The 54,958-nt window shown below is 70.7% G+C and carries 61 protein-coding genes (2 of these 61 cut by a window edge); 26 read left to right on the forward strand and 35 right to left on the reverse strand.

Annotation, left to right across the window (positions count from 1 at the left end; all coding sequences use genetic code 11):
• From ACFWYW_RS35680 to ACFWYW_RS35715, 8 genes are all read right to left on the reverse strand, one after another.
• Positions 1-72: the 5' portion of an MGMT family protein gene (locus ACFWYW_RS35680; protein ID WP_379610521.1), read on the reverse strand. Its footprint begins 243 nt before the window's first position; 72 of the gene's 315 nt are visible here — the first part of the coding sequence; the start codon lies at positions 70-72; its stop codon lies beyond the left edge, outside the window.
• A complete protein-coding gene (locus ACFWYW_RS35685) occupies positions 66-419 on the reverse strand; it encodes a hypothetical protein (protein ID WP_379610522.1) in 354 nt (117 codons plus the stop codon). The genes ACFWYW_RS35680 and ACFWYW_RS35685 overlap by 7 nt, the downstream gene beginning before the upstream one ends.
• A 22-nt stretch (positions 420-441) precedes the next feature.
• Complete coding sequence (locus ACFWYW_RS35690; RefSeq protein ID WP_379610523.1) at positions 442-1,596, reverse strand: S8 family serine peptidase; 1,155 nt, start codon at positions 1,594-1,596, stop codon at positions 442-444.
• A complete protein-coding gene (locus tag ACFWYW_RS35695; protein WP_379610524.1) occupies positions 1,590-2,390 on the reverse strand; it encodes a hypothetical protein in 801 nt (266 codons plus the stop codon). Before ACFWYW_RS35695 ends, ACFWYW_RS35690 begins: the two co-directional genes overlap by 7 nt.
• Positions 2,391-2,553: 163 nt before the next feature.
• A complete protein-coding gene (locus tag ACFWYW_RS35700; protein ID WP_379610525.1) occupies positions 2,554-3,789 on the reverse strand; it encodes a S8 family serine peptidase in 1,236 nt (411 codons plus the stop codon).
• A gap of 116 nt (positions 3,790-3,905) precedes the next feature.
• Positions 3,906-4,625 carry a hypothetical protein gene (locus tag ACFWYW_RS35705; protein WP_379610526.1) on the reverse strand — a complete coding sequence of 240 codons (720 nt, stop codon included), beginning with the start codon at positions 4,623-4,625 and terminating at the stop codon, positions 3,906-3,908.
• A gap of 49 nt (positions 4,626-4,674) precedes the next feature.
• Positions 4,675-5,856, reverse strand: a complete 1,182-nt coding sequence (gene moeZ, locus ACFWYW_RS35710; RefSeq protein WP_379610527.1) for an adenylyltransferase/sulfurtransferase MoeZ — start codon at positions 5,854-5,856, stop codon at positions 4,675-4,677.
• A 42-nt stretch (positions 5,857-5,898) separates the two neighbouring features.
• Positions 5,899-6,798, reverse strand: coding sequence for an alpha/beta fold hydrolase (locus ACFWYW_RS35715; protein ID WP_379610528.1), 900 nt, complete (start codon positions 6,796-6,798; stop codon positions 5,899-5,901).
• 251 nt (positions 6,799-7,049) lie between these two features.
• Here ACFWYW_RS35715 and ACFWYW_RS35720 point away from each other — a divergent pair, with 251 nt between their 5' ends.
• Complete coding sequence (locus tag ACFWYW_RS35720) at positions 7,050-7,391, forward strand: hypothetical protein (protein ID WP_379610529.1); 342 nt, start codon at positions 7,050-7,052, stop codon at positions 7,389-7,391.
• A 173-nt stretch (positions 7,392-7,564) separates the two neighbouring features.
• Positions 7,565-8,023 carry a hypothetical protein gene (locus ACFWYW_RS35725; protein ID WP_379610530.1) on the forward strand — a complete coding sequence of 153 codons (459 nt, stop codon included), beginning with the start codon at positions 7,565-7,567 and terminating at the stop codon, positions 8,021-8,023.
• A 114-nt stretch (positions 8,024-8,137) separates the two neighbouring features.
• On the opposite strand, the gene ACFWYW_RS35730 is transcribed toward ACFWYW_RS35725, so the two are convergent.
• Positions 8,138-9,022, reverse strand: coding sequence for a Ku protein (locus tag ACFWYW_RS35730; protein WP_379610531.1), 885 nt, complete (start codon positions 9,020-9,022; stop codon positions 8,138-8,140).
• Between the two features lie 91 nt (positions 9,023-9,113).
• Between ACFWYW_RS35730 and ligD (ACFWYW_RS35735) the strand changes: the two genes are divergently transcribed.
• The 5 genes from ligD (ACFWYW_RS35735) (at position 9,114) to ACFWYW_RS35755 (ending at position 12,177) form a co-directional block, all read left to right on the forward strand.
• The gene (gene ligD, locus ACFWYW_RS35735; protein ID WP_379641173.1) at positions 9,114-9,986 is read left to right on the forward strand and encodes a non-homologous end-joining DNA ligase; all 873 of its coding nucleotides are present in this window, start codon (positions 9,114-9,116) and stop codon (positions 9,984-9,986) included.
• Positions 9,983-10,855 carry a non-homologous end-joining DNA ligase gene (gene ligD, locus ACFWYW_RS35740; protein WP_379610533.1) on the forward strand — a complete coding sequence of 291 codons (873 nt, stop codon included), beginning with the start codon at positions 9,983-9,985 and terminating at the stop codon, positions 10,853-10,855. Before ligD (ACFWYW_RS35735) ends, ligD (ACFWYW_RS35740) begins: the two co-directional genes overlap by 4 nt.
• Positions 10,856-10,905: 50 nt before the next feature.
• On the forward strand, positions 10,906-11,115 hold the full coding sequence (locus ACFWYW_RS35745) for a hypothetical protein (protein ID WP_379610534.1): 210 nt from the start codon (positions 10,906-10,908) through the stop codon (positions 11,113-11,115).
• A gap of 75 nt (positions 11,116-11,190) precedes the next feature.
• Positions 11,191-11,811: a TetR/AcrR family transcriptional regulator gene (locus ACFWYW_RS35750; protein WP_184967972.1), complete on the forward strand. Its 621-nt coding sequence runs from the start codon at positions 11,191-11,193 to the stop codon at positions 11,809-11,811.
• 135 nt (positions 11,812-11,946) lie between these two features.
• On the forward strand, positions 11,947-12,177 hold the full coding sequence (locus ACFWYW_RS35755) for a DUF3107 domain-containing protein (protein ID WP_379610535.1): 231 nt from the start codon (positions 11,947-11,949) through the stop codon (positions 12,175-12,177).
• A gap of 267 nt (positions 12,178-12,444) precedes the next feature.
• Here ACFWYW_RS35755 and ACFWYW_RS35760 read toward each other — a convergent pair whose 3' ends face one another.
• Positions 12,445-13,089 carry a ferritin-like fold-containing protein gene (locus ACFWYW_RS35760; RefSeq protein WP_379610536.1) on the reverse strand — a complete coding sequence of 215 codons (645 nt, stop codon included), beginning with the start codon at positions 13,087-13,089 and terminating at the stop codon, positions 12,445-12,447.
• Between the two features lie 328 nt (positions 13,090-13,417).
• Here ACFWYW_RS35760 and ACFWYW_RS35765 point away from each other — a divergent pair, with 328 nt between their 5' ends.
• From ACFWYW_RS35765 to ACFWYW_RS35785, 5 genes are all read left to right on the forward strand, one after another.
• Positions 13,418-15,226 (forward strand): DEAD/DEAH box helicase, encoded by a 1,809-nt coding sequence (locus ACFWYW_RS35765; RefSeq protein WP_379610537.1) that lies wholly within the window; start codon positions 13,418-13,420, stop codon positions 15,224-15,226.
• Positions 15,227-15,332: 106 nt separating this feature from the next.
• A complete protein-coding gene (locus tag ACFWYW_RS35770) occupies positions 15,333-15,869 on the forward strand; it encodes an RNA polymerase sigma factor (RefSeq protein WP_379610538.1) in 537 nt (178 codons plus the stop codon).
• A complete protein-coding gene (locus tag ACFWYW_RS35775; protein ID WP_379610539.1) occupies positions 15,854-16,891 on the forward strand; it encodes a hypothetical protein in 1,038 nt (345 codons plus the stop codon). Before ACFWYW_RS35770 ends, ACFWYW_RS35775 begins: the two co-directional genes overlap by 16 nt.
• A gap of 257 nt (positions 16,892-17,148) precedes the next feature.
• Positions 17,149-18,021, forward strand: coding sequence for an alpha/beta fold hydrolase (locus ACFWYW_RS35780; RefSeq protein WP_379610540.1), 873 nt, complete (start codon positions 17,149-17,151; stop codon positions 18,019-18,021).
• A gap of 30 nt (positions 18,022-18,051) precedes the next feature.
• Positions 18,052-18,948: an oxygenase MpaB family protein gene (locus tag ACFWYW_RS35785; protein ID WP_379610541.1), complete on the forward strand. Its 897-nt coding sequence runs from the start codon at positions 18,052-18,054 to the stop codon at positions 18,946-18,948.
• On the opposite strand, the gene pqqE is transcribed toward ACFWYW_RS35785, so the two are convergent.
• The 9 genes from pqqE to ACFWYW_RS35830 all read right to left on the reverse strand — a co-directional run bounded on the left by pqqE (position 18,908) and on the right by ACFWYW_RS35830 (position 25,220).
• Entirely contained in the window at positions 18,908-20,071 is a 1,164-nt protein-coding gene (gene pqqE / locus ACFWYW_RS35790) for a pyrroloquinoline quinone biosynthesis protein PqqE (protein WP_379641175.1), read from the reverse strand. The genes ACFWYW_RS35785 and pqqE overlap by 41 nt on opposite strands.
• Positions 20,068-20,310, reverse strand: coding sequence for a pyrroloquinoline quinone biosynthesis peptide chaperone PqqD (pqqD, locus tag ACFWYW_RS35795; protein ID WP_184967959.1), 243 nt, complete (start codon positions 20,308-20,310; stop codon positions 20,068-20,070). The genes pqqE and pqqD overlap by 4 nt, the downstream gene beginning before the upstream one ends.
• The gene (gene pqqC / locus ACFWYW_RS35800) at positions 20,307-20,978 is read right to left on the reverse strand and encodes a pyrroloquinoline-quinone synthase PqqC (protein ID WP_379610544.1); all 672 of its coding nucleotides are present in this window, start codon (positions 20,976-20,978) and stop codon (positions 20,307-20,309) included. Before pqqC ends, pqqD begins: the two co-directional genes overlap by 4 nt.
• Positions 20,975-21,796: a pyrroloquinoline quinone biosynthesis protein PqqB gene (gene pqqB / locus ACFWYW_RS35805; RefSeq protein WP_379610545.1), complete on the reverse strand. Its 822-nt coding sequence runs from the start codon at positions 21,794-21,796 to the stop codon at positions 20,975-20,977. The genes pqqC and pqqB overlap by 4 nt, the downstream gene beginning before the upstream one ends.
• Positions 21,797-21,805: 9 nt before the next feature.
• Positions 21,806-21,961 carry a pyrroloquinoline quinone precursor peptide PqqA gene (locus tag ACFWYW_RS35810; RefSeq protein ID WP_184967953.1) on the reverse strand — a complete coding sequence of 52 codons (156 nt, stop codon included), beginning with the start codon at positions 21,959-21,961 and terminating at the stop codon, positions 21,806-21,808.
• A gap of 212 nt (positions 21,962-22,173) precedes the next feature.
• Complete coding sequence (locus tag ACFWYW_RS35815) at positions 22,174-23,145, reverse strand: RecB family exonuclease (protein ID WP_379610546.1); 972 nt, start codon at positions 23,143-23,145, stop codon at positions 22,174-22,176.
• Positions 23,142-23,858: an MBL fold metallo-hydrolase gene (locus ACFWYW_RS35820; protein ID WP_379610547.1), complete on the reverse strand. Its 717-nt coding sequence runs from the start codon at positions 23,856-23,858 to the stop codon at positions 23,142-23,144. Before ACFWYW_RS35820 ends, ACFWYW_RS35815 begins: the two co-directional genes overlap by 4 nt.
• A gap of 60 nt (positions 23,859-23,918) precedes the next feature.
• Positions 23,919-24,527 (reverse strand): MarC family protein, encoded by a 609-nt coding sequence (locus ACFWYW_RS35825; protein ID WP_379610548.1) that lies wholly within the window; start codon positions 24,525-24,527, stop codon positions 23,919-23,921.
• Between the two features lie 39 nt (positions 24,528-24,566).
• Positions 24,567-25,220, reverse strand: a complete 654-nt coding sequence (locus ACFWYW_RS35830) for a DUF6758 family protein (RefSeq protein ID WP_379610549.1) — start codon at positions 25,218-25,220, stop codon at positions 24,567-24,569.
• Positions 25,221-25,267: 47 nt separating this feature from the next.
• Between ACFWYW_RS35830 and ACFWYW_RS35835 the strand changes: the two genes are divergently transcribed.
• Positions 25,268-25,663 (forward strand): NUDIX hydrolase, encoded by a 396-nt coding sequence (locus ACFWYW_RS35835; protein ID WP_379610550.1) that lies wholly within the window; start codon positions 25,268-25,270, stop codon positions 25,661-25,663.
• A gap of 1 nt (position 25,664) precedes the next feature.
• On the opposite strand, the gene ACFWYW_RS35840 is transcribed toward ACFWYW_RS35835, so the two are convergent.
• Entirely contained in the window at positions 25,665-28,271 is a 2,607-nt protein-coding gene (locus ACFWYW_RS35840; protein WP_379610551.1) for a hypothetical protein, read from the reverse strand.
• An 815-nt stretch (positions 28,272-29,086) separates the two neighbouring features.
• A complete protein-coding gene (locus ACFWYW_RS35845; protein ID WP_379610552.1) occupies positions 29,087-30,067 on the reverse strand; it encodes a CPBP family intramembrane glutamic endopeptidase in 981 nt (326 codons plus the stop codon).
• A 101-nt stretch (positions 30,068-30,168) separates the two neighbouring features.
• Here ACFWYW_RS35845 and ACFWYW_RS35850 point away from each other — a divergent pair, with 101 nt between their 5' ends.
• Together ACFWYW_RS35850 and ACFWYW_RS35855 are read left to right on the forward strand one after the other, a co-directional pair.
• Positions 30,169-30,834, forward strand: coding sequence for a hypothetical protein (locus ACFWYW_RS35850; RefSeq protein WP_379610554.1), 666 nt, complete (start codon positions 30,169-30,171; stop codon positions 30,832-30,834).
• Positions 30,831-31,373, forward strand: coding sequence for a DUF6529 family protein (locus tag ACFWYW_RS35855; RefSeq protein WP_379610556.1), 543 nt, complete (start codon positions 30,831-30,833; stop codon positions 31,371-31,373). The genes ACFWYW_RS35850 and ACFWYW_RS35855 overlap by 4 nt, the downstream gene beginning before the upstream one ends.
• On the opposite strand, the gene ACFWYW_RS35860 is transcribed toward ACFWYW_RS35855, so the two are convergent.
• A complete protein-coding gene (locus ACFWYW_RS35860; RefSeq protein ID WP_379610557.1) occupies positions 31,363-32,295 on the reverse strand; it encodes an HpcH/HpaI aldolase/citrate lyase family protein in 933 nt (310 codons plus the stop codon). The two genes, ACFWYW_RS35855 and ACFWYW_RS35860, sit on opposite strands and share 11 nt — an antisense overlap.
• Before the next feature lie 150 nt (positions 32,296-32,445).
• Between ACFWYW_RS35860 and ACFWYW_RS35865 the strand changes: the two genes are divergently transcribed.
• Both ACFWYW_RS35865 and ACFWYW_RS35870 read left to right on the forward strand, forming a co-directional pair.
• Positions 32,446-33,036, forward strand: coding sequence for a biotin transporter BioY (locus ACFWYW_RS35865; protein WP_379610558.1), 591 nt, complete (start codon positions 32,446-32,448; stop codon positions 33,034-33,036).
• A 21-nt stretch (positions 33,037-33,057) separates the two neighbouring features.
• A complete protein-coding gene (locus ACFWYW_RS35870) occupies positions 33,058-33,417 on the forward strand; it encodes a hypothetical protein (protein ID WP_379610559.1) in 360 nt (119 codons plus the stop codon).
• A 4-nt stretch (positions 33,418-33,421) separates the two neighbouring features.
• On the opposite strand, the gene ACFWYW_RS35875 is transcribed toward ACFWYW_RS35870, so the two are convergent.
• Entirely contained in the window at positions 33,422-34,045 is a 624-nt protein-coding gene (locus tag ACFWYW_RS35875) for a class I SAM-dependent methyltransferase (RefSeq protein ID WP_379610560.1), read from the reverse strand.
• A gap of 68 nt (positions 34,046-34,113) precedes the next feature.
• Positions 34,114-35,055 (reverse strand): DMT family transporter, encoded by a 942-nt coding sequence (locus ACFWYW_RS35880; protein ID WP_379610561.1) that lies wholly within the window; start codon positions 35,053-35,055, stop codon positions 34,114-34,116.
• Positions 35,056-35,151: 96 nt separating this feature from the next.
• On the opposite strand from ACFWYW_RS35880, the gene ACFWYW_RS35885 reads away from it, so the two are divergent.
• Together ACFWYW_RS35885 and ACFWYW_RS35890 are read left to right on the forward strand one after the other, a co-directional pair.
• Entirely contained in the window at positions 35,152-36,366 is a 1,215-nt protein-coding gene (locus ACFWYW_RS35885; protein ID WP_379610563.1) for a magnesium transporter MgtE N-terminal domain-containing protein, read from the forward strand.
• Positions 36,356-36,820 (forward strand): DUF1003 domain-containing protein, encoded by a 465-nt coding sequence (locus ACFWYW_RS35890; protein WP_379610564.1) that lies wholly within the window; start codon positions 36,356-36,358, stop codon positions 36,818-36,820. The genes ACFWYW_RS35885 and ACFWYW_RS35890 overlap by 11 nt, the downstream gene beginning before the upstream one ends.
• On the opposite strand, the gene ACFWYW_RS35895 is transcribed toward ACFWYW_RS35890, so the two are convergent.
• The gene (locus ACFWYW_RS35895) at positions 36,804-37,265 is read right to left on the reverse strand and encodes a MarR family winged helix-turn-helix transcriptional regulator (protein ID WP_379610566.1); all 462 of its coding nucleotides are present in this window, start codon (positions 37,263-37,265) and stop codon (positions 36,804-36,806) included. The genes ACFWYW_RS35890 and ACFWYW_RS35895 overlap by 17 nt on opposite strands.
• A 107-nt stretch (positions 37,266-37,372) precedes the next feature.
• Between ACFWYW_RS35895 and ACFWYW_RS35900 the strand changes: the two genes are divergently transcribed.
• Entirely contained in the window at positions 37,373-38,512 is a 1,140-nt protein-coding gene (locus ACFWYW_RS35900) for an Mrp/NBP35 family ATP-binding protein (protein ID WP_379610567.1), read from the forward strand.
• Positions 38,513-38,815: 303 nt separating this feature from the next.
• Here the strand turns inward: ACFWYW_RS35900 and ACFWYW_RS35905 are convergent, their stop codons facing one another.
• The 4 genes from ACFWYW_RS35905 to sigE form a co-directional block, all read right to left on the reverse strand.
• Positions 38,816-39,181, reverse strand: a complete 366-nt coding sequence (locus tag ACFWYW_RS35905) for a sec-independent translocase (protein ID WP_379610568.1) — start codon at positions 39,179-39,181, stop codon at positions 38,816-38,818.
• Positions 39,182-39,882: 701 nt separating this feature from the next.
• Positions 39,883-41,514 carry a trypsin-like peptidase domain-containing protein gene (locus tag ACFWYW_RS35910; protein WP_379610569.1) on the reverse strand — a complete coding sequence of 544 codons (1,632 nt, stop codon included), beginning with the start codon at positions 41,512-41,514 and terminating at the stop codon, positions 39,883-39,885.
• 154 nt (positions 41,515-41,668) lie between these two features.
• Entirely contained in the window at positions 41,669-42,172 is a 504-nt protein-coding gene (locus ACFWYW_RS35915; RefSeq protein WP_379610570.1) for an anti-sigma factor family protein, read from the reverse strand.
• A 2-nt stretch (positions 42,173-42,174) separates the two neighbouring features.
• Positions 42,175-42,792 (reverse strand): RNA polymerase sigma factor SigE, encoded by a 618-nt coding sequence (sigE, locus tag ACFWYW_RS35920; protein WP_184967914.1) that lies wholly within the window; start codon positions 42,790-42,792, stop codon positions 42,175-42,177.
• A 161-nt stretch (positions 42,793-42,953) separates the two neighbouring features.
• On the opposite strand from sigE, the gene ACFWYW_RS35925 reads away from it, so the two are divergent.
• Positions 42,954-43,592, forward strand: a complete 639-nt coding sequence (locus ACFWYW_RS35925; protein ID WP_379610571.1) for an O-methyltransferase — start codon at positions 42,954-42,956, stop codon at positions 43,590-43,592.
• 6 nt (positions 43,593-43,598) lie between these two features.
• Here ACFWYW_RS35925 and ACFWYW_RS35930 read toward each other — a convergent pair whose 3' ends face one another.
• Together ACFWYW_RS35930 and ACFWYW_RS35935 are read right to left on the reverse strand one after the other, a co-directional pair.
• Positions 43,599-45,011, reverse strand: coding sequence for a leucyl aminopeptidase (locus ACFWYW_RS35930; RefSeq protein ID WP_379610572.1), 1,413 nt, complete (start codon positions 45,009-45,011; stop codon positions 43,599-43,601).
• 80 nt (positions 45,012-45,091) lie between these two features.
• Positions 45,092-45,259, reverse strand: coding sequence for a DUF3117 domain-containing protein (locus ACFWYW_RS35935; RefSeq protein WP_181019706.1), 168 nt, complete (start codon positions 45,257-45,259; stop codon positions 45,092-45,094).
• Positions 45,260-45,439: 180 nt separating this feature from the next.
• On the opposite strand from ACFWYW_RS35935, the gene ACFWYW_RS35940 reads away from it, so the two are divergent.
• From ACFWYW_RS35940 to ACFWYW_RS35955, 4 genes are all read left to right on the forward strand, one after another.
• Positions 45,440-46,222, forward strand: a complete 783-nt coding sequence (locus ACFWYW_RS35940) for a PaaX family transcriptional regulator C-terminal domain-containing protein (RefSeq protein ID WP_379610574.1) — start codon at positions 45,440-45,442, stop codon at positions 46,220-46,222.
• Positions 46,219-46,995 (forward strand): enoyl-CoA hydratase-related protein, encoded by a 777-nt coding sequence (locus ACFWYW_RS35945; protein WP_379610575.1) that lies wholly within the window; start codon positions 46,219-46,221, stop codon positions 46,993-46,995. Before ACFWYW_RS35940 ends, ACFWYW_RS35945 begins: the two co-directional genes overlap by 4 nt.
• Positions 46,996-47,071: 76 nt before the next feature.
• Complete coding sequence (locus tag ACFWYW_RS35950) at positions 47,072-48,076, forward strand: hypothetical protein (RefSeq protein ID WP_379610576.1); 1,005 nt, start codon at positions 47,072-47,074, stop codon at positions 48,074-48,076.
• On the forward strand, positions 48,076-48,768 hold the full coding sequence (locus ACFWYW_RS35955; protein ID WP_379610577.1) for a hypothetical protein: 693 nt from the start codon (positions 48,076-48,078) through the stop codon (positions 48,766-48,768). The genes ACFWYW_RS35950 and ACFWYW_RS35955 overlap by 1 nt, the downstream gene beginning before the upstream one ends.
• Here the strand turns inward: ACFWYW_RS35955 and ACFWYW_RS35960 are convergent.
• From ACFWYW_RS35960 to ACFWYW_RS35975, 4 genes are read right to left on the reverse strand one after another with little or no spacing between them, the layout of a single operon-like run.
• On the reverse strand, positions 48,755-50,848 hold the full coding sequence (locus ACFWYW_RS35960; RefSeq protein WP_379610578.1) for a right-handed parallel beta-helix repeat-containing protein: 2,094 nt from the start codon (positions 50,846-50,848) through the stop codon (positions 48,755-48,757). The genes ACFWYW_RS35955 and ACFWYW_RS35960 overlap by 14 nt on opposite strands.
• On the reverse strand, positions 50,845-52,503 hold the full coding sequence (locus ACFWYW_RS35965; protein WP_379610579.1) for an extracellular solute-binding protein: 1,659 nt from the start codon (positions 52,501-52,503) through the stop codon (positions 50,845-50,847). Before ACFWYW_RS35965 ends, ACFWYW_RS35960 begins: the two co-directional genes overlap by 4 nt.
• A 25-nt stretch (positions 52,504-52,528) precedes the next feature.
• Positions 52,529-53,419: a carbohydrate ABC transporter permease gene (locus ACFWYW_RS35970; protein WP_379610580.1), complete on the reverse strand. Its 891-nt coding sequence runs from the start codon at positions 53,417-53,419 to the stop codon at positions 52,529-52,531.
• The gene (locus ACFWYW_RS35975; protein WP_379610581.1) at positions 53,406-54,401 is read right to left on the reverse strand and encodes an ABC transporter permease; all 996 of its coding nucleotides are present in this window, start codon (positions 54,399-54,401) and stop codon (positions 53,406-53,408) included. Before ACFWYW_RS35975 ends, ACFWYW_RS35970 begins: the two co-directional genes overlap by 14 nt.
• 158 nt (positions 54,402-54,559) lie before the next feature.
• On the opposite strand from ACFWYW_RS35975, the gene ACFWYW_RS35980 reads away from it, so the two are divergent.
• A protein-coding gene (locus ACFWYW_RS35980) for a hydroxyacid dehydrogenase (RefSeq protein ID WP_379610582.1) crosses the window boundary here: on the forward strand, positions 54,560-54,958 show its beginning. It continues 600 nt past the right edge of the window; only the first 399 of its 999 coding nucleotides appear in the window; its start codon is at positions 54,560-54,562; the stop codon falls past the right edge of the window.

Here is a 54,958-nt window from a genome sequence, read left to right on the forward strand (position 1 = left end):
GTAGGACATGACCATGCCGGGCGGGATCCGCTCGACGACGTCGAGGACCCGTTCGGCGTAGGGGTTCACCATGAATCGGGTCCCGCGGCGACGATCTCGTCGAACTTGCCGATCTCGGCGGCGTTCCCGTTGGCGATCACCTCGACCACGCCGTCGGTCAGCGCGTAGACCTCGCCGTCCTCGCCGACCAGTCGGCCGCCGAGCACGGACGACAGCCGGACGAGTTGCGCCACGTGCCAGTCGGAGCCGGGCTCGCCGACGATCTCGCCGCGCCAGCGGCCGACGGTATGGGCGTCGCCGCCGTGTTTGGCGCGGATCTCCTCCGCTGCGCTCAGCTCGAATCCGGCCGGCGCGATCGCCTTCGCGAGCTCCGCGAACGCCAGTGGCGACTCACGAACCACGCGTAGCTCGTATCCCATGACGCGCGACCATAGCGGATCTTTACCGCTTGCGCTGATTGAGCACGATGATCGCGCCGCAGAAGGTGACGAGGGCCAGGATGACGCCGGCGCCGTACAGCCAGAGGCGCCACGGGTCGGGGCCGGGCGGGGACGGCTGGGGCGACTCCTCGCCCTCGCCGAAGTGCCGGCCCGAGGGCATGTCGACCTCGCGCCGCTGGCCGGAGAGCTGCTGGGCGGCGTTGAGCGCGGCGGCCGCGTCCACGGTGCCGAATCCGACCTTCTCGTCGTAGCCGGCGGCGGGCCTGCCGCGGGCGCTCAGGGCGATGGCCTGCGACACCTGCGCGGGCGACATCTGCGGATATTTCGACTTAATCAGGGCGGCGACCCCCGCCACCAGCGCCGTCGCCGAACTCGTGCCCGACGACAGCTCGTAGTCGCCCTGGCCCTTCACCACCGGCACCTCCACGCCCGGCGCCGCCACCAGCACCGACAGGTTGTCGCTGCTGAACGACGCGCGCCGGCCCTGCCGGTCCACCGCGCCCACGCCGATCACGCCCGGATACCCGGCGGGGAAACTCCAGTAGGAAGTGCTGTTGTCCTTGGCGTACTTGCTCTGCCCGTCGTTGCCCACGGCCGCGACCAGCACGACGCCTTTGCCCAGCGCGTACGACACCGCCTCACGCTCCGACTTGTGCGGCCCGTAGGCGCCCAGCGACAGGCTCACCACCTTGGCGCCGTGGTTGGCCGCGTAGCGGATCGCCCTGGCCAGCGGGCTTTCCCGGCTGCCCGACTGCTCCTGGGCGGGCGGCAGGAAGTTCGGGCTGTCCTCCTCCTCGGGCAACGGCAGCGACAGGATCTTCGCCTCCGGCGCCACGCCCACCAGCCCGCCGTCGGCGCCGGAACCGGCGATCAGCGCGGCCATGGCGGTCCCGTGCCGGCCCGGCGGCAGGTGACGGTCGAGCGCGGGCTCGGTCATGTCGGGGCCGACGGTGACCTTGTCCTTCAGCTCCTTGATCTTCGTGTCCACGCCGCTGTCGACGACCGCGACCATGACGTCGGCGCCCTTGGTGAGGGTCCACGCCTGCTCGACGTTGAGCGCGTCCAGGACCCACTCCTGCTGGGTGCGGACGGGCGGCGGCGCCGTACCCGAGAATGCGAGCGCGGCGGCCGTGAGCAGGCGGACGGCGCTCAGCACACGTTCCCCTGCGTGCAGGGCGGGACCGCGGGCGGGTCGGCGAGGAAGTAGGCGATCTGGTTCCCGATCGACTTGGCGGCGGGCCAGAGCTCGCTGTGCAGAATCTCCTCAGGGGGTACGGCGGCGCGCGTGCGGCCGTCCACGTAACCGGCGGTGGAGAAGACGATGTACGGCCCGGCCCCCACCCAGGCGTTGCGCTGGCGCTGCTCGACCCCGAAGCGCTCGGTCACCGTGCCGGGGAAGGCCACGGGCAGCACCCCCACCCGGTCGTCCAGCGTGAGCTGCTCGGTCACCGAGGCCCGCGACTCCTCGTCCTTCAGCACCGCGACCCCGACCGTGATGACGAACGAGGAGGTCTGGTCGACGTAGGTGGCACGCAGCACGGCCACGCAGCCGAACTCCGCCAGGACCCCGGCCACCGCCTGGTCGACGGCCTTGTCGCAGCCGGCCTGCGGGGCGATGCCGACGCGCCTGGCGTACTGGGTGGCCTTCTCCAGGCCCAGGTACTTCACCTCTTCGGGAAACACGCCCGTGACGGGCCAGGCCTGCCAGCGGCGGGCGATCTCCTCCTGCTTGTAGCGGTTCTGCTCGGCCACGGTGAGCGGGCGGGCTCGCGTCTCGGAGAACAGGCCGACGGTGCCGGTCAGCACGATGACCGCCGACAGCGCGATGATCCCGGCCAGCAGGGCGCGGAAGATGCTCCGGTAGCGCACGCCCTGCCGGAGCACGGCGGCCTCGGCCCGCTCGCGCACCGCTGTGGCCTTGGCGCCCGTCGCGGGGGGCCATGCGCGCACGCGGGAGCGGCGGCCGGTGGCGGCTCCGAGCGGGTTGTCCCGTCGCGGTGTGTCGCTCCCCCCGGCTCGCGGCAGTCCCGAGCTCGACCTACGTGCCCTCACCACCGCCTCGTTTCCGAACCGATTCTCATTTGTGTCTATTTCGTCCCCCGAGGAGGGGAGATCATGCGTCCACGCCGGGGCGGGATGACGCGTCCTGCTGGGGTATGACGCGTCGTGCCCTTCTTACCAGTGCTACCAGAATGCCGAGCGAGGTGAGGGAGGCGATCGTGCCCGCGGCGGCGATCGCGCCGTAGAGGGTGACGCTGCGGCGGTCGCGGTTGATCACCTGGATCGGCCCGGCGTGGCCGCCGGCCATCGGGCGGGCCGGGTCCTGGGCCTGCGCGCCTTTCGCGGTCTGGGTATGGCCGGCCAGCCTGGCCGCCTCGTCCAGGGAGCCCGCGGCGTTGACGACGCCGAACCCGGTGCCGGTGTCGTAACCGCCCGGAGGCCGCCGGGTGGCGCCCGCGGTGAGGGCCTGGGCAACGAGCGCAGGCGACATATCCGGATATTTGGCCTTAATGAGGGCGGCGACGCCCGAGACCAGCGCGGTCGCCTGCGACGTCCCCTTGCCCACCCAGTACTCGTCGCCGGGCCCCGCGCCCAGAATGTCCACCCCCGGCGCGGCCACCAGCACCGACGGGTTCCAGTTCGAGAACGACGCCCGCCGCAACCCCCGATCCGTCGCCCCCACCGAGACCACGCCGGGAAAGGCCGCCGGATACGAGTACGGCGCGAACCCGTTGGCGTCCGGCTTACGCTGCCCGTCGTTGCCCGCCGCCGCCACCAGCACGACCTTCTTGGAGATCGCGTACCGGATCGCCGCCCGCTCCTCCTTCGTCGCCAGTTCCTTGGAGATCGACATGTTGATCACGTCGGCGCCCTGGTCGACGGCGTAGCGGATGCCCTTGGCCACGACGTCCTCGAAGCGCTCGGCGGTGTTGAACTCCCGGAACCCCGGCTCCTCGTCCTCCAGGATCACCCTGACCGACAGCACCTTGGCCGACGGGGCCACCCCGATGACGCCCCTCCTGCCGCCGGGGCCATGGCCGTGACCGGCGATCAGGGAGGCCATGTAGGTGCCGTGCAGCTTGCGCGGCGGCACGCCCGGCGGGTTGGCGCCCGCGGTGAAATCCCTGCCCGTCACCACCGACCCGGCCAGGTCTCGGTGCCCGGGATCGACCCCCGAGTCCAGCACCGCCACCGTCACCCCGGCGCCCTTGCTGGTCCGCCACGCCTTGGGCAGCCCCAGGGTCTTGATCACCGGCTGCTGACTGCCCCGGATGTCATCGGCCAGCGCCGGTGCGGGCGGCGCCACCAGCAGCCCGGCCACCACCAGCAAGACCCCCCGCCGAACCACCAGCCCCCCACGACCCGTCTCACACCGCACCGTCTCACGGGGGTTCGGCTCGCGTCGGGCGGGGGTGGTGGGGTTCGGGTCGCGTAGGGGCGGGGCCGTACCGCCGGAGGACGGGCTCAGCACCGCCACTCCCTGGCGCCGCACTCGGGCATCCGCGGCTCGCTGAGGTCGGCGAGGATCCGCTCGGACAGCTCGGCGGCGAAGGCGAAGATCGTCGGACGTTGCTCGCCCACCGCGCGCGCCGGCCGCCCGTCCACCTGGCCCGAGGTGGTCAGCACCAGGTACGGCCCCGCCTGCCGCACCGAGCCCGCCTGGCGCACGGCCGAGGTGAAGCGGTCGGTCACCGTTCCCTGGAAGGCGACGGGACGCAGCCCAGGCACCGCCTTGCCACCCTGCGGGAAGGCGGCCTTGGCCCGGGAGGCGCGCAGTTCGTCGGGCAGCGCGACCACGCCGACGGTGACCACCACGCCCTGGAGCGCGTCGATGTAGGTGGCCCGCAGCACGGCCCGGCAGCCGTGGGAGCGCAGCGCCTTGACGGCCTTCTTGTCGACGGCCTGCCGGCAGCCGGTCTGCGGGGAGATGCCGATCCTGGTGGCACGTTCCTGTCCGCCCTGCTCGGCGGAGTACGCGAGGGTGGCGGGGAAGATCTTCCCGGCCTGCCAGGTACGCCAGCGTTCGGACACCTCACGCTTGGCGGCGGCGGCGAGTTCGGCGGCGGTCGGCCCCCTGGACAGCTCGGAGCCCGCCGCGCTGGCCGCCACTCCGGCGGCCACCGCGCAGACCAGAGTCAGCACGGAGGCCACCACGAGGGCGGGCCAGGGGCGGGCGTTGCTCACGGCACCGACCTTAATGCTGGGAACCTAATGCCATCCCCAGATGCCGGACTCAGTATGTCGGCAGGCTGGGGTCTACCGTCTTTACCCAGCTCAGGACCCCTCCACCCACATGCACGGCGTCCGAGAACCCGGCGTTCTTCACGATCGCCAGCGCCTCGGCGCTGCGCGCGCCGGACTTGCAGTGGAGCACGATCCGCTTGTCCTGCGGCAGCTTCTCCAGGGCGGAGCCGTTGAGGAACTCGCCCTTGGGGATCAGCGTGGCGCCGGGGATGGCGACGATCTCGTACTCGCCCTGCTCGCGGACGTCGATGAGGAAGATGTCCTCGCCCTTGTCCTGCATCTCCTTGAGCTCCGCCGCGGTGATCGTGGAGCCGGAGGCGGCCTGCGCGGCCTCGTCGGAGATCGTGCCGCAGAACGCCTCGTAGTCCTCGAGCAGTTCGGTGACCGTCGGGTTCTTGCCGCACAGGACGCACTCGGGGTCCTTGCGGACCTTGACGTCGCGGTACTTCATCTCCAGGGCGTCGTAGATCATCAGGCGCCCGACCAGCGGGTCGCCGATGCCGGTGAGGAGCTTGATGGCCTCGTTGACCTGGATGGAGCCGATGGACGCGCACAGCACGCCCAGCACGCCGCCCTCCGCGCAGGAGGGAACCATGCCGGGAGGCGGGGGCTCCGGGTAGAGGCAGCGGTAGCAGGGGCCGTGCTCGGCCCAGAAGACGCTCGCCTGGCCGTCGAAGCGGTAGATCGACCCCCAGACGTACGGCTTGCCGAGCAGCACCGCGGCGTCGTTCACCATGTAACGCGTGGCGAAGTTGTCCGTGCCGTCGACGATGAGGTCGTAGCCGGAGAAGATGTCCATCACGTTCTCGGTGGTCAGCGCCGCGTTGTGGATCACGACGTCCACCAGCGGGTTGATCTCCTTGACCGTGGCGGCGGCGCTCTCGGCCTTCAGCCGGCCCACGTCGGACTGGCCATGGATGATCTGGCGCTGCAGGTTGGACTCGTCGACGACGTCGAAGTCGATGATGCCCAGCGTGCCGACGCCCGCGGCGGCGAGGTACATCAGCGCGGGCGAGCCGAGGCCGCCCGCGCCCACACACAGCACCTTGGCGTTCTTCAGCCGCTTCTGCCCGGCCATGCCCACATCGGGGATGATCAGATGGCGCGAGTAGCGGCGCACTTCGTCAACGGTCAGCTCGGCGGCCGGCTCGACCAGCGGTGGCAACGACACGTTCTACGCTCCCGTTTCGGGGTTCTTATCTCTCGTAGAAACCTAGCTGGCCAGTGGGGCATTCCCCAATCGCGTCTCACCGATCAGACGGCGCGCCTCCGCGGCCACGACGTCGGGCCGTTCCATCTGCGCGACGTGCCCGACGCGCGGCAGCAGGACCAACCTGACCTGCCTGAACGTACGGCCCGCCTTCTCGGCCATCGCGGGACGGACGAGCCGGTCGAGTTTGCCGTAGATGACCAGGGTGGGAGCGGCGACGCGGGCGGCCTGGTTCCAGAGGTTGCCGGCGCCGCGGCGGAAGTACTCGGCGACGATGCCGCGGGCAGAGCCGATCATCGAGGAGGCGGTGTGCGAGAGGCCGTCTCTGCGGCGCAGTTCCTCGATCGCCTCGCTGAGCCGGTCGGGGTGGACCCTGCCGGCGTCGGCCCAGACCATGGCGAACGTGGCGTTGACCCGCTGGGCGGCGGGGACGAGCGTGAGCTTGCCCGCCACCCATTCTCCGATCCGGGGCGTGGCGGCGGCGGCCACGCGGGCGGGGCCGTACCTCGGCAGGAGGTCGGGGAGTGCGGGTGAGACGAGGGTGAGCGAGCGGACCAGGTCGGGACGGAGGGCGGCGACGCGCACGGCGACGGCGCCGCCGAGCGAGTTGCCGAACAGGTGGGCGGGGCCGAGCTCTTCCAGCAGGCCGATGACGGCGCGGGCGTGGGCGTCGACGGAGTAGTCGCCGTCGGCGGGGGCCGGGGAGTAGCCGGCGCCGGGCAGGTCGAGCGCGTAGCCGGTGACGACGTCCTTGAGCTCGTCCATGAGGTCGGTCCAGTTGGTGGCCGAACCGGCCAGTCCGTGGACGAACACCGCCTTCTCCGGCGCCCCTTCGGGGGTCGAGCGGACATGTACCGGGCCGACCATGCGTCCCGGCCAGTGCGGAATCGGCTGCTGCTTCACGGAAACGCCCCTTCCCTCGGCCCTTCCACGTTAGCCGCCTGCCCGGAGTGCAAGCCACCAATCATGACATTTACGGATAAACCTGTATATACAGTTAAAAACAAGTCGAAGTCACATAAATAGAGAATAAAAGGCATAGATTGCCGTTTATGGGCATGAATGGCTGGAAATCCTGGCAGCAGGATGCCCAGCAAGGTCGCGCCATCTCTGCGGCCGGGGCACACGAGTGCAGACCAACAGGGGGAAGCACGATGTCCAAGTTCAAATCCACGCTCGCGGCGGCGGCGCTCGCGACCGCCCTCGCCGGCGGCACGCTCGCCCTCGGAGCCGCGACCACCACCAGCGCCGCCAGCGCGGCCACCAGCTTCACGACCGCGAAGTCCAAGGGCAAGTTCCACCGCTGCTGGCTCAACGGCAGGAAGTGCTCGTACAAGCTGGAGAGCCACAAGCCGACCGCCCGCTTCTTCGCCGGCCACTGGCGGGCGAACAAGAAGTTCTGCCCCGGCAACAAGTTCAAGAAGGGCGGCGCCGGCTTGTGCGCCAAGGGCCACACGAAGCACTTCCCGAAGAACAAGTGGCTCCAGCAGCGCTGACGCCTTAAGCAGGCAGGCCGCGGAACCCCAGGTTCCGCGGCCTCGTCATGCCTCTTGCCTTCACCGACGTATGCCGACATATCCCCACGGGCCCACCCGAGCGTTTTCTGCACACCCCCCCAAATCGGGACATAGCGTGAGAAGACGTATCAATAAATGCAATCTCAGGGTTTATGAGTGGCAAAACCATCCCGGCCGCAGTTTATGATCATGAATGGTCGGAAATTCTGACAACCAGGATGGCTCTAGAAGTAAGAACCATCCCGGGCATTAGCCAGATAAATCCGGCACAGTGCCTGAAGTTGCAAGAGACCGTCAAGGGGAAGCACATCATGTCCACAGTCAAGAGGATGCTCACGGCCGCTGCGCTCAGCACCGCCCTTGCGGGCGGCGTCCTGGGCCTCGGATCGACCACCGCCGCGAACGCCAGCGCTTCCAGCGCCGGCATCAGCGCCAGCGCCTCCAGCGTCGGCTTCTCGGAGTGGCGCGGTCGCTGCCTCTTCGCCGGCCCCGCGGGCGCCATTCGTCGAGGCCACTACGTCAACAAGGCACACCTCAACTTCAAGCACTGGCGGGGCTGGAGGGTCCACCGCGAGCGCGGCTGCGTTCGCACGCGGCACTTCGTCTGGTAACGAAAGCCACCCGCAATAGAAAAAGGGGGCCCCAGGAAATGGGGCCCCCTCCCAACATGTGTGTGGAGACAAATGTTTCCAGCCTGGCGACGGAGCGGCGGAGGAAAGCTGCGCTCAGGCGGATTTCCGGGACTTCCGCTTGCGCGCGGCTTTCTCCGCCTCCTCCTTTTCTTCTTTACCGGAAGAAGCGGATGCGGCCTTCTTGGGCTTGGCGGGCTCGCCCCGTTCACGCTTGGCGGCCTCGACGCTGGCCCGCAGGGCGGCCATGAGGTCCACGGCGGGCCCGGCCTCCTCCTCGCCACCCGGAGGCGCGATGACTTCCTTGCCCGCGACCTTCGCCTCGATCACCTGCTGCAGCGCTTCGCGGTAGGTGTCGTGGTACTCGGTCGGGTCGAAGTCCGCCTCCATCGTGGTGATGAGCGACTCGGCCATCTTGAGCTCCTGCGGCCGTACGTCGATGTCCTCTTCGAGGAAACCGAAGTCGGGCGTACGGATCTCGTCGGGCCAGAGCATCGTCTCCAGCACGAACACCCCGTCGCGCACCCGCAGCGTGGCCAGCGACTCACGCTGGCGCAGCGCCACCTTCACCACCGCCACCTGCCCGGAACTCTCCAGCGCGGTCCGCAGCAGCACGTACGGCTTGCCACCCTGCCCGTCGGGCTCCAGGTAGTAGGACTTGGCGAAGTAGATCGGGTCGATCTGGTCGGCCGGCGCGAACTGCAGCACGTCGATCCGCCGCGAGGTCGTCAACGGCAGGTCCTCGAAGTCCTCGTCGGTGAGCACGACGATCTCGCCCGTCGCCAGCTCGTACCCCTTGGCGATGTCGGCGTAGGCCACTTCCTCACCGTCGATCGTGCACACGCGCTTGTAGCGGATCCGGCCGCCGTCCTCGCGGTGCACCTGGTGGAAGGTGACGTCCTTCTGCTCGGTCGCGGAGTAGAGCTTCACCGGGATCGTGACCAGCCCAAACGAGATCGCACCTTTCCATATGGCGCGCATGGGCACTCCTCATCGATAGCAGGGCTCACCGTATGGGCACATACCCGTCATGGGCCAACCAATGCCATACCCGGTCGAACCTATGCTCGCCATGGCCGGGGATCTTCCCGCAGAACGCGAGCTGTACGGGCTCGAGGTCAAGTGGGACGGCATCCGGGCGCTCATCCACCTCGACGGCGGGCTGCGCGTCTCCGGCCGGCACGGCGCCGAGTACACCCGCCGCTACCCCGAGATCTCCTCCTACGGCCTGCGCGGCGTCATCATCGACGGCGAGGTCGTCGCCCTCGACCACCGGGGGCTGCCCAGCTTCGAACGCCTCCAGCGGCGCATGCACCTCACCGATCCGGAGCCCAGGATGCTGGAGCTCTACCCGGTGACGTACATGCCCTTCGACCTGCTCTACCTGGACGGCACGCCGCTGTTCGACCTGCCCTACCGCGACCGGCGGGCGCTGCTCGACGAGCTGGACATCGGGGCGCCGCCGTACTTCCCCGGAGATTCCGACCTGCTCGGCGCCACGCACGAGCAGGGCCTTGAGGGGGTCGTCGCCAAGCGGCTCGACTCGCCCTACCGGCCGGGCGTGCGCACGCCGTGGTGGGTCAAGGTCAAGAACCTGAGCACGCGCGAGGTCGTCGTCTGCGGCTGGAAGCCGGGCAAGGGCCGCCGGGCGGGCGGGATCGGCTCGTTGCTCATGGGCGTGTTCACCGGGGAGGGGCTCACCTACGTGGGGCACGTCGGGACCGGGTTCACCGAGGCCACGCTGGACGAGCTCCTCGCGATGCTGCGTCCGCTGGAGATCGCGCGCAGCCCGTTCGTCAATCCGGTCCCGTGGCGCAATCACTGGGTTAGACCCGAACTGGTCGGGGAGGTCGCCTACACGATGGTGACCGATGAGATACGGCTGCGACACCCGGTCTGGCGGGGGCTGCGACCGGACAAGATACCCGCGGAGGTACAGCTGTGAGCTCCAAGACGCCCGTGCGGGTGGACGGGCGCGAGCTCGTCCTGAGCAACCTCGGCAAGGTGCTCTACCCCGAGGTCGGCTTCACCAAGGCCGAGGTCATCGACTACTACTCGCGGATCGCCCCCGTCCTGCTCCCGCACCTGGAGGGCCGCCCGCTCACCGTCAAGCGCTACCCGAACGGCGTGGACGGCAAGTACTTCTTCGAGAAGAACGCGCCCGGCCACGTCCCCGACTGGCTCAGGCGCGTCACCCTGCCCGTCCCCGGCAGCGGCATGAACCGCGACACCATCGACTTCGCCGTCATCGAGGACCTGCCCAGCCTCGTCTACTACGCCAACCTGGCCGCGCTCGAACTCCACGTACCCCAGTGGCGCGTGACCGAGGACGGCGCGGCGATCGACCCCGACACCCTCGTCTTCGACCTCGACCCGGGCCCCCCTGCCACGATCGTCGAGTGTTGCCGGGTGGCGCTCATGCTGCGCGAGGTGCTCGCCGCCGACGGCCTCACCGCCCGTCCCAAGACCAGCGGGAACAAGGGCATGCAGCTGTACGCCGCGTGGGACGGCAGGCAGGAGCCCTCGGCCTACGCCAAGGACCTGGCCAGGCTCCTGGAGAAGGAGGCGCCCAAGCTCGTGGTCAGCGTGATGACCAGGAAGGCCAGGCCCGGCAAGGTCTTCATCGACTGGAGCCAGAACAACCCGGCCAAGACCACCGTCGCGCCGTACTCCCTGCGCGCCAGGCAGCGCCCGACGGTCTCGACACCGCTGCTGTGGCCGGAGGTCGAAGCCTGCGAAAGCCCGGACGACCTGGTGTTCACCTCAGCCGACGTACTCGCCCGCGTGGAGGAACATGGCGACCTTTTCACCTGAGCGTAGGCTGGATCCGTCCACACAGGAAAAGGGGACCTGAGATGTCGGAGATGGACGTACGTGGGGACGACCTCCCCTTCGACGAGGATGACGAGCTTTCGCCGGAGGCGCCGGAGGCCGACGCCGCCGAACAGCGCCGCCGGCTGCGCGACGAGGCGGGCAACGACCGGCGCGGGGAGTACCCGATCGACGTCGACCCGGGAGACGCCGCCGAGCAGGACCGCGTCGTCACCTACGACGATGACGACGACTATCGCTGACGCCAGCGCCCGCGGGGCGGTTACCCGCACGTAGGATGTCCCAACCCGGATGTTCGAAGACCACTGGAGACGCGCGTGACCGCTACCCCGGACGCCAAGCCCCGGGGCACCCGGCTGCCCCGACTCGCCCGCCGCCGGCAGCTGCTCAGCGCCGCGCAGGAAGTGTTCGTCGAGAACGGCTACCACGCGGCCGCCATGGACGAGATCGCCGATCGGGCGGGCGTCAGCAAGCCGGTGCTCTACCAGCACTTCCCCGGCAAGCTGGAGCTGTACCTCGCGCTGCTCGACCTCCACGTCGACGACATGGTGGGCCGCTGCCGCGAGGCCCTGGCCTCCACCCACGAGAACAAACTGCGCGTGCAGGCCACCTTCAGCGCCTTCTTCGACTTCGTCTCCAGCCAGGGTGAGGCGTTCCGGCTGGTCTTCGAGTCCGACCTGCGCAACGTGGCCCCGGTCCGCCAGCGGGTGGAGCGCTCGCTGCGCGAGTGCGCGGAGATGGTCAGCGCCGTGATCCAGGAGGACACGGGCTGCTCCAGCGAGGAGGCGCACCTGCTGGGCGTCGGCCTGGTGGGCATGGCCGAGGTCAGCGCCCGCTACTGGGTGACCACGCACGGCTCGATCCCCAAGGACGCCGCCGAGCAGCTGATGGCGCGGCTGGCCTGGCGCGGAATCAGCGGTTTCCCCCGCACGACGTAGGACCGCGGCGACGTGTCCCGTACGGCGTGGAGTTTTCCGCGTACGGCGTAACCCGTTCGCTGGGCGCGATTACCGGCGTTTCCGTGGAGCGGAGCGACGACGATGGATCCAGGCCCGTCGAAAGGGAGCACCACGATGGAAGTCAAGATCGGCGTACGTTCCGTACACCGTGAGATCGTTGTCGAAACCGACCTCACCGCCGAACAGGTGGAAGACGAGATCAGAAACGCCCTGGCCGCCGAGCGTGGCGTCTTCGCCCTCACCGACGCGAAGGGCAGGCGCGTCATAGTCCCCGTGGCCGCGCTCGGCTTCGTCGAGATCGGCGAGGACGAGCAGCGCCCGGTCGGCTTCGGCGGCACGCTCTAGCCGATTGGTACTCCACCGTCCGTGTGGGGGGCGGCTCACCGCCTCCCACACGTCACGGGCGCCATCGGCACCAGCGGCCGCGCCGTCGCGGCAGGGGCGCATGTCGTAGGTCCACAGCGGGGCACTGGGCACTCTGACGGCGCATCACGGGTCGTGCGGTCCAGCGGTTCTGCGCGCATCTGGTCAAGCAGCTGCCGTAGCGGCGCGTGGCCCTCATGACCGCACGGTACAACCGTTTCATACCCTCGCGCCGCCCTAAGCGCAGGATCAGATGCCCAGCGCGGCCATCCGCTTGCCGTGCTGCTCGGTCAGGCGGGCGAACAGGCGGGAGATCTCCGCCTGGTCGTCGGCCACAGCCTCCACGAGCAGCTGCGCCAGCTCCGGACGGGCGGCGGCCACCCGCTGGCCCTGGCTGAGAGCCTCGCCGACCAGGCGACGGGCCCACAGGGCGAGCTTGCCCGCGACCGACGGGTCGGCGGCGACGGCGGCGCGTACCCGCTCGACGGCGAACTCCGAGCGCTCCTGGTCGGCGACGACCTCGTCGACCAGCCGGGCGATCGACGGGTCCAGGTGGCGGGCGGCCTCGCGGTAGAAGTCCAGGGCGATACCGGTGCCCACGTACGCCTTGACCAGCGCCTCCAGCCAGTCGCCCGGCCGGGTCTGGGTGTGCCAGCCGTCCAGGGCCTCGACGAAGGGCGCCATGGCCAGGTCGGGGTCGGCGCCGAGTTCGATGAGCTTGTCGCGGACGAGCTGGAAGTGTCCGAACTCGGACACGGCGAGCTCGCTCAGCGCGGCCCGGTCGCTCAGTGTCGGTGCGAACTGCCCGGCATCTTCGGTGAGTTGCAGGAAGGCGCTCAACTCCGCATAGGCCAGTACACCAAGGAGATCCGCGACACCAAGGGACTCATTCATGAAAGGCAGCGTACTTCGGGAACATCCGCAAACTCGGCCAGCGTTGTGGTATCGAGTACACTGCTCTGTGAAAGTGCGACCGCACTGTGTGAATTCGGGGGGTTCTCTCCCGATGCTCCCCGCTCCCCGGGCCTGCGGTCGCGATGACGCGAGAGGGCTGGCTCTACCGCGAGGACCCTGGTTACCGACCCGCTGGTCCCGGCAGGCCCGCCTTCATTTGAGACTGAGGCAGGCCACGCTGACGACTTTCCGAGACCTCGGAGTCACACCAGAGATCGCTGATGCGCTCGAGACCGAGGGCATCATCCAACCGTTCCCGATTCAGGAGATGGCGCTTCCGCTCGCACTGAGCGGCCAGGACGTCATCGGCCAGGCCCGTACGGGCACCGGCAAAACCTACGCGTTCGGCATCGCGATGCTGCAGAGCATCGGCAAGCCGCGCAAGAACCGCAAGAAGCCGCGCGGCCTCGTCGTCGTGCCCACCCGCGAGCTGGCCATCCAGGTCAGCGAGGACCTCGTGACCGCCGCGGGCAAGCTCGGCTCCCGCGTGCTCACCGTGTACGGCGGGCGCGCGTACGAGCCGCAGATCGAGGCCCTGAAGGCCGGCGTCGACGTCATCGTCGGCACCCCCGGCCGGCTGCTCGACCTCGTCAAGCAGAAGCACCTCGACCTCAGCCAGATCGGCTCGCTGGTCCTGGACGAGGCCGACCGCATGCTCGACCTGGGCTTCCTGCCCGACATCGAGCGCATCTTCAAGCTGATCCCGGACGAGCGGCAGACGATGCTGTTCTCCGCGACCATGCCCGGCGAGATCGTCGCCTTGTCGCGCAAGTACCTCAACCGGCCCACCCACGTCCGCGCCGAGCACGACTCCGGCGAGGGCGAGACCACGCCGCAGGTACGCCAGCTCGTCTGGCGCGTGCACCGCATGGACAAGATCGAGATCGTCGCCCGCCTGCTGCAGGCGGACGGCCGCGGTCTGACCATGGTCTTCTGTGAGACCAAGCGCGCCTGCGACATGGTCGCCGAGCAGCTCGACACCCGCGGTTTCGCGGTGGCGGCCGTACACGGCGACCTGGGCCAGGGCCAGCGCGAGCAGGCGCTGCGCGCCTTCCGCAACGGCAAGATCGACGTCCTGGTGGCCACCGACGTGGCCGCGCGTGGCATCGACATCGACGACGTCACCCACGTGGTCAACTACGACGCCCCCACCGACGACAAGACCTATGTCCACCGCGTCGGCCGTACCGGCCGCGCGGGCAAGACGGGCATCTCGGTCACGTTCGTCGAGTGGGAGGAGCTGACCCGCTGGAAGATGATCAACAACATGCTCGGACTCGACTTCGCCGAGCCCGAGGAGACCTACTCCACCTCACCCCACGTCTTCACCGAGCTGAGCATCCCCGAGGGCACCAAGGGCGTGCTGCCCCACGCCAGCCGCTCCCGGGCCGGCCTCGCGGCCGAGCAGCTCGAAGACCTGGGCGAGATCGGGAAGTCCCGCCTCAGAAGCCGTCGCAAGGACGAGCGTGACGGCCGCAAGGACGAGCGCGAAGAGCGCCCGCCCCGCGCGCCGCGCCAGCGCCGTCGCACGCGGGCCGGCCGTTCGGCCGAGGAGACCACCGAGGTCGCGGAGACCGTGGAGACTGTGCAGATCGTGGAGGGCGAGAGCATGGACAGGCGCCGCCGGCCGCGCAGGAGCGAGGAGACTCCGGCCATCATCTCTCACGACGAGATCGCCGCCGTGGCCGCCGAGCCGGTCGCCGGTGACGTACTCGCCGAGGTGGAGGAGGCCGTCAGGCCCGCTCGCCGTACCCGCGCCCGTGGGGGTGCGGCCGAGGCCATCGGCAGCGCGCTCACCCAGGCCCGCCCCGTCGTGGAGCAGGCGCAAGAGCCCGAGCCGGAGCCCGAGCGGGCACCGGAGCGCGCGCCCGAGCGCGTGCAGGAGGTCCGTGTGGAGCACGAGCGCATCATCCCGCCCAACCCGTTCACGGTGATCTTCCAGTCACCCGACCTGGCCACGGACGACGACGACATCGCCCCGTCCGCGGCCTCGGAGCGCCAGGCCCAGCGCCGCGGCAACCGCGGCCCGCGTGGTGGCGGTGGTGGCGGCGGCAACAACCGCCGCCGGGCAGGCTAGCCTCACCGCCGATCCCAGGCGCGCGTCCTTCCGGGACGCGCGCCTTTTTTCTTTCCTGTACGGCGTCCGCCGCCGGTAAGAACCGCCCCGCTCCCGTCATTACCCGGTGAACGACGTCGAAAGGGCGCAGGTGCTGGATGAGAAGGAGTTCGCCGCTCTCTACGACGCCACGCATCCCAGAGTGTTCGCCTACGCGGTGAGCCGGTGCGGGCGTCAGCTGGCGGAAGAGGTGGTGAGCGAGACATTCGCGGTGGCCTGGCGGCGCCGCGCCGACATTCCCCGGCGCGCGGTGCTCCCGTGGCTGCTGGGGGTCGCGCGGAACGTCACGCGCGAGCTCTACCGCGACGAGGTGCGCCAGGCCGCGCTGGAGAACGCGCTGCGCGGCTGGGCCAAGGAGGTCACCGGCGACGTGGCCGACGAGGTGGCGCGGCGCTCCGCGGTCCTGTCCGCCCTGGTCGAGCTGAGCGACGAGGACAAGGAACTGCTCACGCTCGTCTCGTGGCACGGGCTGTCGTCGGCGCAGGCGGCCCGGGTGGTGGGGTGCTCGGTCTCGGCCTTCTTCGTCCGGCTGCATCGGGCCAGGCGGCGCTTGGAGGCGGCTCTGCTCGTTGCGAAGGAGGAGGAAACGTGCGGCGGACGGTGATGCGGACACTGGCCGAGGCCAGGCCGGACGATCTCGACCCGGTCCCGGGCGGCGGGGTGCGGGTTCCCGGCAGAAGGCGCGGGGCCGGGTGGACGGCGGTGGTGGCGGTCGCGGTCGTGGTGGCCGCGGTGGTGGCGGTCCCCAGGCTGTGGATGGACGCGCGCGAGACGACCGCCACGCCGGCGGGAACGCTGGACGTCGCGGCCGAAGCGGCCCGGCGGCAGGCCCCCGTCCCCGAGGGGAACTACTGGAGGGTCACGACGCTGATCTCCTCGGAGGAGAGCACGGGACGGTACCGGGTCAAGGTCAGCTCCAGGACGGAGCGGTTCCTGCCCAGGGATCCGGCCGCGTTCCAGTTGCTGGCCCTGACCGGCCTGCACACCCGGCCGCTGACCGCGAAGGACGCCGCTGCCTGGCGTGCTGCGGGCTCCCCCCGGTTGTGCGGTGACGACACCGACTGCGAGAACGACACCTCCCCCCAGGGCCGCCACCGCTACACCGCGATGCCGAGCCTGTGGCCGCTGGACGACAGCGGGCTGACGCTGCCGCTGAGCCGGCTGGCGGAGTTGCCCGTGGAGCCGGAGGCGCTGCGGGAGCGGCTGCTCGCCCTCTGGCCCGCCTACCAGGAGAGGATGAAGGACTGGCCGCCCGCTCCGAAGGGCGCCTCGCTGCCGACCAGGGAAGGGTGGTTGTGGAGCCTGTCGCTGGATCTGCTGGAGACGCCGATCTCCGGCGGGACGCGGGCGGCGCTGTACCAGATGCTGGAGGGCCTGCCGGGCGTGCGCGGGCTCGGCCGCGTCACCGACGCCGCCGGCCGGCCGGGCGCGGCGCTCGCGATGGGCGGCACGCGGCTCATCGTCTCCGAGGAGAACGGGCAGGTGCTCGCCCGGCAGGAGACCGAGGCGTCCGGGCGGGTCGTCAACGCCGTCCTGTTCCAGGGGGCCACGTGGGTCGACACGTTGCCCTCGTTGCCCAAGGGGTGCCCGAAGGTGCCGGACCGCGACACGGACTGTGTCGGGTGAGGTCAGAGGGTGATGCGCACGACCGGGCGGGTCGGGGTTTCGTGACCGGTGAGGGGGCCAGCCGGGTGTAGTCCTCGCGGGGCGCCAGCGCCACCCCGCCGTACGCCCCGTTGGGCCCGAAGACGCTCACCTCGTCCGCCCACGAGTCCGCGGGCCGGATCTCAACCTTGCTCATACCTCACAACTCCCCAGAACTCGCACCGGCGTACCGGGTTAGCCGGTGTTGTCGCCTTGACCTCTGGGTATTGTTGCCCCACGTGAGTACGCCGCGATTCCTCAACCTGCCACCTGGCGTCGCCCCGCAGCGCATCGAGACGCCGCTGGGCGCGTTCGCGGCCCTGGAGGCACTACCGGTGAGCGGCGTCGTGGAGCGCTGGCCGGCGCTGCTGGTGCCAGGGCTGACCGGGAGCAAGGAAGACTTCATCGCGGTCATGCAGACGCTGGCGCAGTCGGGCCGCCGGGTGCTGGCGATCGACCTTCGCGGGCAGTACGAGACGCCCGGCCCCGACGACCCCGAGGCCTACACCTGCGGCGCGCTCGGCGCCGACGTCGACGCCATCGCGCAGGCGATCGGCCATGGCGAGCCGGTCCACCTGGTCGGCCACTCCTTCGGCGGGCTGGTGGCGCGCGAGGCGGTGATCGACGGGCGGACCAAGTTCGCCTCGTTCACGCTCATGAGCTCGGGCCCCTCGGCGATCACCGGGCAGCGCGCCCACAACGGCCGCAAGATCATGAAGGATCTCCCCGAGCACGGTCTCGAACACATCTGGCACACCAGGATCGAACCCGAGGCGCTGGCCAACGGCGTTCCCGACGAGATCGTGACGTTCCTGCGCAAGCGGCTGCTGGCCAACTCGCCGACGGGCCTGGCCCGGATGGCCGAGGAGGTGCTGTCCATGCACGACCGCACCGAGGAACTGCGCCAGATCGAGGTGCCGACCCTCGTGCTGTTCGGCGAGCACGACGACGGCTGGCCCGCGGACGTCCAGCGTCACATGGCGGCCAGGCTCGGCGCGGAGCGCATGGTGGTGCCGGGCGCGGTCCACTCCCCCTCCGTGGAGGCCCCGGAGACGACCGCGCAGGCCCTCGTGAGGTTCTGGAACGCCGCCGAGTCGGCATCTTGGACATAGGATCCAATGCCATGTAATTATCTACTTACTATGGCGAGCATCGAAGAGACCGTCGTCCAGCGGCCACAGAGCGCCACCTGGCAGGTCCACCTCGACCGGTGCATGTGGGTGGGCGGCGTACGCGGGCTCATGCTCCAGGCGCTCCACCCGCTGGCCATGCGCGGCGTCTGGCAGAACTCCAACTTCCAGGACGACCCCTTCGGCCGCCTGCGCCGCACCGCGGACTTCGTCGGCCGCACCACGTTCGGCACCCCGGCCGAGGCAGACGCGATCGGCCGCCGCGTGCGCGACATCCACCGCTCGCTGCGCATCACCGACGAGGGCCGCACGCACCGCGTGGACGACCCCGAGTTGCTGCTCTGGGTGCACTGCGCGGAGGTCTCCTCCTACCTTGAGGTGGTACGGCGGGGCGGCCTCGCCCTCACCGACCGCCAAGCCGACCAGTACCTCCGCGAACAGCGCAAGAGCGCCGCCTACGTCGGCCTGCACCCGGAGGACGTGCCCGGCTCGCAGGCGGAGATGGCCGCCTACTTCAAGGAGATCCGCCCCAAGCTGCGCGTGATCGAGGAGTCGGCCGCCACCGTACGCTTCCTGCTCTGGCCCCGGCTGCCCAAGGAGATGCGGATGCTCTCACCGGGCAAGCCGGTCTATTTCCCCTTCGGCGCCCTGTGCTACTACACGCTGCCGTCGTGGGCACGGAGCATGTACCGCACGCTGCCCGAGGCGCCGCAGGCGGCGGTGACCGCGGGGCTGCGGGCGTTCAGCCTGGCCATGAACGCGTTGCCGGAGCCGGTGCACGACCGCGCGTTCATGCCGTCGACCCGGCGGATGCTGCACGCCTCGCGCGACCGGCTCGGCGTACTCGGCTACGACGTGCGCAAAGGGCTCAAGGGCCTGACGGATCCGCGGCGCTGGGCGGCCGCTTGAGCTCCCGGTAGACGAACGGCTTCTCCTTGGCGCTCAGCCGGGTGATCAGGTGGTGGTCGGGCGAGAGGCTGCAGGCCGGGTCGGTCCTGGCGGCGTCGCCGGTCAGCGCGTACGTCTGGCAGCGGCAGCCGCCGAAGTCGAGCTCCTTGCGCGGGCAGCTCGCGCACGGCTCGGCCATCCAGGCGGTGCCGCGGTAGGCGTTGAACGCGGCGGAGTGCTCCCAGATCCAGCTCAGGGCATGCTCGCGGACGTTGGGCAGGTCGAGCGGCAGATCATAGGCGGCGGGACAGGGCAGAACCCGCCCGTCGGGCGCCACGGTGATCGAGATGGCCCCCCACCCGCCCATGCAAGGCTTGGGCACCCCGTCGAAGTAATCCGGAACAACCCAGATCAACTCCACGCCCGTCTTTTCCCGATATTTCGTGACTATCGACTCGGCGCGGGAAAGCTGGTCCCTTGTCGGCAGGAGCGCCTCCCTGTTGAGCAGCCCCCACCCGTAGAACTGCGTGTTGGCCAGCTCGATCCGCTCCGCGCCCCAGGCGATGCCCAGCTCGATCAGGTCCTCGATCCGGTCGAGGTTGTGCCGGTGCAGCACCACGTTGACACCCAGCGGCAACCCCGCCTCCACCACGGCCGCCGCCGCCAGCTCCTTGGCCATGAAGCTCCTGCGCCCGGCGATCCGGTCGGACTCGTCCGGTTGAGCCGCCTGCACCGACAACTGCACGCTGTGCAGTCCGGCCTCGGCCAGCTCCGCCACCCGCCGCCCCGCCAGCCCGACACCGCTGGTCACCAGCTGCGTGAACACCCCGGCCCCGCGCGCCGCCCCGACGATCTCCACCAGATCCCGCCGCAGCAGCGGCTCGCCGCCGGACAGGTGCGCGTGCACGACCCCCAGGGCCGCGGCCTCCTCGAACACCCGGGCCCACTCCCCGGTCTCCAGCTCCGCCGCCCTGGTCACCAGCTCGGTGGGGTTGGAACAGTACGGACACCGCAACGGACACCCATGGGTCAGCTCCGCCAGCATGGCCCAGGGCGGCGCCACCTCCTTCGGCCCCGAAGCGGAGGCGGGCAGGACAGAGGCAGCCGGACCGGGGAGAGGCGGGCGGGAGGTGGGCCGGGTCATTGGAGCCATCCCTCGGCGTGGACCCGGTCCAGGAACTCGGTCACGTCCTCCCCCGCCTCCACAGGAAACTCCGCGACGATCTCCGCCACGGTCCGCTTGCCGTCGCACAGGCCGACGATCTCGGCCGCCTCGTCGTTCAGGACCACGATCCGTTCGGGCACGATGAGCAGTTCGGCCTGCCGTACCGGACAGTGACGCAGCATGGCCGAGCGGGACAGGGCGGGGCGCCAGTCGGTCATCGGTAGGCTCCGTCCACCGCGTCCAGCAGCGCCCACAGGACGTCGCACTTGAAGCGCAGCGCCGCGACCGCCTTCTCCTCGTCCGTACGGCTGCGCGCCCAGTCGAGCACCAGCGCCAGGGCTTCTCCGCTGTCCTGGCGGCCCTGCTGGACGCGGATCTGGAAGTAGCGCAGGCCGTCGGCGTCGATCCACGGGTAGTGCTTCTCGAAGGCGGCGATCCTGGTGCGCATCAGGTCGGGGGCGAACAGTTCGGTCAGCGATGCGGCGACCGCCTCCAGCAGGGTGCCGTGGCGGCACAGGTTGACGTAGCCGTCGACGGCGAGCCGTACCCCGGGAAGGACGCCTTCGCCCGACAGCAGCTCCTTGCGGTCGAGTCCGGCCGCTTCGCCGAGACGGAGCCAGCGTTCGATCCCGCCTTCTCCGGGTGCCTTGCCGTCGTGGTCCTGGATACGGCGCAGCCACGTGCGGCGCAGGTCCGAGGTGGGCAGCTTGGCGAGGATGTGGGCGTCTTTGATGGGGATGTGGCGCTGGTAGTGGAAGCGGTTCAGGATCCAGCCGCGCAGCTCCTCCCGGGACAGCTCGCCCGCGTGCATCCGCAGGTTGAACGGGTGCAGGTGGTGGTAGCGCTGCTCGGGCACCGCCCGGAGCTCGGCCTCGAAGGAGTTCACAGCTCGATCACCATTCCGTCGGCGGCCACCTCGACGCCCAGCTCGGCCAGCACCTTGTGGTGGAGCGCGTCCGGGTCGACGAGGGGGTTGGTGTTGTTGAGATGGGTGTACAGGCAGCGGCCGGGCAGCGCGGCGAGGCGTTCCATGGTGTCCTCGATCGGGAGGTGCCCCATGCCGGTCGCCGTTTTGCTGGATATGCCGGTACGGCGCGGCTCCTCGTCGTCCCAGAACGTACCATCGATGATCACGCAGTCGGCGTCCCTGAACGCGGTGTCCAGCTCCGGTGTCCACACTCCCATGGCGGGCGCGTACACGACGTTCGACGTGCCGTCGGTGAACCTCAGTGCCGAGACCCACGCGCCGTCCGCTTCTTCGGCGGCGGCGTAGCGGGGGCGTTTGGCGGAGACCGGGATGGGTTCGGCGATGGTGTCCATGGGGTGCCAGCGGATGGGGGCATATGGGCGCAGGATCTCCTCGAACGGGCGCAGCGCCCGCCGTACCGGGAGAGTTGCGGCGACGTCCAGGGAGGCGGCCTCGCGCAGCCGCAGGAGCCCGAGCGTGTGGTCGAGTTCGGCGTCGGTGAGCACCACGAGCGGCGCGTGGTCGCGGTCGGGCGCCGACCAGGGGCAGTCCTCGATCTGCGCGGCGATGTCCGGGGTGGCGTTGACGACGGCGACACGGCCGGGGAGCTGGACGGCCAGGCTGGCGTGACGGCGGCGCCAGGCGGGGTGTGCGCGTGCCCCGGCGCAACCGGGACACGCGCAGTTCCACTGGGGTACGCCGCCGCCCGCGGCGGTGCCGAGCACCTGCAGGCGCATGGCGTCCGGTTACCTGGTGGCGAGGAAGTAAGCGGACATCTCCATCGACGCCTCGACGACCTGGTAGTCGGGCTTGTGCCAGGTGGTCTCCTCGCCGCGGGTGCGGACCTTCTTGGAGTGGGTCCTCGGCGGCTGCTTCTTGCCGGGGTCCTTGGGCTGAGCCATGTGCACCTGCCTTCCGTGCGAAACGGGGGGTTACCCACGATCTGACTTCGGCAGAGGCGTTCCGTCAATCCCTGTGATCGGATCTATCGCCCGAAATTTCACCCGATCCCGCTAAAAGGCCCTCAACGCGCGGTCATCATCGGATGTCTACCCTGTCCCACCGACAGGCGATCGCCCTGTCACCCAGCACACGGCCTTGGTCTCCGCGCGGGTCAGTCGGCGAGGCCGTCCCAGGGACGGCGTTCCTGTGCCGCCGCCTGGCCCTCGGGGCAGTGGCGGCGGAAGTCGCACCAGCCGCAGATCGGCCCCGGGCTCGGCGCGAACAGGTCGTCCAGTTCCGCCGACACCACCGTCTTCTGCCCACCGGTGGCGGGCTGGAGCGGGCCGCCGGACTCGGGCCGCGGGGCCCTGGGTGCGGTACGGCCGGCCGTACCGGCACCGGAGCCGGAACGCGGCGCCGGGACGTCGGAAAGGGCCGCACGGTAGCGCTCGTCGGCGTCGGCGGCCTCCACGGCCATCTCCTCGGCCCGCGACAGGTGGCGGCGCAGGGTGTCGTCCGTGTGGCGCCACTCGACGATCTCGCCGGTCGGCAGGTGGTGGAGTTCGACCGAGTAACACGGGGTGCGCATCATCCTGGACGCCGCGATCGCGTAGATGGCCAGCGCGAGCGAGGACCGCGCGTCGTCCTGGGTGAGAGGGCGGCGGCCGGTCTTGTAGTCGACCACGACGAGTTCGTCACCGCGCCGGTCGAGGCGGTCGATCCGGCCGGAGACCGCGATGACCTTGGTCCGCGTGGCGACGGTGCGCTCAACCCCCACCGGATCATCCGATGGGTCCAGCGTGGCGACATATCCGGAAACGAGGTCGCGGGCCCGGCCGAGCCACTGCGCCGACTGCTCGCCGTCCCTGAAACCCTCGGTGATCCACCCGTTGGTGAGCAGGATCGCCGCCGTCAGCGGCGTCCTGCGCTCGTACGGCTCCCGCCACCACCCCGCCAGCGCGTTGTGCACGCTGGCGCCCACGGAGTTGTGCGCCCAGGCGGGCCCCTTGGCGGGCTGCGGCCGGTCAAGATAGGTGAACCGGTAGCGGCGGCGGCAGTCGAGCCACGTGTTGAGCCGCGACGGCGTGCACGAGTAGAGCCGCCGCGGCATCCCTTCGAGCGGAAGCTGGTCGTACACGCTCACTTGTCCGGGTTGAGCTTGATCCCGGCGATCTTGGACGCGTCGGTCAGCGGCCCCTCGGCCGGCGCCTCGCCGGTCTCCACCCGCGTGAGCGAGCCGGAGACCCAGTCGTCGAAGTGGGGCTCCAGGTCGCCGACGGTGACCTCGTCACCGTGGTTGGCCAGGATGCGCGTGGCATGCGGCAGCGTGAACAGCCGCCCGCCGATCGCGGTCAGCTGGTCGGCCAGCCGCGGATACTCCCCGGCCAGCTTGCCGGGGCCGTCGGCCTGCAGCGACTTGCCGCTGAAGACCACTTCGAGCGCCTCGCAGTACAGCGAGACGCCGCCGGGGGTGACGCCGGGCGTCTCCATGACGTCGAGCTGGACGTCGGCGACACCGAAGATGCCGTCGTCCTCCATGTCGATGTCCGGCCAGGTCTCCGACCAGGTCTCCCGCCACAGCGGCTTGTCCTTGGGGTGCAGCGCGACGACGGCCTCGTCTCTGCTGGCCACCTCGATCGCCGCGCCGACGTGGTCGGGCAGGCCGTGCGTGCAGATGACGGCCAGCACCTCCCGTTCGCCGACCTGCTCGAGAATCTTCTCCGCGTCCCGTGCGGGATCGACGACGATCACCTCGTCGTCGTCACCCACGATCCACGTGTTGTTCTCGACCTTGTACTCCACGCCGTCGACGTCGACGACGCCCTCGGTCACCACTCGCTCGATACGCGCTGTCACGCCACGAACAATACTGAGTTTTCTTCCAGTACGCCGTGTCCCGCCTGTTCGGATCTCCTGTCAAGCCAGCAATGACCTGATCGCGTTGATGATGAGCTGCACCGCCAGCGCAGACAGCAGCAGGCCGGCGATCCTGGTCACCAGCTCCACCCCGTTCTCCTTGATGACGCGGATGATGCTCACCGAGAACCGCATGAACACCCACAGCACCAGATGCACCGCCGCGATCGCCAGCCCGAGCGCGAGGATGCCGCCCGGCCGGCTCCCCGCCTGCTGGGCGAAGACGATGGTCGCCACGATCGCGCCCGGCCCGGCCAGCAGGGGTGTGCCCAGCGGCACGAGCGCCACGTTGACGTTCGAGCGCATGCTCTCGCTCGACGGCTGGGAGACCCCGCGCAGCAGCTCCAGGGCGACCAGGAGGAGCAGCAGGCCGCCGGCGATCTGCATGGCGGCGACCTCGACGTGCAGGTACGCCAGGATCGCCTGCCCGAACACGGCGAAGACCACGATCAGGCAGAAGGCGGTCACCGCGGCCTGCCAGGCGATGCGCCGGCGCTCCAGCGGGGAGCGTCCGCTGGTGTAGGCGAGGAAGAGGGGGATCACGCCGGGCGGGTCCATGATGACGAACATCGTCACGAACGCCTCGACGAAGAACCTGGTGCCGGACACCGCGCCCCCAACTGCCGGTTGGGGGAAGTGCTGCCGATCCTAGTCTTCCAGGCGCGGGGAGAAAGCACCGAAGGGCAGGTCGAGGTCATGCTCGCGCAGGTCGCGCAGGCTGAGCTGCAGCAGCGCGATCAGGCAGCCGGCCTCCGCGGGCCAGGCGATGGTCCACAGCCAGTTGCCCATGGCCTCACCGGCGTAGACGGCCCGGTCGGCGGCGCCGTTCACGCACCACAGGGCGCTCGGATGGCCGAGCACGTCGATCTTGGCGTTCGGCGGGCCGGAGTCGAAGCCCTCGCCGGGGTCGGGGCCGTCCAGGCCGGCGAAGGCGGCGCCCAGGCCCACTCCCGGCTCCTCGGCGATGACCAGCAGGTCGGCGGGGCCGCTCGTCACCGACGGGCCGCCGAGCGCCACGACGCTGGCCCGCCCGCCGCTACGGTCGTCACCCGCCTCGGCGAACCCCGTGACCAGCCACCCGGGCGGCAGCGGCCACGGCAGCCACACCGGCACCCTGGATGACTTGCGCAGTTCGTCCGCCGCGCCGGCGGACGGCTGCCACGGCGGCTGGTAGGGCAGGACGTCCCCGTGCGCGGCGCACCGCCAGGCGCTCGACCACACACTGGGCGCATGAAGCGGGCCAAAACACCGTGGACACGTTGGAGCCGCTCTCACAGCTACCCACGGTGCGTCGTCGGGCACGGTCCAGTCAAGAGCACAGGCCGTTATCCCGTCGTAATCTTGGAGTTGTGCGCGTAAATTGTGTCGGAGCGATAATTTTCGATGAGTTTGGACGCCTGCTGCTCATCCAGCGCGGCCACCCACCGGGCGAAGGCCTGTGGTCGTTGCCCGGCGGCCGCGTCCACCCCGGCGAGACCGACCACGACGCCCTCATCCGCGAGATCCGCGAGGAAACCGGCCTCACCATCACCCCAGGCCCGCTGACCGGCGCCGTCGACCGGCCGGGCCCCGGGCGGACCGTCTACGAGATCCGCGACTACCTCGCCACCCCCACCGGCGGCGCACTCACCCCCGGCGACGACGCCAAGGACGCCCGCTGGTGCGCCGCCGCCGACCTCGCCGTCCTCCCGCTGACCGACGGCCTCCTGGCCACCCTGACCTCGTGGAACGTCCTCCCCCGATGACCTAACCGGCCAGGCGGAACGTCCACAGGGTCAGGTGGTCGGCCGTGTACGTGGTCGAACGGCCCAAAGCCACCACCTGAGCGCCGCTGGTCGTGACCGCCGCCAGCCACTGCATGCCGTCCCCCAGGAGCCGCGGGTCCTTGAGGTCCTGCCTGGCCCAGGTCAGCCCGTCGGCCGAGATCCACGCGGCGCTGTCCGCCCCGCCGGGCTGACCGTGCCAGCCCACCGCCACCAGGCCGTTCTCACCGGCCGCCAGGTCGTGGACCGCCGCCGCCCGCTCGGCCGGCAGCCACGCGTACCGCCAGCTCGCGCCGCCGTCCTCCGAGGAGGCGGCGAACGCCCTGGACATCCCGCCGAGCTGCGCCGTACCGGTCGCCACCAGCATGTCGCCGAAGGCCACCACCTGCCGCAGCCCCGCCGAGGAGGCGTCCGGCGGCGTCGGGCGCTTGCGCGGGGTCCAGTTGAGCCCGTCCTTCGACGTCCAGACGACCGCGCTCTCCTGCTCGCCCATGCCCGAGCTGCCCACGGCCGCATAGCCGTCCGGGGTGGCCGCCAGGTCGAAGATGCGCACCCCGGCGCCGCCCTGGGGCAGCTTCTGGCTTCTGGTGAACTTGCGCAGGTCGGGCGTGAACCAGATGGCCGCCCCCGCCGAGCTCGGTCCCCGGTCCTCGCCGGCCAGGATGTAGCCCTTGTCGCCGGCGGCGACCGACTGCACGTCCAGGTAGGTGTGGCCGTCGGCTCTGGCGGGCGCGGGCGCCTGCTTCCAGGTACGGCCGTCGGCGCTGGTCACGATCAGCGGGTCGGTGGCCGAGGTGCCCGACTCGGTGGCGCCGGCGGCCAGCCAGCCGCGCCGGCCGTACACGACGTCGTTGAGCATCTGACGGCGTGGGCCGCCGAGGCTGGTCGAGGTCCAGTTCTGCCAGTCCTTGCTGGTCCAGACGCCGGCGTCGCCCGAGGCCGCGCCGACCGCGACGTACTGGCCCTTGGCGGCGGCCAGGCGGGTCGTCTCACGGGCGATCCGCGACAACCCCTCGATCCCGGCCAGCGGTACGCGCGAAGCCCTGCCCTTGGCCGGGGCGGACATCAGCACGAGCTGGTTGCCCACGTCCGCGGCCGCCTGGTCCCCGCCGCCGAACAGGAGCCCGGTGTCGGTCATGGTGAAGCCGCGCAGCGAGGCGCCGGCCAGGTTGCCGAGGTCGGCGCGCTTGGTCCAGGCACGGGCGTTGGTGGTGGCCAGCACCGTGTACTTGTCCGGCCCGTCCGGGCTGATCACCGCGACGCCGCCGCCGTACGAGATGGTGGTCTCGACGCCCGGACTCCGGCCGCCGAGGTTGATCGTGCCGCACTGGCCCCAGTCGGCGCCGCTGGGCGAGCAGTAGACCCGCACCTCGCCGCCGACCGGCGGGCGCCTGATCGGCACCAGCACGAACTGTTTCCCCAGCACCGCCAGCGAGCCCGCCCTCGGTTCCGCCTCGGGAAGCTGGAAACCGGTCGCCTGCCAGGTGAGACCGCCGTCCATCGAGCGCACCACGCGCGAGCCCTCACCCTGCGCCGGTTGCGCGAGCGCCAGCACGGTGTCGCCGCGCGCCACGACCGCGCGGAACTCACCCGCCTCAAGCCCGCGCAGGTCGACGCGCTGCCAGCTCCTCCCGTCCGGCGACTGCCACGCCGCGGGCCCGGTCGAGCCGTCCTCTCTCGCGGTACGGCCGGCCGCCACGAACCCGGAGGCCGTCCGCGCGATGTCGTGGATGTAGTCGCCCTTCCTGAAGGCGTCGTCCAGGGCCGCGGGCTCGACGGCGGTCCAGGCGGCGCCGTCGGTGCTGGTCCACAGGCCGTGCTCGACGCCGGTCTCGTCGCCGCCCGCCGCCAGCCAGCGGCCCGCGCCGCCGGTGACCCGGGTGGCGGTGGCGCTGGTTGACGCGCCCGCGGTGCCGAGCCGCCAGCTCTTGCCGCTGTCCTGCGAGTACAGGAACAACGGGCGCGGCGTCGGGCTCGTCGTGTCACTGCCGACGGCCACGACCGTCTTGCCCGCCGAGGCCATGGCGTTGAGCTTCTGGTTGGAGCCGTCGCTCGCGCCGGCCACCGTGAACACCTCGTCGCCCGAGCGTCCCGCCGCCGCCTCCAGCCGCAGGCCCGTCTGGGTGCCCGGCCCGCCGGAACTCCACCAGCGCCACCCGAGTACGCCCGCGCTCAGGGCGACGGCCAGGGCGAGCACGAACGCCACCGGCCCGAGCACCCGCCGTCGCCGCCGTAGCGGGCCGGCCCTGCGGAACGCGGCGGGCGCCTGGCCGCGGTGGTGCCGCCCCTGCCGGTCGGGGCCGGAGGCCACGAGCAGATCGGGCCGCGTGGGCCGACCGGCCGGCGGCCGTCCCACCCGTCGTACCGGCTCGTCCCGGCCCGGCCTCCCCCGCTCGTCCTCGGCCAGCGGCTCGTCTTCTGAAGCCGCACCACGGTAGCCGGGCACGTCCTCGCCGCCCCACCGGGCGACCTCGTCCTCGGCGCCGCCCCTCCAGGCGGGCGGGACCATGCCCTCCCGCTGGGGCTCGGCCGGCCGCGGGTTCTGGTACGGCCGCAGGTTCTGGTACGGCTGCGCCCCCCGCGCCCGCACACCCGGCTGGGTCGCCTCGCCCGAGTCCCACTCGGACGACGCCGCGACCTCAGGCGGCCTCTGCTCTTCCCACGCCCCTACCTCCGACGGTCCCGGCGCCCCTACCTCTTGCGGCCCCGGCTCCCCTGCCTCTGGCGGCCCCGGCACCCCGGCCTCCGCTGGGCCACGCGTCCCTACCTCCGCTGGGCCCCGCGTCCCTGCCTCTGGCTGGCCCGGCGCCCCTGCTTCCGATGAGCCCGGCGTCCCCGCCTCTGGTGGGGCCGGTGGGGTGGGGAGGGGGCGGGGTGGGCCGGAGGCGACGAGCTTGTCCGGGTGGCTGACGATACGGCGGGGGCGGCGGCGGGTGGGCTCGGCCTCCGGTTCCGCGGTGGGCGAGCTGTAGGGCCGGCGACCCTTCGGGGGTTCGGGGGGTTCGTCCTCGGGAGTGGGCGAGGCGAACGGAGGCAGCCCCCAGGGCGAGGCGAGCGGTACGCCGCGGGCCCGGTCGTCGGTGGGGCCCGGCGGGGTGTGCCGGATTCTCGGCTCCTCCGGAGGGCGCGGCTCGTCGTCGTCCGGCGGGTGCCGGGGCGGTTCGCTGGGGCCGGAGGCCACGCGGAGCACCTCCTCGTCGGGGGGGCCGGACCGTTCCAGTTATGCCGTCCTCATTGGCTGCCTATGTCGGCATAAAAACCGATCTAGCGCACGCAGGTACCTCTACCCCATCCCACAGAGATGATCACCTCCGGAATCCCTCAACACCCACGCATTCCAGAGCAACACGCCCAGCCCGGATTGGCGAGACCTCTCTAGTGAGATTCATAGCACCACTTTGCGATTTATCCCGAAAAAGCGTTGACTGACCGCTTTCGCGAGAGAAACAGCACCCCCAGCGTGTACACGCTCAACTGCACCACCGTCCCCGCCAGCGCCTGCCAGGGCACCGCCCCCTGCTCCAGCGCCTTGTCCAGCTCCTCGGCCGCCGCGCTGACCCCGAACGCCAGGACGTTGTTGACCACGTGCATCGCGATCGGCGCCTCCAGCCCCCCGGTACGCACCGCCAGGAACCCGGTCACCACCCCGAAGCTGAACACGTCGATCAGCCCCACCCACGTGTAACCGTGCAGAGAGGCGAACAGCACCGACCCGATGACGATCCCCCACCACGGGTTGTTCAGCCGCGCCCCGAACGCCTGCAGCAACCACCCGCGGAACATGTACTCCTCGGTCGCCGCCTGGAACGGCACCAGCAGCAAAATGATCACCAGCGCGGGGACGAACCCGCTCCACCCGGCCCACTTGAAGACCTCGTCCGTCCCCTCGCCGGTCACCACGAACACCGCGAGCTGGGCCACCTGTCCCAGGATCAGGGCCAGGATCGCCACGCCGCCGCACATGAGCATCCACGACCACCGCAACCGGCCGGCGACCGAGGAGAGCGTGCCGGGCCTGCGGCGTTGGATGAGCGCCGCCGTACCGTAGACGACCGGGAGCACGGCCGCGATCGACAGCAGCAGGAACACCAGCCCGAACAGCGGATCGCCGAAAAGCTGCTCCGGCTTCGTGGGCTGGGGCATCCCGAGGACCACCGACAGGACCGTGCCCACCAGCAGGACGATCAGCCCCACAAGGAAGAAGGCGACGCCGACCATCAGTGTGCCGACGATCGGGCGCCAGAGCTCGCCGGCGCCGTTGCGGGCCAGGTGGTCGTAGCGGGCGCCGCGTGGCGTGGGCAGGAACCAGGGCTGCCGCGGCGCGGGCGGCGGGTAGGGACCCGGCTGCGGGTGTGGCTGGCCGTACGGAATCTGGTTCTCCTGCATTCCATCATTCTGTCCGGCGGGTGAGCATTAGTTCACAGACGGGCTCCCGAAACGCGCGGATTCTTGATTGCGTAAGACGTTTCGACCCTGGGAGCCATGTCATGTCAAGGCTGGGACCTGTCATCACCCTGGCGGCGGGCGCGGTGCTCTTCGCCGGGCTCGGTGTCGCCAGCGTCACCGCGATCCCGGCGGCCCGAGAGACCGCCGCGGCCGCCTCCGCTGCGCCGACCACCGACGCGGCCACCGAGCCGCCGCCCCCGACGGAAACCGCGACCGCGAAGCCCACTCCGGCGCGTGCCGACTACGCCACCCGCGTCAAGGGCGGCCTCCTCGCGATCTCCGTGCGGAACGGCAAGGCCATCGCCTACTTCTGCGACGGCAGGACCGAGGCCTGGTTCAAGGGCAAGGCCGCCGACGGCGCGATCGACCTCGAAGGCTTCGGCGAGGCGAACGTCACCGCCGCGCTCGGCGGCGGCAAGGCCGCGGGCGAACTGGCCCTCGGCGGCAAGACCTGGGACTTCTCCGCGCCGCTCGTGAAGAAGCCCTCCGGCCTCTACCGCGCGAGCGCCGTGGTCAGAGGCGCCCAGATCAAGGCCGGCTGGATCATGCTGAGGAGGCCGGACGGCAACGGCTTCTACCAGGTGGGCCTGGCCGTCGAAGGGGAGAAGAAGACCCCCGCGCCCACCCTCGACACCACCCGGCCCAACGCCCCGGTGCGCCTGGGCGACACCACGCTCTACCCGCAGGACATCGAGGAGATCTCATGACCGCCGTCGAACCCCGCCGCGGCGGCCTCACCCCGCTGCTGGTTCCCCTCCTGCTCGGCGGCCTGGTCATGGTCGCCCTCGGCGTGTACGGCAGGGCCCACACCCCGACCGGCTTCGCGGTGGGCCCCGCCGGGTTCTCCGGCGCGCTGGCGATGAAGTCCTGGCTGACGACCGGCGCGTTCGTGCTGGCCTTCGTCCAGGTGATCTCGGCGCTGTCCATGTGGGGCAAGATCAAGATCCGGATCCACCCGGCGGTGCACCGCTGGTCCGGCCGGCTCGCGTTCGTCCTGACCATCCCCGTGGCCTTCCACTGCCTGTACGCGCTCGGCCTGCAGTACGACGTGCCCCGAGTCATGATCCACTCACTGCTCGGCTGCTTCTTCTACGGCGTCTTCACCGCGAAACTGCTAGCCCTGCCGAAGCGCGGTCTGCCCGGCTGGACCCTCCCGGTCCTCGGCGGCCTGGCCTTCACCGCGCTGGTCGGCCTCTGGCTCACCTCGTCGTTCTGGTTCTTCACCACGATCGGCGTCAAGGTGTGAACGTCGTGGTCCGGCGCAGCCCCGCGGCCCGTCCCTTGGCCGCCACGACCAGCGCCATCTTCCGCGACGCCTCGTCGATCATCTCGTCACCCAGCATGACCGCGCCGCGCCGTTCCACGGTGGTGTAGTACTCGTACGCCTCCAGGATCAGCTCGGCGTGGTCGTAGTCGTCCTGCGCCGGCGAGAACACCTCGTTGGCCGCCTCGACCTGCAACGGGTGCAGCACCCACTTGCCGTCGAACCCCAGCGCCGCCGCCCGGCGCGCGATGCGCCGGTACCCCTCGACATCCTTGATCTGCAGGTACGGCCCGTCGATGACCTGCAGATCGTGCGTCCTCGCGGCCATCAGCATGCGCATGAGGATGTAGTGATAGGCGTCGCCCTCGGTGTAGCCGGGCGGCTGCTCCCCCACCACCAGCGTGCGCATGTTGATCGAGGCCATGAAGTCGGCCGGCCCGAACACCAGCGTCTCCAGCCGCCCGGACGATCCGGCGATGGCGTCCACGTTCACCAGGCCACGCGCGTTCTCGATCTGCGCCTCGACGCCGATGCGCCCGACCTCGAACCCCATCGTCTTCTCGATCTGGGTGAGCAACGTGTCCAGCCAGACGACCTCGGTCGGGTCCTGCACCTTGGGCAGGATGATCGCGTCCAGGAACTCGCCCGCGCCCTCGACCACCTCGATCACGTCCCGGTACGTCCACATCGTGGTCAGGTCGTTGACCCGCACCGTACGCACCTTGCCGCTCCAGTCGCCCTCACGCAGCGCGGCCACGATGTTCTTGCGCGCCTCCGGCTTGGCCGCGGGCGCGACCGAGTCCTCCAGGTCGAGGAAGACCGCGTCCGCGGGGAGCGTCTGGGCCTTCTCCAGGAAGCGGGGGTTGCTGCCGGGCACCGCGAGTACCGAACGACGTGATCGCATGCGCACACGGTAATGGGTGGGGTGCGGGGTGGACAGGAGGGGTCCTGTCTATGGCGGCCATGGTTTCTTTGTCGGTCTCCGCTGTACGGATCCTCTAACGAGGTCTGCCAACAATGGGGGCCGAACGCTAGCAAAGGGAGTGAATCACCGATGGCATCTGTCCCCTCGGCCGCCGGGCGGCCCGCCGTGCTGTCCGACCTGCTGCCGGGCGCGCGCGTGCGCGACCTCGCCCTGATCGTCGGCGGCGCGGCACTGACCGGCCTGGCCGCCCAGGTCAGCTTTCCCATCCCCGGCTCTCCGGTGCCGGTATCGGGCCAGACGTTCGCCGCGCTGCTCGTGGGCGCGTCGCTGGGCATGAACAGGGCCGCGCTCAGCATGTTGCTGTACCTCGCGGCCGGGCTGGCCGGCGTGCCCTGGTTCGCCGACGGCAACACCGCGTGGGCGGGCAGCGGCCTGGTGCCGTCGTTCGGCTACGTGATCGGCTTCGTCGCGGCCGGCGTCCTGGTCGGCCACCTCGCCGCCCGGGGCGGCGACCGCACCCCCCTCCGCACCGTCGGCACCATGATCCTCGGCAACCTCGCCATCTACGCCTTCGGCCTGCCCGTCCTCATGGCCGTCACCGGCATGGACCTCGGCCGCGCGGTGGCGGTGGGCATCGTCCCCTTCCTCGTGGGCGACGCCGTCAAGATCGCCCTCGCGGCCGGCCTGCTTCCTGCCGCCTGGAAGCTGGCCGGCCGTTGATCCACGGCTAAAGTCGAAGGCGTGACCGTCATCGAAGAAGGCGCGAAGAAGTCCGGCGTCCTCTGGCTCACCCTCGACCGCCCGCGCCTGGCCTGGCACACCCTGCACGAAGGCGCCGTCTACCTGGTGACCGGGGGCGGCGAGCAGGAGTTGCCGGGCCTGGCCGAGCGCTCCGAGGTCCATGTGACGCTGCGCAGCAAGGACAACGGGGCACGGCTGGTGGAGTTCGACGCGCCGGTGACCGTGATCGACCCGTCGACGGAACCCGAGGCGGTGGCCGCCCTGGCCAAGGACCGCCTCAACGCCCCCGACACCGAGCATCTGGCGGAGCGCTGGGCGCGCGACTCCACGATCGTCCGCATCACCCTGCCCGCGAGCTAGGAGATCAGGCCGGGAGCCTGCGTACCCGAAGCACGTTGTCGGTGCGGGTGCCGGGCTCCCCGTCGGGGCTGTTCTGGCTGCGCTCGAACTCCGCGCTGCGCTCCAGCGCCCACTCGCCCTCGGGAAGCGCGAGCGACGCGTACACCTCCTCAGGCGTCGGGAAGTGCACGTCGTGTGGCGGCGTGTGCTGCCAGGTGGCCCACCCCGAGTGCCCGAGCACCAGCAGCACCCCGCCCGGCGCCACCGCCGCCGCCGCGGCCCGCAGAATCGCCTCCCTGGACATCTCGACCGTGCTGTGCAGGTACGCCGCCGAGACCAGGTCGAACTCGCCCTCAGGGAAGCTCTCCCCGAGCTGATGCCACTGAAGGTCGACCAGATCGGCCACCCCGGCCTCCTTGGCATGCTCCCCGGCCCGCTCCAGCGCCACCCGGGAGACGTCCACCCCCGTCACCCGCCACCCCCGCCGAGCCAGCCAGACGACGTCTCCGCCCTCACCACACCCCAGATCGAGCGCCCGGCCAGGGGTCATCCCCTCGACCTCGGTCACCAGCATCGTGTTGGGCTCGCCGCTCCAGATGCGCTGACTCTCGCTGTAGCGGGCATCCCAGAATTCCTCGTGTTCGCTCACACCCGCACTATTCGCCGCCCACCCGCAACCAGGCAAACCTCGTTGCCGAACCGGCAAACCAGCCGGAGTCAGGCCGCGTGCACCGGCTCGCGGACGGGGGCCGGCTGGGCGGTGGCGGTCTGGGCGAGCAGGGCGCCGCTCAGGACCGTCAGGCCGCCGATGATCTGGAACAGGCCCAGGGACTCGCGTAGCAGTGCCCAGGCGACTATGGCGCCTCCTATGACCTCCAGGGATGCCACCGTCGCGCCCACCGCGGCCGACAGGCGGCGGACGGCGTTGACGCCCAGGATGTACGCCATCACGGTGGCCACCAGGACCATCCACACGTACGCCCCGAGGACGGGCAGGGCCACTCCGCCGTTCGGGGCCACGGTCTGGGTGAAGGCGCTCCAGCGGATGTTCCACGGCTGGGCGAACGGGGCCAGGACGACTGCGGCGCCGATCATTCCCCATGCGATCAAACCCAGCGAGTCGATCTCCTCCCCGAAACTGTCGTTCATCAGGAAATATCCGGCGCAGCACGCCCCCGCCACCAACGCCAGCAACAACCCCAGAGCGTCCAAGCGCAGTCCCTGCCACACCTCGACCACCACGCCCAGGCCCACGACGGCCACCACCGCGCCGACGAACGCGGCCCGCGGCAGCCGTACCTTGCGCACGAAGCGGACCCACACCACCACCATCACCGGCGCCATGTACTCCAGCAGCAACGCCACCCCCACCGGCAGCCGCGTGATGGCCAGGAAGAACAACGCCTGCACCCCCGCCACCGCCATCACCGCATAGGCCGCGAAGAAGCCCCATTTGTCGCGCGGGATGCGCAGCGCCTGCGGCTTGACCACGGCCAGCACAGCCACGAGCAGCACTCCGGCACCGGCCATCCGCACCCAGACCGCCTCGATCGGCACCAGTCCGGCGGCGTTCAGGTACTTGGCCATCGGCCCGGAGAAGGCGAAACAACACGAGGAGACGAAGGCGATCGCCAGTCCCGCATACCGCAACGTCAACACATCCTGAGAGTAATGAGTGTTATGTCCGATGGATACTGACATGCCCTGTGGGCGAGGCGCAATGCCCGGCCGCCCTCACTCGTTTAGCCTGCTCAGGTGAGGATCTTCGTCGCCCGGCTGGCCGGGACCCCGGTCTTCGACCCGTCCGGTGACCAGATCGGCCGTGTCCGCGACGTGGTGGTGTCCCTGCGCCCCACCGCCGAGGGCACGCTGCCGCCGCGCGCGCACGGGCTGGTCGTCGAGGTGCAGCCGCGCCGTCGCGTGTTCCTGCCCATCACCCGGGTACGCGCCATCGAGACCGGAGCCGTGGTCTTCTCCGGACGGCTCAACATGCGCAGGTTCGAACAACGCGTCACCGAGACCCTGGCGATCGGCCAGCTCCTCGACCAGACCGTCACCCTCGACGACCGCCCCTGGATCGTCTACGACCTGGCCATGGAGCAGGGCAGGACCGACTGGACGCTCACCAAGGTCGCCATCTACCAGAAGGGCAAGCGGCGCGAGACCCGCGTCGTCGACTGGGGCGAGGTACGCGGCTTCGACGCCATGCAGCGCGACCAGGGCGCCGCCGGCCTGATCGCCGCCTTCGAGACCGAACGCGCCGCCGACCTGGCCAACGCGTTGCACGAGCTGCCGTTCAAGCGCCGGGTCGAGGTGGCCGCGGAACTCGGTGACGAACGCCTCGCCGACGTACTGGAAGAGCTGCCCTTCACCGACCAGATCGGCATCCTCACCACCCTCGCCCCCACCCGCGCCGCCGTCGTGCTGTCCGAGATGGGCCCGGACGACGCCGCCGACCTGCTCCAGGACCTTCCCGTCGAGCAGGCGGCGCAACTGCTGTCGCTGATGGAGCCCGGCGAGGCCGCGCCCGTGCGGCGGCTGCTCGACTACGACGAGGACACCGCCGGCGGCATGATGACCAGCGAACCGGTCGTGCTGCCGCCCAGCGCCACCGTCGCGGAGGCGCTCGCGCACATCCGCCAGCGCGACCTCTCGCCGGCCGTGGCCGCCCAGGTGTACGTGACCCGGCCGCCCACCGAGACGCCCACCGGCGCGTACCTGGGAGTCGCGCACTTCCAGCGGCTGCTGCGCGAGCGGCCGTCGATGCTGCTGGGGGCCACGCTGGACCACACCATCGACCCGATCAGGCCCGGGTTCACGCTGCCCGAGGTCACGTCCTACCTCGCCACGTACAACCTCGTGGCCGCGCCCGTCGTGGACGAGGGCGGCAGGCTGGTCGGCGCGGTGACCGTGGACGACGTGCTCGACCACCTGCTGCCCGAAGACTGGCGGGAGCGACATGCCACGTGAGCGACTCGACCAGCCGCGCGAGCTGAGGCGCTCGATCCGGCCGCACTACGACCCGGAGGACTTCGGGCGGCTGTCGGAGCGGATCGCCCGCTTCCTCGGCACCGCGCGGTTCCTCGTGTACATGACGGTGTTCGTGCTGTGCTGGGTGCTGTGGAACGTGCTCGCGCCGGCCGCCGTCCGGTTCGACGAGTACCCGTTCATCTTTCTCACGCTGATGTTGTCGCTGCAGGCGTCGTACTCGGCCCCGCTCATCCTGCTCGCCCAGAACCGGCAGGCCGACCGCGACCGCGTGCAGGGCGAGCAGGACCGTCAGGCGCGGGAGGCCAGCCAGGCCGAGCTGGAGTTCCTGACCCGGGAGATCGCCGGGCTCAGGATCACGCTCGGCGAGATGGCCACCCGCGACTTCATCCGCTCAGAACTCCAGCAGGCCCAGCAGGTCAGGACTCCTCAGTGAGGCCCAGCTTGGCCAGCATCGCCCGGCAGCGGCTCAGGTCCTCCTCGCTGAGCGGGTCGAGGAACTGGGTCCTGACGCCGCGCAGGTAGGTGGGGGTGGCGTCGGCCAGCCGTACCTCGCCTTCGGGGGTGAGCACGGCGAACAGGCCGCGCGCGTCGCTCGCGCACGCCTCGCGCGCGACGAGCCCGTCGCGCTGCAGACGGTCGATCAGGCGCGTGAGGCCGCTGCGCGAGAGGAGCACGCGGTCGGCCAGGTCGTTCATCCGCAGCCGCCGCTCCGGGGCCTCGGCGAGCTGCATCAGCACGTCGTAGGACGCCAGCGGGAGGTCGTGGGCGACGAGCAGCTCGGCCTCCAGGTGGCGGGCCACCCGCACCTGCGCACGCTGCAGCGCCCGCCAGACCTCGAGCTCCCGGACGTCGAGGCCCTCGTCGCGCAGAACAGTCACGGAGTAACCTTAGAACGTTGCACGCACATCTATACAGCAGCGACTTGCCTCGGGTTCATACGATGGAACCCGTCATCCATAAACCACAAAGGAGTGCCGAGATTTCCATGGCACCGACGCAGGAACTGGTGACGGCCGCCCTCGCCACCGTCATCGACCCGGAGATCCGCCGCCCGATCACCGATCTGGGCATGGTCAAGAGCGTAGACATCGCCCCCGACGGCGCCGTCCGCGTCGGCGTCTACCTCACCGTCGCCGGCTGTCCGATGAAGGACACCATCCGCCGCGACGTCGTCAACGCCGTGTCCAAGGTCGAAGGCGTCGCGGGCGTGGAGCTCGAACTCGACGTGATGAGCACCGAGCAGCGCAAGGAGCTCCAGACCAAGCTGCGCGGCAACAAGGGGCCCGAGAAGGAGATCCCCTTCAACCAGCCCGGTTCGCTGACCCGCGTGTTCGCGGTCGCCTCCGGCAAGGGCGGCGTGGGCAAGTCCTCCGTCACCGTCAACCTCGCGGCCTCCATGGCCGCCAACGGCCTCAAGGTCGGCATCGTCGACGCCGACATCTACGGCCACAGCATCCCCCGCATGCTCGGCGCCGCCGAACGGCCCACCAAGGTCGAAGACATGATCATGCCGCCGGTGGCGCATGACATCAAGGTCATCTCGGTCGGGATGTTCAAGCCCGAGGGCAACACGCCGGTGGTCTGGCGCGGCCCGATGCTCGACCGCGCCCTCCACCAGTTCCTCGCCGACGTGTACTGGGGCGACCTCGACGTCCTGCTCCTGGACCTCCCGCCAGGCACCGGCGACATCGCCATCTCGGTGGCGCAGCGCCTGCCCGGGGCCGAGATCCTGGTCGTGACCACCCCGCAGCAGGCGGCCGCCGAGGTGGCCGAGCGGGCGGGCTCGATCGCCGCCTCCACCCACCAGCAGATCGCCGGCGTGATCGAGAACATGTCCTGGCTGCCCTGCCCCCACTGCGACGAGCGCATCCCGGTCTTCGGCGAGGGCGGCGGCCAGAACGTGGCCGACGCGCTGACCCGCACGCTGGGCGCCCGCGTGCCGCTGCTGGGCCAGGTGCCGCTGGACATGCGCCTGCGCGAGGGCGGCGACGAGGGCAAGCCGCTCGTCATCACCGACCCCGACTCCCCGGCCGCCACGGAGCTCCGCTCGATCGCCGACGCCCTGAGCAAGCGCGCGAACAGCCTCAAGGGCATGCAACTCGGCATCTCGCCCACCGCCCGCTGACGCCGTTCTCCAGCTCTCCGCCGCGTCTGCCGCGTCGGCCCTCCGCCGACGCGGCGCGCGCCGTTTAGAGGCGCTGTGGGCGCTTTCTGGGGTTCTCTTTCAACCGCCCCCATCCGTTACGGCAAGCCGCCCCCACGCCACCCGCCGACACGGGCGGGCGCCGATCGTGGGGATCGCTTCTCACGTCGCACAAATGACCCACCGCAACGGCCACACTTGACCAGGACCCGCCCAGGGCTTTTGGGCAGGGCGGTAAGGGGTCGACACGCACGCCAGACAGGACGGGCGGCAGGTGGGTCGGGGTTAGGTGGCTTCGGAGTCGTAGGGCGGGAGTTCGCCGTAGCCGAGCTCTTCCAGAGGCTCCGGCGCGTACGGAGCGGCGGCGACCGGCTCAAGCTCCTGCTGAGGCCGGTCGTTCCAGGAATCCTCGATGTCGTCCAACAGGTGCTTACGGACGAAGTTCTTGGGATTGAGGTCGGCCGGATCGAAATTGGAGAACTCCGGGCCCAGCCCGGTCCGCAGGTCGTCGCGGGCGTTGGTGGCCATGCGGCGGAGGTTGCGCAGGGTCTGACCCGCCTGCGAAGCCACCTGGGGCAGCTTGTCGGGCCCGAACACCAGCAACCCGATGACGACGAGCGCCCCGATCTCCGCCCACCCGAGTCCGAACACCTGAACTCCTACCGCAGTCCAACTGGCTCCGGGGACAACCCCGGCCACTCCCAGACTAAGGGTTCGCAAGGCCACTTAGAACGCCCACCCACCTGCCAAGACGATTCCCAAGATCAACCCCCAACCAGCCGACACCCCCCAACCCCACCCCAGGACAACAACCCACAACCACCCCAACCACCCGGCAACCCCTCCAAACCCACCACAAACCCACAACCCCACCCCACCGTGCAGCCGTGTAACCGGGCCGCCGTATCGCGGGGCCGCCGTACCGCGGGGCGCCTGGCCGCCCGCAGGCCGCGGAGCCGCAGGGCCACCCGGCCGCCGGGCTCCCGGACCGCCGGACCGCAGGACCACCCGGCCGCAGGGCTCCCGGACCGCCGGGCTGCCGGACAGCGGGGCTGCCGGGTCGCGGGACCGCCGGGCTGACCAGGACCGGCCGTGTGAGCCGGGCAAGCGTGGTCGTGCGAGCAGGTCAACCTGCCCGTGTCAGCCGGTTACGTCGGGCCGTTGCGGTGGGTCATTTGTGCGACGTGGGAAGCGATCCCCACGATCGGCGCCCGCCCGCGTCGGCGGGTGGCGGTGGCGCGGCTTGCCGTAACGGAAACCGCACGAACAAGCACCGCACGAACAAGCACCGAGTCCACGCCTACAGACGATGCGCGAAGCGACGCTTCATGGAGAGGAGAAAGGCTCGCCGGTCACGACGGCGACGGGGAGGGGGTTTCGTCGGCGACCACGGTCAGGGTGGCGGTGCGTTCCTGGCCGGCTCGTTCGTATTTTACGGTGATTTTGGAGCCGGGGGCCTTCGCGCGGATCAGGGCGATCAGTTCGTTGCCGTCCTGGAGGCGCAGGCCGTCCATTTCCAGGATGACGTCGCCGGCCTTCAGGCCCGCCTTCTCGGCCGGGCCGCCGGCGTCCACGGGCTGGCGGCCCTGGTCCGGCTCGGAGGCGATGCGGACGCCCTGGCCCCGGTAGTTCTTGTCCAGGACGATGCCGATCCGGGGGCGCTTGGCCTTGCCGGTGGTGATCAGTTCCTGGGCCACCCGGCGGGTCTGGTTGACCGGGATCGCGAAGCCCAGGCCGATGCTGCCGCCCTGGCTGGAGGACGAACGGCTCAGCGTCGCGATCGCCGAGTTGACGCCGATGACCTCGCCCTTGGCGTTGACCAGCGGGCCGCCCGAGTTGCCGGGGTTGATGGCGGCGTCGGTCTGGATGGCGGAGATGTACGCGGGCTCCTCGGCCGCCCGGCCGCTCTCGTCTCCGGCGATGACCGGGCGGTTCAGGGAGCTGACGATGCCGGTGGTGACGGTGCCGCTCAGGCCCAGCGGGGAGCCGATCGCGATGACCGGGTCGCCGACGACGACCTGGTCGGAGTTGCCGAGCGTGATCTCCGGGGTGCCGAACGTCTGTTCCGGCTTCACCACTGCCAGGTCGGAGCCCGGGTCGCGGCCGACGATGCGGCCCGTGGTGGTCTTGCGGTTGGCGAACATGATCTGGATCTCGCCGCCGCTGGCCGCCATGGCGACGACGTGGTTGTTGGTGACCACGTAGCCGTCCTTGATCAGGAAGCCGGAGCCGCTGGCGCCCTCGGCGCCGCCGTTGCCGACCTCCAGGGACACGACGCTGGGCAGGACACGCGAGGCGACGCCCGCCACCGACTCCGGAGGCCGGTTGATCGCGCCGCTGGGCGCGGGGCCGAGCGTGTAGGAGGGGTCGGTGCCGCCGCCCGACCTGGTGAGCAGGTACGTGCCGACGCTGCCGAGACCGGAGGCGATCAGCGCGATGGCCACGGCCACGGCGATCAGCCCGCCGGTGCCCAGGGCGACCTTGCGCTGCGGTACTCCCGCGCCGGGGCCGGGCGGCGGGGCCCAGCCGGAGCCCATGCCCAAGGCGTTCTGGGGTGGCGGAGGCGGCGGGGTCTCGCCACCGTACTGCGGGGAACTGTAGACGGCGGTGTCGCCCTGCCGGGGCGTGCCGCCGCCATAGCCCGCGTAGGAGCCGGAGTAGGGCGGCGGGCCGAACGACGGCTGCGCGGGCGTCCCGAACCGGGGCTCCTGCTCGCCGGTCGGGCCGCCGAACGTGGGCGCGGCCTCACCGTATGAGCCGTACGAACCATACGACCCGTAGGGCGGGTCGGAGGGCGGGTTGCCGAACGTGGGAGGCGGCTGGTCGCCGGGCCCGCCGTACGACGGTGGCGGGTTGGCGGAGCGGCCCGACGGGTCTCCCCAGGCGCCTTGCTCCTCGCCCGCGGGCAGAAACTCCGGCCGCTCCTGCGACTCGGGGGAGTCCGACGGCATGCGTCCTTCAGTGGGGCGCGTCTCGTCGGTCATCTAAGTCTCACCACTCCTCGCTCGGACACCGCAATCCTGGCGTGAACGGCATACGTGGGTCATAAGCCCCTGTAAGGCCCGAACCCCGATCGTATGCCCCTCTCACCGACGACTACGCCATCCTTCGAGTATCCCAGGCCAATGGCCCAGGACATCACGGGGTGTTGCCCGGCGCCTGCTGAACCTGGAAGAGCTCGACCGGCGGCGGGCTGCCCACCTCGGCGGTGCTGTTGACGGCGAAGAAGGTGCCGAGCGCGACCGCGGCGGACATGACGCCCACGGCCACGTAGGCGCCGCGGCGCCTACTCCCCCGTCCAGGGCCGGAAGTACCACCGAAGGCGTCCCTTCGCGGCCGGTTGTCCAAAGGGGAGATGCTGTGCGGACCCGGGAGCGGCACCCCTCCAAACGTGGGAGGGAAAGGGCGTTCGCGCGGCGGCAGCGGCCCACCCGGTTCGGACATCCGCAGCAGTGACATGGTCAGGTCGGCGGGCATGGCCGGGCCGTCGAGCGAGCGCAGGCGCGACTTCAGCGCCCGCATCGACTCGACCTCCCTTCTGCATTCGGCGCAGAAGGTGAGATGGGCCAGCGCCCGTTCGCGCTCGACGTGGCTCAGTTCGCCGTCGACGAGCGCGGAAACACTCTCTCCAAGATGAGACATTCCTAGCCTTCCTCCCCACGGATCACGGTCGGGGGGAGTTCAGCGCCTCGGGGCGCCCGATGTTCGAGCGACTCCCTCAGCTGTGCCCGGCCACGATGAATACGGCTCCGGACCGTACCCAGCTTCACGCCGAGCGTGGCCGCGATCTCCTCGTACGACAGGCCTTCGATGTCACAGAGCACCACCGCGGCACGGAACTCGGGGGCGAGCGCGTCAAGCGCCGCCTGAACGTCGGCCTCGAAGTGCGCGTCGTCCCACGCCTGCGCCGGAGACGGTTCACGACCGCGCAGCCGTTCCGCCGCGTCGTCCGCCAATCCCTCGAATCGGATGCGCTGCTTGCGCCGCGCCATGTCAAGGAACAGGTTCGTCGTGATCCGGTGCAGCCAGCCCTCGAACGTGCCGGGGGTGTAGCTGGACAATGACCTGAATACCCGGACGAAGACCTCCTGTGTGAGGTCTTCGGCGTCATGGACATTGCCGGTCAGCCGGTACGCCAGCCGATACACGCGCGCGGAGTGCGTCCGCACGACCTCCTCCCAGGTGGGAGGAGTCCACTCAGACACCTGGTGGTCGCTTCCGTCCACCAAGGCTCCTCTCTTTGGGACCACCGCTACAGCCATAGTGCCTGGTTTCGTCCCTTCATGCGCACTGCCTGCCTTCCGGACCGGCAAAGCCCGTTTAAACCTGCAACGCGTTAGGACCGACTTGAGTTCCCGTCCGGGCGTGTCTCCCCTAGGCTGCGATCGGTGACCAATCGCACGAAAGTGGGGGGAGGGGGCCGATGACCAGCCCGGTAGAGGCCACTCTGGCCTATGCGGAGCAGTTCCATCTGGAAGATGAGGTGCTTCTCGCGGCGCGGCAGCGCGGCCAGGAGATGGGTGCGGTGCCCATCCTTCCCGGAGGCGGGGCGGCGCTCTGCTTCCTCGCCACGGCGCTCAACGCCAAGTCGGTGGTCGAGATCGGCACCGGCTGCGGTGTGTCGGGGCTGTGGCTGCTGCGTGGCATGCGTCCCGACGGCACGCTGACCAGCGTGGACGTCGAGCCTGAGCACCAGCGGCTGGCCCGTCAGGCCTTCGCCGACGCCGGGTTCTCCGGCGGGCGGGTGCGGCTGATCGTCGGCCGTGGACTCGACGTGCTGCCCCGGCTGTCGGACGGCGGGTACGACATGGTCTTCGCCGACGGCGCCAAGCAGGAGTACTCCGACTATCTGGCCGAGGCCGTCAGGCTGCTGCGCGTGGGCGGGATCGTCGCGTTCGACAACGTCCTGTGGCACAACCGGGTGGCCGACCCGGCGCAGCGCGACCCGGACACGGTCGCCCTGCGCGAGCTGGGCAAGCTCGTGCAGGGTGACGATCGGCTACGGCCACTGATGATGCCGCTGGGCGACGGGCTGCTGGCCGCGGTGAAGCTGAGCGACTGAAGGCGGTCAGGCCGGGCGGCCGAGCCACTCCACGAGAAGGCGGACGCCGAAGCCCGTGGCGCCCTTGGTCAGCACGCCCTCGTCCACCGTGCTGCGCCCCACCCCGGCCACGTCCAGGTGGGCCCAGGGCCGCTTGCCCGCGAACTCCCGCAGGAACAGCGCGGCCGTGATCGATCCGGCGCCGAAGCGGGAACCCACCTCGACATTGGCCAGGTCCGCGATCGACGACTCCAGCGCGGGCGCGTAGTCATCGATCAGCGGCATCCGCCACAGCCGGTCGTCACTGGCCTGACCGGCGCCGAGCAGCTCTCCGGCGAGTTCTTCCGAGGTGGCGTAGACGGCGCCCACGTTGCGGCCGAGGGCGACGCTGATCGCGCCGGTGAGGGTCGCGATGTCCACGAGGGCGTCGGGGGCGAGCGTGTCGTCGGCGTAGGCGAGGGCGTCGGCCAGGACCAGGCGGCCTTCCGCGTCGGTGTTGAGAACCTCGACCGTGCGGCCGCCGTAATGGGTGATGACGTCGCTGGGCCGCTGCGCACTGCCGGACGGCATGTTCTCCGCCGCCGCCACCAGTCCGGTGACCCGAACCTTCGCGCCCAGCTTGGCCAGCGCGGACACGGCCGCGATGACGACGGCGCCGCCGGCCATGTCGGTCTTCTGGACCTTCATGTTGTCGGACGGCTTCAGCGACAGCCCGCCCGAGTCGAAGGTGATGCCCTTGCCCACGAGCACCACGTGCCTGGTGGCGCCCGGCGGGTCGTAGGAGAGCTGGATGAGCCGCGGCGGGTTCGCCGAGCCCTGGCCGACCGCGAGGATGCCACCGAAGCCGCCGGCCCGCAGCTCCTCCTCGTCCCACACGCGCACGGGGACGCCCTGCTCGCCGGCGCGCTCGGCCAGCCAGGCCGGGCTCTTCACCGACGAGGGCGTGTTGGCCAGGTCGCGGGCGAGCGCGACGGCCTGGGCGACGATCTCGCCGCGCCGTACCGCCTGCTCGTCGGCGCCGGCGAACACGAGCGCGGAGACGGGCTTCTTGCCCGGCGAGGAGGTGACCTTGAAGCTGTAGGCGGCCAGCAGCGCGGCCTCGGCGAACGCCGCGCCGTCGCCGTCGGGAACGACGACGGTGAGCGTGTCGCGGCCCTTCGCGCGGCGCGTCAGGGCGGCGGCGGCCTTGCGCAGCGCCTTCGGCGAGCCGTCCCCGACTCCGTAGAGCAGGACGCGCCCGACCTCCTCACCCCGCGCCACGGGCACTTCGACGATCTCGCCGGCCTCGCCCTTGGCCTCGTAGTGGGCCAGCAGCGCCGCCGGGGGCAGGAGCAGGTCGAGGGAGAGCGCCGGTTCCAGGTCGGAGGAGTACGGCACCGCCAGCAGCTCGGCCTCGGCGGGGATCTCGGAAACCACCGACGTCGTGGTCTCAATGGGCACGGGTCATCTCTCCAAACACGTCAATGGCCCTGGCGCGGAGGCACGCCAGGGCCGTCGATCGAAGCTGTCTCGGGAAGCGCTCAGCCGACGACGTTCTTCAACGCCTCGCCGAGCGCCTGCGCCTCGTCGGCGGAAATCTCCACGACGAGCCGGCCGCCACCCTCCAAGGGGACGCGCATGACAATGCCGCGCCCTTCCTTGGTGACCTCCAGCGGACCATCGCCGGTCCGCGGCTTCATCGCCGCCATGCGTGTATCCCTTCCTGCCTTGGGCTCCCGCGGCCCGCGACCGCCGGCCCTCCAGGAGGGTGGCCGGCGCATTCACGTCTTCTGTGATGTCCTATTCTCCCGCATCGAGAGCCCTCATGGGTAACGATCTCCTCCCAGAATGCGTTGTCCAGGGGTGCGAAGACGTCCAAACTGGACTTCGTGCACGCACGCGCCGGCCTGTTCGACCTCTACGGAGACCACCTGCGATCACGCGGTGGCCAGGCCTCCGTTGCCGCCCTGGTGCGGCTGATGAAACCCCTGGAAATCGCCGCTCCCGCCGTACGCACGGCCGTTTCGCGCATGGTCAGACAGGGCTGGCTGTCGCCGGTCCGGCTGCCGCACGGACCCGGATACGGCCTGACTCCGAAGTGCGTCAGGCGCCTGGACGAGGCAGCACTGAGAATTTACCGACCGGGGACGCTCGGCTGGCGTGGACGCTGGCACGTGATCGTCTTCGGGCCGGTGCGGGAACGCCCCAGGCGGGAACGGCTGCGCGCCGATCTCACCTTCCTCGGCTACGCGGCGCTGTCCGAGACGACCTGGATCGGTCCACGGTCCTCGATCGAGCTGGACAACCTGCTCGACGGCGAGGGCGTGGTGGCCGACCGTTTCGACGCCGCGCTGGACGGCGACCCGTGCGAGCTCGTGGCCCGCGCCTGGGACCTGGACGGCATCGCCGCGGCGTACGAGCGCTGGCTGGCCGAGGCCGGGTCGCTGGTGGACTCGCTGCCCGCGCACGCGCCCGACGACCGGGTCTTCGCCACCAGGAGCGTGCTGGTCCACGGCTGGCGTAACTTCCTGTTCCGCGATCCCGGCCTGCCCGCGGAACTGCTGCCGCCGGGGTGGCCGGGCGAGAAGGCGCGGGCATATTTCGAGCAGGAGGCCGCGCGCCTGCTGCCCAGAGCCGCCGCATTCGTCGACCACAACCTGGAGACCCTGTGATCCGCTACGACGTGTCCGAGAGCGTGTCCACCATCACACTCGACCGCCCCGACGCCATGAACTCGCTGACGGCCGAGCTGAAGACGGCCCTGCTCGCCGCGTTGCGCCGGGCGGCCGATGACCCGATGGTGCGCGCGGTGCTGCTGACCGGCTCCGGCCGGGCGTTCTGCGCCGGACAGGACCTGCGCGAGCACTCGGACAACATGGAGGCGGGCCGCGGCCTGGCGGGCACGGTGCGTGAGCACTACAACCCGATCGTCGAGCTGATCACCACGATGCCCAAGCCGGTGGTGGCGGCGGTCAACGGCGTGGCCGCGGGGGCGGGCGCCTCGCTGGCCTTCGCCTGCGACCTGCGGGTGGCCTCGGAGAAGGCGAAGTTCGCCATGGCCTTCAGCGGAATCGGCCTGGCCCCCGACTCGGGCGCCTCCTGGACGCTGCAGCGCCTCGTCGGACCCGGCCGCGCGGCCGAGCTCCTGCTGCTGGGCGAGCCGCTGGACGCCCGGCGGGCGCTGGAGCTGGGCGTGGTGACGAGGGTGGTCGCGCCGGAGGAGGTGCTGAAGACCGCCCAGGAGCTGGCGGTACGGCTGGCGCACGGCCCCACCAAGGCGTACGCGGCCACCAAGCGGGCGCTCGCCTACGCCGCCACCCACACCCTGACCGAGTCCCTGGAACTGGAGGCGGCCCTCCAGGACGAGTGCGCCGCCACGGACGACCACTTCGACGCCACCCGGTCCTTCCTGGTCAAGGAGCGCCCCACCTTCTACGGTCGCTGACCCATCGACTTTGGTCGGTCCCCCATAGCCCGAGGACCGATCCGCACCGGCCACCGCCGTCCCTAGCGTCGTGGGCATGTCCCTCAAAGGCCTGCCACCGGCACTGGGGTTGCTGCTCCTGGCCCCGGCCTGCGCCGAGTACCTCAGCGGCTACGACACCTCCACGGGCAATGTCACCGAGCTGCTCGGCGGCCTGATCGTCTTCGTCCCCCTGTACGGCGCCGCCGCCCTCCTCATCCGCGAGGGCGCCCGCAGGGCCGGCCGGGGCTGGCCCACGATGTTCCTGCTGGCGGCGGCCTTCGGCGTGCTCCAGCCCGGCCTGATCGACCAGGCGATGTTCAACCCGTCCTACCGCGACATCTCGTTCCTGGCGCCGATGCTGGAGCCCACCTACATCCCGCAGCTCGGCATCGGGGCGTACCTGTCGCTGCACTGGGTGGCCGGGCACGTGGTCTTCAGCATCTGCGCGCCGATCGCGATCGTGGAGTCGTTCATGCGGCCGGAGCGCAGGACCACGCCGTGGCTGGGGTGGCCGGGGACGGTCGTCACGGCGGTGGCGTTCGCGGGCGCCGCGTGGTTCGTGGTCCGGTGGCATCTGGAGACCGAGAACTTCGTCCCGTCCACGGGGCAGCTGGCCGGGGCGGGCGCGGTGGTCCTGGCGCTGGTCGCGGTGGCGTTCGCGGTCAGGACGCGGCCGGGGCCCGCGGATTCGCGGCCCGCGCCCGGTCCGTGGGTGGTCGGCGGGGTGACGTTCGTCCTCATGTCGGTCTCCCAGGTCCTGGAGTGGACGACCTCCCTGGTCGACTGGACGGGGTTCGCCGTCTACGCGGGGCGGCTCGCGGTGCTGGCCGTGCTCCTGGTGCTGTGGTCGAGGCGGACGGGCTGGGGGCAGATACACCGGCTCGCCGCGGCGGGCGCCGCGCTGCTGGCCCAGGCCGCGGGCGCGTTCGTCACCCAGCCGATCGGGGACGTCTCCACAGCCGCCAAACTGGGCCACAACACGGCCTTCGCCCTGGGCGTGGTCGTGCTGATCATCGTTGCTGGTAAGAAAGCCGCCGGAAAGAAAGCCGAACTTCGCTGATGCCTGCTTCTGACCAGACCGTCGTGACGATTCCCGCCCTGCACCGCGTGCTGGTCTGGGCGGGCGGGCCGCTGCTGGGGGCGGGGGTGCTGTGGCTGGTGAAGGCGCTCATCGGGTGGGCGGCGACCTGGCCGTGGGTGCCGTTCGAGAAGCCGGTCAAGCTGCTGGCGGGGCTGGCGGAGCCGTACGCGACGATGGGGGCGCTCGGGCTGGGGGCCGTGGCCGGGCTGGTGCTGGCGTTCCTGGTCATCGCCGACCACCTGGGGATCGCGGTGGACGACACGCGGGCCGTCTTCACGCACGGCGAGCGGCGATGGGAGGCGCTCAGGGCCGACGCGTCGGCCGTCTTCCTGGACGGCGAGCGCGTCGTCGTCCAGGGGCACCGGACCGAGGAACTGGTCAGGACCCGCGGTGACCTGCCCCGGCGGGCCGACATCGAGCGGGCCTTCCTGGCCCGCGGCTATCCGTGGGTCGCCGGCGATCCGGCCGGGGCGGAGTTCCGGCTGTGGGCCGACGGGCACCCCGGCCTGGACGCCGCCGCCCACGCCTTCTTCAGGGCCAGGCAGGTGGCCCTGGAGAAGGACCAGAAGGACGACGCCGACGAGCTGCGGGCCGAGCTGGCCCGGCTGGACCTGGTGGTGCGCGAGGACGGCAAGAAGCAGTACTGGCGCCGCCTGCCTAGCGAACCCTGACCTCGGCCAGGCCGATCCCGCCGGTGTCCGCGCGCTGGAGGCGGACGTAGCGGGCCTCGCCCGTGACCGGCACGAACGTGGGCCGCAGCGCCCTGCCCGGCACGTGGACGCGCCGGGCGTCGGACAGGTCGGCGCGCGTGGCGAGGACGACGTCGAAGCCGGAGGTGGTCATCGCGGCGTCGTTCCAGATCTCCACCTCGGTCAGCGGCAGGGCGGCGCCGAGGTCGACCTGCCACCAGGCGCCGGGTTCGCTCGCCGTCCTGCTGTCGGTGGCGGTGGAGCCGTCCACGGCGTTGGCCGCCGGAGCCTCGGTCGTCGACTGGGTGGCGGGCCTTCCCCGGGCCAGGTCGGGGGCCAGCTGCTCGACCTCGCCTGGGGTGGCTCCGGCTCGCCCGGCCACGTCCAGGGCTTCGGGCGGGAGCCGTTCCAGAGCGGTGTGGTTGTGCTCGGCGCGCGAGCCGCGGCCGGACAGGGGCGGGGCTTCGGTGTCGGTCCAGTTGCCGGTGGCGAGGTTGCCGATGCCGTACTCGGCCCAGTTGGAGATCCACTTGTAGCCGACGCGGGTGATCACGTTGCCTTCGACACGGATGTGGGAGCTCTGCTCGTCCAGGTAGACGCCGTTGCCGTCGCGTTCGGTGTTGCCGTAGGCGGAGCGGTTGACGTAGTTGCCGCTGATCACCGTGCCGGGCTGCGGGCCCTGGGTGTAGATGGCGCCGCCGTCGTGCTGACCGTGCTCGACGAGCATCACGTCGGTGATCCGGTTGTTGGTCAGCTTGTTGTCGCGCATGTCGGGGTTCTGCGCCTCGGGCTGGTTCCAGCCCCAGCCGACCGAGATTCCCGAGTACGGCAGCCGCTCCAGCGTGTTGTGATCCACGACCAGCGAGCTCTCGTACCCGGCCCAGATCCCCACCGCGTCGGTGAACTCGATCCCCACCTGGATGATGAGGTTGCGGGCCACGGTGTTGCGTTCGCCGCGCAGCCCGGCGGGTGGGTTCGGCTCGGTGTCACCGACGTAGACCGCGCCGGAGGACAGGTCGGCGAAGGTGGAGCCGGTGATCGAGGAGTCCTTCGTGCCCGCCTCGAAGATCACGCCGGCGCCGCCGAGCCGCGTGAACACGCAGTCCTCGACCGCGATCTCCCGCCCGCCGCGGACCACGAGCGCCGCCGCCGGCTTGGTGTAGTGGCGGCCCGCCTGGCCGGCCGGGCCGGTGGCGCCGGTCAGCGTGAGCCCCGCCTGCGTGCCCGCGTAGCCCTCTTCGGTGTCCGGCTGCCGGTAGGCGGCGTGCTCGAAGGCCAGCCCGCGCACCCGTACCCGCGCCGCGCCCTCGATCCGCAGCAGCGTCTCGGTCGCGGGCGCGACGACGTCCTCGGGGCTCTCCCCCGCGCGCGGCAGATAGGTGACGGTACGGTTGCCGCGGTCATAGACGAACTCGCCCGGCCGGTCGAGCAGCTCGACGGCGTTCTCGAAGTGGACCATCTTGGCGTGGCGGTCGGCGTCCACGGTCGTGAAGTCCCAGGCGGGGCCGGTGCGGCCGGTGCCGGACGCCGAGTTGGCCCAGCACGGCCGGGCGAAGACGACGCGGTCGCCCTCGACCCTGTCGACGCGGCAGTGGTAGTTGCGCCAGCGCACCCGGATGACCGCCGAGGCGTTGCCCGGATCGGACCAGGCGGCCACGACGCCGGCCGGCGCCCCGGTCATGCCGTCCCTGGTGACCTCGCCGGCCGCCGCGAGGCGGGGGTCGCTCCTGGCGCGCACCGCCCGGACGCCGCCCACGAACAGCTGCCTGGGCGACACGCCCTCCGGCGCCTCGGTGACCCAGCGGCCCGCCTCCTCACGCCAGCCGGTCAGGTGTACTCCGCCGGACAGCACCGGTTTCTCGCCGGGCTCGGCGGTCCAGGTGATCGTGCGGCCCTCGGGGGCGCTGTCGCGCTCGTCCAGGGTCAGGGGGCCGGCCAGCCGGTGGAGGCCGCCGGACAGGCGGATCTCGATGTCGTGGCCGATGCCGGCCGCCACGGCCTGCCGTACCTTGTCGCGGGTGGTTTCCAGGGAGTGGCCGGGGGCGACCCGGTAGACCTTCACCGGGGACCGCCCGACTGTTGGAGCGCCTGCTCGAACTCGGCGCGGATCTTGTCGCCACCCTGGGCCCGCCAGTCCTTGACGAGCTGGTCCAGCTCGCTCAGCTTGGCCCGGCCGGCGACGATCGAGGTGACCTTGTCGTTGCGCATGGTGTAGAGCGACTCGAACTTGTTCTCGGCGGTCGGGGAGAACATGCCGGTGGTCGGGTCGTAGACCGCCTGGGGGATCATCTTCGACAGCGCCGCGTGCACGTGCTCGACGCCCTCGCGCGAGGTGGGGTCGTAGACGGCCTGGGTGGGGGCGGCGATGTACTTCCACGGGACGGTGATGTCCTTGGCGCCCTGATCGGTCAGGATCGGGTTGCCCTGGTCGTCGCGGGTGTGGTCGGTGCCCGCCAGGCCGTACTGGATGAGCGTGAACTCCTCGCTGCCGAACGGCGCGGCGAAGAAGTCGGCCACGCGCAGCAGTTCCTTGACCCTGGCCTCGCCGGCCTTCTTCAGCAGGTTGGTGGAGAAGGCGATGTTGTTGGCGAACGTCACGGCCTTGGCGCCGATGGGCAGCAGCGGGCGCGGGTCGGCCTTGGGGTCGATCTTCTTCTGGGTCTGCAGGTAGTTGCCGGGGCCCAGGTAGGCGGGCAGGCCGTCGTAGGTGATGGCGGCGCGGCCGGAGTTGAACTCGTTCTTGCGCTTGAGCGTGTCGAAGCCCTCCGAGCCCGGGTAGATGACGCCGGCCTCGCGCAGCTTGATCACGTACTCCAGGGCCGCCCGGTACTCCTCGGTCTCGATGGCGTGGGTGAGCTTGCCGCTCGCCTTGTCCAGGCGCCACTCCAGCGGCACGCCGAACAGCTGGGTGAAGATCGACAGGCCGAAGACGCCGCCGGTGGCGGTGACGATCGCCCAGCGCCGTTCCTGCGGCCTGGTCAGCTCCTTGAGCAGTTCGGCGAAGCGGTCGAGATCGGTGATCTGGGCCAGGTCGGTGACGCCGGCCTGGGCGAACATCTCGTGCCGGTAGAAGCCGAGGCCGCCGACGAGGTTGCGCGGCACGGGCACGCCGTAGAGCTTGCCGCCGATGATGCCCTGCTTCCAGAAGACCTCGGGCAGCGCGGCCAGGTTCGGGTACTCCTTGACCTTGTCCCCCGACAGGAACGGGGTCAGGTCGGCGCACTGGCTGGCGGCGAAGGCGGGCAGGTTGTTGACGCCCTGGGTGGAGATGTAGGGGAAGATGTCGGGCAGGTTGCCGCCCGCGACCAGCGTGGAGAACTTCGTCGGCCAGTCGTCGGTGGGCACGATCATGACGTCGGCCGTGCCGCCGAGCCGCTTCTCCATCTCCCGCCAGGCCGCGTTCTGCTCGCGGCCGGGCGGCGGCGGCAGGAACGTCTTCATCGCGATCTTCACCTGGCCGCCGGACATGGGCGGCTTCTGGACCGCCTTGAACAGCTCCTTCGGGTAGGTGAAGTACGCGTCGGGCACGCCCGCCGCGGTCCCGGGCAGGTCGGGCTTGGGGATCGAGGACAGCGGCGTGTAGGTCGGCAGTTTGACCGTGAGTCCCTGGGCCTTCGTCGCGGGCGCCTGCGCGCCGCCGCCGCCGCAGGCGCTCGCCAGCGACGTGACGGCCACGCCCGCGGCGAGGCCGAGGAAGCCGCGCCTGGAGAGGTTCATGTGGATCTTCCTTCGGGTGGGGGGTTCAGCCCTTGATGGCGCCGGTGAGCACGCCCTTGGTGAAGTAGCGCTGGAGGAAGGGGTAGACGATGAGGATCGGGACGACCGCCACCACGAGCACCGCCATCTGGATGGCCTGGACGGGGGCAGGTGCTTCCGCGCCGCCGCCGAGGCTCTCCAGCGTCCGGCCCTGGAGCACGAACATGCGCAGGATCATCGGCAGCGGCCACTTCTCGGTGTCGTCGAGGTAGAGAAGGGCGTTGAAGAAGGCGTTCCAGTACGCCACCGCGTAGAACAGGGCGATCACCGCGATCACCGCCTTCGACAGCGGCAGCACGATCCGGACGAGGATGCGCAGGTCGCCGGCGCCGTCCATGCGGGCGCTCTCCATCAGCTCGTTCGGCAGGTTCATGAAGAACGAGCGCAGGACGACCAGGTTGAAGGCGCTGACCAGGCTGGGCAGGACGAGCGCGGCGAAGGTGTTGAGCAGGCCGAGCTGTTGGACGGTCAGGAAGCCGGCGATGATGCCCGGGTTGAACAGCATCGTGAACAGCGCCACGACCAGGATGGCCCGCGAACCGGTGACCTCGCGGCGGCTGAGCCCGTAGGCCATGCCGATCGTGGCGGCGAGGCTGGCCAGCGTGCCGATGCCGGTCACGAGCACGCTGACGAGCAGCGCGCGGGTGACGGTGCCGCCCTCGAAGATGGCCCGGTAGGCGTCGAGCTGCGGCGCGGACGGCAGCAGGACGAAGCCGCCGGCCTTGGCGATGTCGGTCTCGGCCGAGAGGCTGGTGCCGATCACGCCGACGAACGGGTAGATCACCAGCAGGCTCACGCCGAGCAGGATCGCGCCCTTGACGGCCAGGCCGGCCTTGCCCGGCCGTTCCATCCAGGCCGGACGTTCACTTGGCCGCACCGCGGTACACCCCCTCGTGGCCCAGCAGGTGCGCCACCTTGTTCGCGCCGAGCACGAGGGCCGCGCCGACGATCGCCTTGATCAGGCCCACCGCCGCGGCGGGGCCCCACTGGCCGTCCCGGATGCCGTTGTAGTAGACGAACGTGTCCAGCACCTCGGCCGACTCGGGCCCGACCGCGTCGCGCTGGAGCAGGATCTGCTCGAAGCCGACCGACAGGATGCTGCCGAGGTTGAGGATGAGCAGCAGCACGATGATCGGCGTGATGCCGGGCAGCGTGACGTGCCAGAGCCGGCGCCATCGGCCCGCGCCGTCCATGGCCGCCGCCTCGTAGAGCTCCTGGTTGATGGAGAGCAGCGCGGCCAGGAAGATGATCGTCCCCCAGCCGGCGTCCTTCCAGAGCACCTGCAGCGCCACGAGCAGCGGGAAGGTGTCCGGGTTCGTCATGACGTCGACCCGGGGCAGGCCCACGCTCTCCAGCAGGTTGGGCAGCGCGCCGGCGCCGCCGAGGATCTGCTGGAAGATCGAGACGATGATCACCCAGCCGATGAAGTGCGGCAGGTAGACCACGCTCTGCACGAACCTGCGGACCTTGTCGCTGATCACGCTGTTGAGCAGCAGAGCCAGGGCGATCGGCGCCGGGAAGAAGAGCACGAGCTGGGTGAGCGTGATCTTCAGGGTGTTGACCACGGAGGTCCAGAACCGGCTGTCGCCGAAGACCAGCTCGAAGTTGGCCAGGCCGATCCACGGGCTGTCGATGAAGCCCACGTACGGCTGGTAGTCCTTGAACGCCACCACGTACCCGATGAGCGGGGCGTAGTGGAAGACCAGGAAGTAGACCAGCCCCGGCAGGGTCAGCAGCAGCATGACCCGGTCACGCCAGATCCGCTTGCGCAGAGGCAGCTTGCGTGGCGCGGCGCCCGCCGTACCGGTTGCGACACGGCGGGGCGTCACGGCGGCACGCGGTTGCGATGAAGTCGTCATGCGTCGTCCCTCCGATTGGCCGTGACCGTAGTAAGCGTTTTCCCCATTCGTCAAGACCCTTGCTAGCGAAAGGGCAGATCGCTTGACTGCACCGCAGGCAGGGCCTAGCGTGCGGCCTCAAGTTCATAGAACGCGCTTACTATCGGGGAGCGAAACACGTGCGGGAAGAGAGCCGAAGACCGCGTGCCGCCCTGGCCATGGGGCCCGGCGTGCGCGAGTCGGTCTTCAGCGGGGGCGCCCTCGACCGGCTGGCCCGCCTGGTCGACCTCCACGACGAGGTCATGCACGAGGTGGACGAGAAGATCCTGGCGGAGACGGAGGTGCTCGTGACCGGCTGGAACTGCCCGCCGTTCGACGAGCGGCTGCTCCGGGCCGCGCCGGGGCTGCGGCTGATCGCACACGCCGCGGGCACCGTGAAGACGTTCCTGGATCCGGTGGTACTGCGCAGCGTACGCGTCTCCAGCGCGGCCGACGCGAACGCGATCCCGGTGGCCGAGTTCACCTTCGCGGCGATCGTGTTCGGGGCGAAGCGGGCGTTCACGATGGCCCATCGCTAC

Origin of the sequence: Nonomuraea sp. NPDC059023 (assembly GCF_042740095.1) — a bacterium.
In the GTDB taxonomy this organism is placed as follows: Bacteria; Actinomycetota; Actinomycetes; order Streptosporangiales; family Streptosporangiaceae; genus Nonomuraea.

Coding starts and splice junctions, on each gene's coding strand:
- ACFWYW_RS35685 (WP_379610522.1), bottom strand. CDS start 419: ATGGGATACGAGCTACGCGTGGTTCGTGAGTCGCCACTGGCGTTCGCG.
- ACFWYW_RS35720 (WP_379610529.1), top strand. CDS start 7,050: ATGTCCAAGTTCAAATCCACGCTCGCGGCGGCGGCGCTCGCGACCGCC.
- ACFWYW_RS35725 (WP_379610530.1), top strand. CDS start 7,565: ATGAGTGGCAAAACCATCCCGGCCGCAGTTTATGATCATGAATGGTCG.
- ACFWYW_RS35730 (WP_379610531.1), bottom strand. CDS start 9,022: ATGCGCGCCATATGGAAAGGTGCGATCTCGTTTGGGCTGGTCACGATC.
- ligD (WP_379641173.1), top strand. CDS start 9,114: ATGGCCGGGGATCTTCCCGCAGAACGCGAGCTGTACGGGCTCGAGGTC.
- ACFWYW_RS35745 (WP_379610534.1), top strand. CDS start 10,906: ATGGACGTACGTGGGGACGACCTCCCCTTCGACGAGGATGACGAGCTT.
- ACFWYW_RS35755 (WP_379610535.1), top strand. CDS start 11,947: ATGGAAGTCAAGATCGGCGTACGTTCCGTACACCGTGAGATCGTTGTC.
- ACFWYW_RS35760 (WP_379610536.1), bottom strand. CDS start 13,089: ATGAATGAGTCCCTTGGTGTCGCGGATCTCCTTGGTGTACTGGCCTAT.
- ACFWYW_RS35765 (WP_379610537.1), top strand. CDS start 13,418: ATGGCGCTTCCGCTCGCACTGAGCGGCCAGGACGTCATCGGCCAGGCC.
- ACFWYW_RS35785 (WP_379610541.1), top strand. CDS start 18,052: ATGGCGAGCATCGAAGAGACCGTCGTCCAGCGGCCACAGAGCGCCACC.
- pqqE (WP_379641175.1), bottom strand. CDS start 20,071: ATGACCCGGCCCACCTCCCGCCCGCCTCTCCCCGGTCCGGCTGCCTCT.
- pqqD (WP_184967959.1), bottom strand. CDS start 20,310: ATGACCGACTGGCGCCCCGCCCTGTCCCGCTCGGCCATGCTGCGTCAC.
- pqqB (WP_379610545.1), bottom strand. CDS start 21,796: ATGCGCCTGCAGGTGCTCGGCACCGCCGCGGGCGGCGGCGTACCCCAG.
- ACFWYW_RS35810 (WP_184967953.1), bottom strand. CDS start 21,961: ATGGCTCAGCCCAAGGACCCCGGCAAGAAGCAGCCGCCGAGGACCCAC.
- ACFWYW_RS35845 (WP_379610552.1), bottom strand. CDS start 30,067: ATGCAGGAGAACCAGATTCCGTACGGCCAGCCACACCCGCAGCCGGGT.
- ACFWYW_RS35850 (WP_379610554.1), top strand. CDS start 30,169: ATGTCAAGGCTGGGACCTGTCATCACCCTGGCGGCGGGCGCGGTGCTC.
- ACFWYW_RS35855 (WP_379610556.1), top strand. CDS start 30,831: ATGACCGCCGTCGAACCCCGCCGCGGCGGCCTCACCCCGCTGCTGGTT.
- ACFWYW_RS35860 (WP_379610557.1), bottom strand. CDS start 32,295: ATGCGATCACGTCGTTCGGTACTCGCGGTGCCCGGCAGCAACCCCCGC.
- ACFWYW_RS35865 (WP_379610558.1), top strand. CDS start 32,446: ATGGCATCTGTCCCCTCGGCCGCCGGGCGGCCCGCCGTGCTGTCCGAC.
- ACFWYW_RS35890 (WP_379610564.1), top strand. CDS start 36,356: ATGCCACGTGAGCGACTCGACCAGCCGCGCGAGCTGAGGCGCTCGATC.
- ACFWYW_RS35900 (WP_379610567.1), top strand. CDS start 37,373: ATGGCACCGACGCAGGAACTGGTGACGGCCGCCCTCGCCACCGTCATC.
- ACFWYW_RS35910 (WP_379610569.1), bottom strand. CDS start 41,514: ATGACCGACGAGACGCGCCCCACTGAAGGACGCATGCCGTCGGACTCC.
- ACFWYW_RS35915 (WP_379610570.1), bottom strand. CDS start 42,172: ATGTCTCATCTTGGAGAGAGTGTTTCCGCGCTCGTCGACGGCGAACTG.
- sigE (WP_184967914.1), bottom strand. CDS start 42,792: ATGGCTGTAGCGGTGGTCCCAAAGAGAGGAGCCTTGGTGGACGGAAGC.
- ACFWYW_RS35925 (WP_379610571.1), top strand. CDS start 42,954: ATGACCAGCCCGGTAGAGGCCACTCTGGCCTATGCGGAGCAGTTCCAT.
- ACFWYW_RS35935 (WP_181019706.1), bottom strand. CDS start 45,259: ATGGCGGCGATGAAGCCGCGGACCGGCGATGGTCCGCTGGAGGTCACC.
- ACFWYW_RS35950 (WP_379610576.1), top strand. CDS start 47,072: ATGTCCCTCAAAGGCCTGCCACCGGCACTGGGGTTGCTGCTCCTGGCC.
- ACFWYW_RS35955 (WP_379610577.1), top strand. CDS start 48,076: ATGCCTGCTTCTGACCAGACCGTCGTGACGATTCCCGCCCTGCACCGC.
- ACFWYW_RS35965 (WP_379610579.1), bottom strand. CDS start 52,503: ATGAACCTCTCCAGGCGCGGCTTCCTCGGCCTCGCCGCGGGCGTGGCC.
- ACFWYW_RS35975 (WP_379610581.1), bottom strand. CDS start 54,401: ATGACGACTTCATCGCAACCGCGTGCCGCCGTGACGCCCCGCCGTGTC.